The 57,671-nt window shown below is 33.0% G+C and carries 51 protein-coding genes, 2 riboswitches and 1 other annotated feature (1 of these 54 running past the window's edge); of the genes, 14 read left to right on the top strand and 37 right to left on the bottom strand.

Going from position 1 to position 57,671, the window contains the following annotated elements:
* From ACFWM3_RS18530 to ACFWM3_RS18515, 4 genes are all read left to right on the top strand, one after another.
* Positions 1–343, top strand: partial view of a tetratricopeptide repeat protein gene (locus ACFWM3_RS18530; RefSeq protein WP_390312410.1) — the end only. Its footprint begins 1,055 nt before the window's first position; only the last 343 of its 1,398 coding nucleotides appear in the window; its start codon lies off the left edge, out of view; the stop codon is at positions 341–343.
* 161 nt (positions 344–504) lie between these two features.
* Complete coding sequence (locus ACFWM3_RS18525) at positions 505–1,689, top strand: COG4705 family protein (protein ID WP_390312409.1); 1,185 nt, start codon at positions 505–507, stop codon at positions 1,687–1,689.
* 183 nt (positions 1,690–1,872) lie between these two features.
* Positions 1,873–2,358 (top strand): DUF2975 domain-containing protein, encoded by a 486-nt coding sequence (locus ACFWM3_RS18520; RefSeq protein ID WP_390312408.1) that lies wholly within the window; start codon positions 1,873–1,875, stop codon positions 2,356–2,358.
* A 10-nt stretch (positions 2,359–2,368) separates the two neighbouring features.
* Positions 2,369–2,587: a helix-turn-helix domain-containing protein gene (locus ACFWM3_RS18515; protein WP_025568714.1), complete on the top strand. Its 219-nt coding sequence runs from the start codon at positions 2,369–2,371 to the stop codon at positions 2,585–2,587.
* A 141-nt stretch (positions 2,588–2,728) separates the two neighbouring features.
* Here the strand turns inward: ACFWM3_RS18515 and ACFWM3_RS18510 are convergent, their stop codons facing one another.
* The 17 genes from ACFWM3_RS18510 to ACFWM3_RS18430 form a co-directional block, all read right to left on the bottom strand.
* Positions 2,729–3,181: a GNAT family N-acetyltransferase gene (locus ACFWM3_RS18510; RefSeq protein WP_390312407.1), complete on the bottom strand. Its 453-nt coding sequence runs from the start codon at positions 3,179–3,181 to the stop codon at positions 2,729–2,731.
* 149 nt (positions 3,182–3,330) lie between these two features.
* Entirely contained in the window at positions 3,331–4,227 is an 897-nt protein-coding gene (locus tag ACFWM3_RS18505; RefSeq protein WP_056474306.1) for a LysR family transcriptional regulator, read from the bottom strand.
* Between the two features lie 450 nt (positions 4,228–4,677).
* Positions 4,678–4,845, bottom strand: coding sequence for a Fur-regulated basic protein FbpA (locus tag ACFWM3_RS18500; protein WP_390312436.1), 168 nt, complete (start codon positions 4,843–4,845; stop codon positions 4,678–4,680).
* Between the two features lie 82 nt (positions 4,846–4,927).
* Complete coding sequence (locus tag ACFWM3_RS18495; RefSeq protein ID WP_390312406.1) at positions 4,928–6,547, bottom strand: peptide ABC transporter substrate-binding protein; 1,620 nt, start codon at positions 6,545–6,547, stop codon at positions 4,928–4,930.
* A gap of 20 nt (positions 6,548–6,567) precedes the next feature.
* Positions 6,568–7,521, bottom strand: a complete 954-nt coding sequence (locus tag ACFWM3_RS18490) for an ABC transporter ATP-binding protein (protein WP_390312405.1) — start codon at positions 7,519–7,521, stop codon at positions 6,568–6,570.
* On the bottom strand, positions 7,514–8,536 hold the full coding sequence (locus ACFWM3_RS18485) for an ABC transporter ATP-binding protein (RefSeq protein ID WP_390312404.1): 1,023 nt from the start codon (positions 8,534–8,536) through the stop codon (positions 7,514–7,516). Before ACFWM3_RS18485 ends, ACFWM3_RS18490 begins: the two co-directional genes overlap by 8 nt.
* 13 nt (positions 8,537–8,549) lie before the next feature.
* Complete coding sequence (locus ACFWM3_RS18480) at positions 8,550–9,497, bottom strand: ABC transporter permease (protein WP_390312403.1); 948 nt, start codon at positions 9,495–9,497, stop codon at positions 8,550–8,552.
* The gene (locus tag ACFWM3_RS18475) at positions 9,497–10,429 is read right to left on the bottom strand and encodes an ABC transporter permease (RefSeq protein WP_390312402.1); all 933 of its coding nucleotides are present in this window, start codon (positions 10,427–10,429) and stop codon (positions 9,497–9,499) included. The genes ACFWM3_RS18480 and ACFWM3_RS18475 overlap by 1 nt, the downstream gene beginning before the upstream one ends.
* A gap of 228 nt (positions 10,430–10,657) precedes the next feature.
* Positions 10,658–10,756, bottom strand: a riboswitch (SAM riboswitch).
* Between the two features lie 83 nt (positions 10,757–10,839).
* Positions 10,840–10,946: riboswitch (SAM riboswitch) on the bottom strand.
* A 613-nt stretch (positions 10,947–11,559) separates the two neighbouring features.
* On the bottom strand, positions 11,560–14,676 hold the full coding sequence (locus tag ACFWM3_RS18470; protein WP_390312401.1) for an Ig-like domain-containing protein: 3,117 nt from the start codon (positions 14,674–14,676) through the stop codon (positions 11,560–11,562).
* Positions 14,677–15,085: 409 nt separating this feature from the next.
* Positions 15,086–16,324, bottom strand: coding sequence for an MFS transporter (locus ACFWM3_RS18465; RefSeq protein WP_390312400.1), 1,239 nt, complete (start codon positions 16,322–16,324; stop codon positions 15,086–15,088).
* Positions 16,325–16,389: 65 nt separating this feature from the next.
* Positions 16,390–16,640, bottom strand: a binding site (T-box leader).
* 140 nt (positions 16,641–16,780) lie between these two features.
* Complete coding sequence (locus tag ACFWM3_RS18460; RefSeq protein ID WP_390312399.1) at positions 16,781–17,056, bottom strand: hypothetical protein; 276 nt, start codon at positions 17,054–17,056, stop codon at positions 16,781–16,783.
* Positions 17,057–17,196: 140 nt separating this feature from the next.
* Complete coding sequence (locus tag ACFWM3_RS18455) at positions 17,197–17,712, bottom strand: hypothetical protein (RefSeq protein ID WP_390312398.1); 516 nt, start codon at positions 17,710–17,712, stop codon at positions 17,197–17,199.
* 708 nt (positions 17,713–18,420) lie between these two features.
* Positions 18,421–19,323 carry a PfkB family carbohydrate kinase gene (locus ACFWM3_RS18450; RefSeq protein WP_390312397.1) on the bottom strand — a complete coding sequence of 301 codons (903 nt, stop codon included), beginning with the start codon at positions 19,321–19,323 and terminating at the stop codon, positions 18,421–18,423.
* 15 nt (positions 19,324–19,338) lie between these two features.
* The gene (locus tag ACFWM3_RS18445; protein WP_390312396.1) at positions 19,339–20,487 is read right to left on the bottom strand and encodes a hypothetical protein; all 1,149 of its coding nucleotides are present in this window, start codon (positions 20,485–20,487) and stop codon (positions 19,339–19,341) included.
* A 19-nt stretch (positions 20,488–20,506) separates the two neighbouring features.
* Complete coding sequence (locus ACFWM3_RS18440) at positions 20,507–21,853, bottom strand: amino acid permease (RefSeq protein ID WP_390312395.1); 1,347 nt, start codon at positions 21,851–21,853, stop codon at positions 20,507–20,509.
* Between the two features lie 259 nt (positions 21,854–22,112).
* Complete coding sequence (locus tag ACFWM3_RS18435; RefSeq protein WP_390312394.1) at positions 22,113–22,844, bottom strand: GntR family transcriptional regulator; 732 nt, start codon at positions 22,842–22,844, stop codon at positions 22,113–22,115.
* Positions 22,845–22,951: 107 nt separating this feature from the next.
* Complete coding sequence (locus ACFWM3_RS18430; protein WP_390312435.1) at positions 22,952–23,638, bottom strand: BtpA/SgcQ family protein; 687 nt, start codon at positions 23,636–23,638, stop codon at positions 22,952–22,954.
* A gap of 420 nt (positions 23,639–24,058) precedes the next feature.
* Here ACFWM3_RS18430 and ACFWM3_RS18425 point away from each other — a divergent pair, with 420 nt between their 5' ends.
* Together ACFWM3_RS18425 and ACFWM3_RS18420 are read left to right on the top strand one after the other, a co-directional pair.
* A complete protein-coding gene (locus tag ACFWM3_RS18425; protein WP_390312393.1) occupies positions 24,059–25,018 on the top strand; it encodes a carbohydrate kinase family protein in 960 nt (319 codons plus the stop codon).
* A 22-nt stretch (positions 25,019–25,040) separates the two neighbouring features.
* A complete protein-coding gene (locus tag ACFWM3_RS18420; protein ID WP_390312392.1) occupies positions 25,041–25,523 on the top strand; it encodes an ureidoglycolate lyase in 483 nt (160 codons plus the stop codon).
* A gap of 210 nt (positions 25,524–25,733) precedes the next feature.
* Here ACFWM3_RS18420 and ACFWM3_RS18415 read toward each other — a convergent pair whose 3' ends face one another.
* From ACFWM3_RS18415 to ACFWM3_RS18405, 3 genes are all read right to left on the bottom strand, one after another.
* Positions 25,734–26,204, bottom strand: a complete 471-nt coding sequence (locus ACFWM3_RS18415) for an NUDIX domain-containing protein (protein ID WP_390312391.1) — start codon at positions 26,202–26,204, stop codon at positions 25,734–25,736.
* Positions 26,205–26,316: 112 nt separating this feature from the next.
* Positions 26,317–26,778, bottom strand: coding sequence for a GNAT family N-acetyltransferase (locus ACFWM3_RS18410; RefSeq protein WP_390312390.1), 462 nt, complete (start codon positions 26,776–26,778; stop codon positions 26,317–26,319).
* 354 nt (positions 26,779–27,132) lie between these two features.
* The gene (locus ACFWM3_RS18405) at positions 27,133–27,939 is read right to left on the bottom strand and encodes a protein phosphatase 2C domain-containing protein (RefSeq protein ID WP_390312389.1); all 807 of its coding nucleotides are present in this window, start codon (positions 27,937–27,939) and stop codon (positions 27,133–27,135) included.
* 265 nt (positions 27,940–28,204) lie between these two features.
* On the opposite strand from ACFWM3_RS18405, the gene ACFWM3_RS18400 reads away from it, so the two are divergent.
* The 3 genes from ACFWM3_RS18400 to ACFWM3_RS18390 all read left to right on the top strand — a co-directional run bounded on the left by ACFWM3_RS18400 (position 28,205) and on the right by ACFWM3_RS18390 (position 30,937).
* On the top strand, positions 28,205–29,317 hold the full coding sequence (locus tag ACFWM3_RS18400; RefSeq protein WP_390312388.1) for a zinc dependent phospholipase C family protein: 1,113 nt from the start codon (positions 28,205–28,207) through the stop codon (positions 29,315–29,317).
* Between the two features lie 116 nt (positions 29,318–29,433).
* Positions 29,434–30,063 (top strand): hypothetical protein, encoded by a 630-nt coding sequence (locus ACFWM3_RS18395; protein ID WP_390312387.1) that lies wholly within the window; start codon positions 29,434–29,436, stop codon positions 30,061–30,063.
* Positions 30,064–30,394: 331 nt separating this feature from the next.
* Positions 30,395–30,937: a DUF1003 domain-containing protein gene (locus ACFWM3_RS18390; RefSeq protein WP_056474329.1), complete on the top strand. Its 543-nt coding sequence runs from the start codon at positions 30,395–30,397 to the stop codon at positions 30,935–30,937.
* Positions 30,938–31,482: 545 nt separating this feature from the next.
* On the opposite strand, the gene ACFWM3_RS18385 is transcribed toward ACFWM3_RS18390, so the two are convergent.
* Genes ACFWM3_RS18385 through ACFWM3_RS18370 form a run of 4 tightly spaced genes read right to left on the bottom strand, consistent with a single transcriptional unit; the run spans position 31,483 to position 36,145 of the window.
* The gene (locus ACFWM3_RS18385) at positions 31,483–33,063 is read right to left on the bottom strand and encodes a hydantoinase/oxoprolinase N-terminal domain-containing protein (protein WP_390312385.1); all 1,581 of its coding nucleotides are present in this window, start codon (positions 33,061–33,063) and stop codon (positions 31,483–31,485) included.
* Entirely contained in the window at positions 33,063–34,157 is a 1,095-nt protein-coding gene (locus ACFWM3_RS18380; RefSeq protein WP_056474338.1) for an S-methyl thiohydantoin desulfurase family protein, read from the bottom strand. Before ACFWM3_RS18380 ends, ACFWM3_RS18385 begins: the two co-directional genes overlap by 1 nt.
* Before the next feature lie 29 nt (positions 34,158–34,186).
* Positions 34,187–35,506, bottom strand: coding sequence for a purine-cytosine permease family protein (locus ACFWM3_RS18375; RefSeq protein ID WP_390312384.1), 1,320 nt, complete (start codon positions 35,504–35,506; stop codon positions 34,187–34,189).
* A 45-nt stretch (positions 35,507–35,551) separates the two neighbouring features.
* Entirely contained in the window at positions 35,552–36,145 is a 594-nt protein-coding gene (locus tag ACFWM3_RS18370; RefSeq protein WP_056474343.1) for a TetR/AcrR family transcriptional regulator, read from the bottom strand.
* Between the two features lie 695 nt (positions 36,146–36,840).
* Between ACFWM3_RS18370 and ACFWM3_RS18365 the strand changes: the two genes are divergently transcribed.
* On the top strand, positions 36,841–37,020 hold the full coding sequence (locus tag ACFWM3_RS18365; RefSeq protein ID WP_056474344.1) for a hypothetical protein: 180 nt from the start codon (positions 36,841–36,843) through the stop codon (positions 37,018–37,020).
* A 136-nt stretch (positions 37,021–37,156) separates the two neighbouring features.
* Here the strand turns inward: ACFWM3_RS18365 and ACFWM3_RS18360 are convergent, their stop codons facing one another.
* Both ACFWM3_RS18360 and ACFWM3_RS18355 read right to left on the bottom strand, forming a co-directional pair.
* Positions 37,157–40,918, bottom strand: a complete 3,762-nt coding sequence (locus ACFWM3_RS18360) for a S8 family serine peptidase (protein WP_390312383.1) — start codon at positions 40,916–40,918, stop codon at positions 37,157–37,159.
* Positions 40,919–41,412: 494 nt separating this feature from the next.
* Positions 41,413–41,943 carry a hypothetical protein gene (locus tag ACFWM3_RS18355; RefSeq protein WP_390312382.1) on the bottom strand — a complete coding sequence of 177 codons (531 nt, stop codon included), beginning with the start codon at positions 41,941–41,943 and terminating at the stop codon, positions 41,413–41,415.
* A gap of 173 nt (positions 41,944–42,116) precedes the next feature.
* On the opposite strand from ACFWM3_RS18355, the gene ACFWM3_RS18350 reads away from it, so the two are divergent.
* The gene (locus ACFWM3_RS18350) at positions 42,117–42,491 is read left to right on the top strand and encodes a hypothetical protein (protein WP_390312381.1); all 375 of its coding nucleotides are present in this window, start codon (positions 42,117–42,119) and stop codon (positions 42,489–42,491) included.
* A 100-nt stretch (positions 42,492–42,591) separates the two neighbouring features.
* Here ACFWM3_RS18350 and ACFWM3_RS18345 read toward each other — a convergent pair whose 3' ends face one another.
* From ACFWM3_RS18345 to ACFWM3_RS18325, 5 genes are all read right to left on the bottom strand, one after another.
* Complete coding sequence (locus ACFWM3_RS18345; protein WP_056474354.1) at positions 42,592–43,335, bottom strand: AlbA family DNA-binding domain-containing protein; 744 nt, start codon at positions 43,333–43,335, stop codon at positions 42,592–42,594.
* Positions 43,336–43,494: 159 nt separating this feature from the next.
* Positions 43,495–44,451 carry a nucleotidyltransferase family protein gene (locus tag ACFWM3_RS18340; RefSeq protein WP_390312380.1) on the bottom strand — a complete coding sequence of 319 codons (957 nt, stop codon included), beginning with the start codon at positions 44,449–44,451 and terminating at the stop codon, positions 43,495–43,497.
* A gap of 191 nt (positions 44,452–44,642) precedes the next feature.
* The gene (locus tag ACFWM3_RS18335) at positions 44,643–44,795 is read right to left on the bottom strand and encodes a hypothetical protein (protein ID WP_390312378.1); all 153 of its coding nucleotides are present in this window, start codon (positions 44,793–44,795) and stop codon (positions 44,643–44,645) included.
* A 1,024-nt stretch (positions 44,796–45,819) separates the two neighbouring features.
* A complete protein-coding gene (locus ACFWM3_RS18330) occupies positions 45,820–46,251 on the bottom strand; it encodes an AbrB/MazE/SpoVT family DNA-binding domain-containing protein (protein WP_286131747.1) in 432 nt (143 codons plus the stop codon).
* A 289-nt stretch (positions 46,252–46,540) separates the two neighbouring features.
* The gene (locus ACFWM3_RS18325) at positions 46,541–46,741 is read right to left on the bottom strand and encodes an alpha/beta-type small acid-soluble spore protein (protein ID WP_056474362.1); all 201 of its coding nucleotides are present in this window, start codon (positions 46,739–46,741) and stop codon (positions 46,541–46,543) included.
* 311 nt (positions 46,742–47,052) lie between these two features.
* On the opposite strand from ACFWM3_RS18325, the gene ACFWM3_RS18320 reads away from it, so the two are divergent.
* Positions 47,053–47,991: a patatin-like phospholipase family protein gene (locus ACFWM3_RS18320; protein ID WP_056474365.1), complete on the top strand. Its 939-nt coding sequence runs from the start codon at positions 47,053–47,055 to the stop codon at positions 47,989–47,991.
* An 86-nt stretch (positions 47,992–48,077) separates the two neighbouring features.
* Here the strand turns inward: ACFWM3_RS18320 and ACFWM3_RS18315 are convergent, their stop codons facing one another.
* Together ACFWM3_RS18315 and ACFWM3_RS18310 are read right to left on the bottom strand one after the other, a co-directional pair.
* Positions 48,078–49,391 carry a DUF4179 domain-containing protein gene (locus tag ACFWM3_RS18315; protein WP_390312377.1) on the bottom strand — a complete coding sequence of 438 codons (1,314 nt, stop codon included), beginning with the start codon at positions 49,389–49,391 and terminating at the stop codon, positions 48,078–48,080.
* Entirely contained in the window at positions 49,384–49,905 is a 522-nt protein-coding gene (locus tag ACFWM3_RS18310) for a sigma-70 family RNA polymerase sigma factor (RefSeq protein WP_390312376.1), read from the bottom strand. Before ACFWM3_RS18310 ends, ACFWM3_RS18315 begins: the two co-directional genes overlap by 8 nt.
* Positions 49,906–51,213: 1,308 nt before the next feature.
* Here ACFWM3_RS18310 and ACFWM3_RS18305 point away from each other — a divergent pair.
* On the top strand, positions 51,214–51,423 hold the full coding sequence (locus ACFWM3_RS18305) for a hypothetical protein (protein WP_390312375.1): 210 nt from the start codon (positions 51,214–51,216) through the stop codon (positions 51,421–51,423).
* 273 nt (positions 51,424–51,696) lie between these two features.
* Here the strand turns inward: ACFWM3_RS18305 and ACFWM3_RS18300 are convergent, their stop codons facing one another.
* Together ACFWM3_RS18300 and ACFWM3_RS18295 are read right to left on the bottom strand one after the other, a co-directional pair.
* Positions 51,697–52,998 (bottom strand): ankyrin repeat domain-containing protein, encoded by a 1,302-nt coding sequence (locus ACFWM3_RS18300; protein WP_390312374.1) that lies wholly within the window; start codon positions 52,996–52,998, stop codon positions 51,697–51,699.
* A gap of 241 nt (positions 52,999–53,239) precedes the next feature.
* Positions 53,240–53,467, bottom strand: a complete 228-nt coding sequence (locus ACFWM3_RS18295) for a hypothetical protein (protein WP_390312373.1) — start codon at positions 53,465–53,467, stop codon at positions 53,240–53,242.
* A 1,003-nt stretch (positions 53,468–54,470) separates the two neighbouring features.
* Between ACFWM3_RS18295 and ACFWM3_RS18290 the strand changes: the two genes are divergently transcribed.
* Positions 54,471–54,956: a DinB family protein gene (locus tag ACFWM3_RS18290; protein ID WP_056474385.1), complete on the top strand. Its 486-nt coding sequence runs from the start codon at positions 54,471–54,473 to the stop codon at positions 54,954–54,956.
* 307 nt (positions 54,957–55,263) lie between these two features.
* On the opposite strand, the gene ACFWM3_RS18285 is transcribed toward ACFWM3_RS18290, so the two are convergent.
* Both ACFWM3_RS18285 and ACFWM3_RS18280 read right to left on the bottom strand, forming a co-directional pair.
* Positions 55,264–56,151: a Vgb family protein gene (locus ACFWM3_RS18285; RefSeq protein WP_056474386.1), complete on the bottom strand. Its 888-nt coding sequence runs from the start codon at positions 56,149–56,151 to the stop codon at positions 55,264–55,266.
* 694 nt (positions 56,152–56,845) lie between these two features.
* The gene (locus tag ACFWM3_RS18280) at positions 56,846–57,304 is read right to left on the bottom strand and encodes a GNAT family N-acetyltransferase (protein ID WP_390312372.1); all 459 of its coding nucleotides are present in this window, start codon (positions 57,302–57,304) and stop codon (positions 56,846–56,848) included.
* Positions 57,305–57,671: the final 367 nt, after the last annotated feature.

Below are 57,671 nucleotides of genomic sequence, written 5' to 3'. Positions count from 1 at the left end.
TGATCAGGCCATATCTGATTACAACAAAGCCATTGATTTGAATTCAAAGGATTTCCAAGTATATGACAACCGTGGGTATGCCTATCTCAGTAAGCAGATGTACGACCAAGCCATTACCGATTTCAACAAGGCTATTGATTTGAATCCAAAAGATTACCTCGTATATGACGACCGCGGGCTTGCTTATTACTATAAGCAGATGTATGATCAGGCCATTGCCGATTTCAGCAAGTCAATTGAATTGAATCCTCACTTTAAACTTGCTTACAGTGACCGTGGAAATGCTTATCTGAAAAAAGGCATGAACAAAGAAGCGACACAGGATTTTAACAAGGCAAAGTAAACTTTGTTTATTCATTAAAAAGGAGTAGGAATTTACCTACTCCTTTTTGTTGTAATTTAAAACCAATAAAATTGTACAATTCTCCTGTTTTTCATTTTCCTTTCATTATTATGTGTGAATATAAAAATGTACTTTAATTCAAATAGAAAGGAAAATCATTTATGGAGACAAATCAAAAGAAAATAAATAGCCTGCTTAACAAGGTACCAGAAGTTACAATCTATTTCTGGATTATAAAAATTTTATGTACAACTGTTGGTGAAACATTTGCTGACTTCTTGAATTTTAACCTTGGTTTAGGATTAGGACTTACAACAGTCCTTATGGGTGTTGCATTTTTTATCTCTTTATTTTTTCAATTCAAAGCAAAGAAATATGTTCCAAGTATTTATTGGATCACCGTTGTACTAATAAGTGTATTCGGAACATTGGTAACCGATAATTTGACAGACGCTATTGGAGTACCTCTTGAAACAAGTACGATTGTATTCTCCGCGCTGCTAGCTTTAACGTTTCTTTTTTGGTTTCTTAGTGAAAAAACACTTTCTATCCATTCAATTTTCACAAGAAAAAGAGAAATATTCTATTGGTTAGCGATTCTTTTCACCTTTGCACTAGGTACTGCTGTTGGGGATTTATATTCTGAACAACTTGGACTTGGGTATTTTAAAACTGGTGTAACGGTTATTGTGATCATCCTTTGTGTATTCCTAGCGTGGAAGTTTTTAAAACTTGATGGAATGTTAGGCTTCTGGATTGCGTACATTCTTACACGTCCACTTGGGGCATCACTAGGAGATTATTTATCACAACCGAAAGTGAATGGTGGTTTAGGTTTAGGAACAACAAGTACAAGTATCATTTTTCTGGTCGCAATTTTAGCAATCATTGTTTTCCTTGCTGTTTCAAAAATTGATATTTCATTATATATTGAAAAAACAGATGAAAATAGAAATAAAAATAATATAATGAAACAAACAATTTTAGCACTGTGTATTTTCTTAGCAGTTGGTATTGGCGGTTATCTTAAATTATCATCAAATGCTGCTTCTACTCAAACAACATTATCTGGTCAATTAACAGAATTTGCAACAATAGAAAATAAAATGTTGTCAGATGTGAACTCAAAGAACTTTAATTTAACTAAAAAAGATGCTGACAGTTTGGAACATCAATGGGATACTTCAGAGGCTAAACTTAGAAAAATAGATAGTACTTCATGGACTAAAATTGATGGTACGATTGACGTTGTATTAGCTTCAGCTCGTACATCAAACCCAGATGCAAATAAGTGTAAATCGGCAATTAATGATTCTCTTAATGTAATAAACGCTGCAAATAAATAAAATACATTTAACATTAGTAAAGAAAAAGCATTTCATTATATGAGAAATGCTTTTTCTTTTTGTCTAGATTAAAGGGATATTTCAATAACAATAATAACATAATAAAAAACAATATAAATTTATTGTAAAACAATAAATAATATGTTAAATTCATATTGTCATTAAATAAGTGAGGTACTTAATATGAATGTTAAAAGAGGTTCAACCACTTTCTTAAAGCTAATAATTTTTCTCGCTGGAATTGCAGTGCTTGCTTTATGTATATTTTTGGTACCAAATATTGCGAATTTCTCTTCAAAATTGTATCCAAATATTGCCGCAATGAAATATCTTGTTTTCATCGTGATGTATGGAGCTGCTGTGCCTTTTTATATTGCCCTCTATCAGGCATTTAATCTTTTACGGTATATTGACAATAACACAGCATTCTCAGAATTATCCGTAAAGGCATTAATGAACATAAAATACTGTGCAATTGCAATCAGTAGTATATATGTATTAGGTATGCCACTCTTTCGTTTTATAGCGAAGAAAGTTGACCCTCCTGTTGGAATATTGGGGATGATCATCATTTTTGCTTCGTTGGTTATCGCCGTTTTTGCTGCTATCCTCCAACAGCTTCTACAAGAAGCGATTAACATAAAATCAGAAAATGATTTAACGGTCTGAGGTGGATGGTATGGCGATAATTATTAATATTGATGTGATGTTAGCAAAACGAAAAATGAGCGTAACGGAGCTTTCGGAGAAGGTTGGAATTACGATGGCAAACCTGTCCATTCTGAAAAATGGTAAAGCAAAAGCCGTTCGTTTTTCAACATTAGAAGCAATCTGTAAGACATTGGATTGTCAGCCAGGTGATATTTTGGAGTACAAAATCGACGAAGACACCCAATAAAAACAGACAGCAATTTTATTTAATTTACTGGAATGAATCGAGAATTTAAGGGATAGCTTAATTGCTATCCCTTCTTTACGTTTATTGATGTATTTTACTCTGATATTAGCGACAAAAAATTATCCTTTGGAACATTCATAGCTACTTTATATCTAATACTACTGCTATTTCTTTACCAAATCGATCGCCATGATCAATAAATCCTAAACTTGAATATAAATTATGTGCTCCTAAGTTTTCAGGGTGATATCCTACAACAATTCTTTTGGCATTTGGTAGTTTAATCATTTCATCGATCATTAACTGAGTTGCAATCTTACCAAGTCCTTTTTGTTGAAAATTCTTATCAACCATTATTCTATAGATCCAATAGCCATCTAGCTCTTCTTCAGTAGTATTAAACATTAAAAATCCAACCGCTTTACCTTCAAAATGTATAGCATATGGCTTTAGTGAAGATTCAAATTTCGATTGAGCAATCGAGATTGCATTCGGCTCGATGTGACTCTTTTGATCTTCAGATACCTCTAATAGACAGCATTCATACCAATTTTCTGCATTTAGTTCCACCAGTTCTACGTTTCTATTCTGCATATTTTCCCCTTTGTTAAATTATTTGAGCTAAATTACTCTATCCTAATTTTAACAAATTTTTCCAATAGTGTATTAGGACGTTTATCCTAATTCAACTATTCTATTGGTACTTAGTAGAAAAAGATTCTTAAATAAAAAATAACCTCTCATCATTGAGTGGCTATTTCTTTAACGATTTCGATAAATTTTTTACTTATAATAGAAAGCTTTTTATTTTTTGGATAGATTACCCATAAATCCTTAACAACATATTCATTATTTTCTTTGTATGGAATAGATCTTAAGGTTCCACTTTGAATGTATGGATGAAATTTAGCGCCTGACTCATGAGAATAGACAAATACATTATGTTCTCTAACTGCCTCTGTAAGAATATTCATACTGTTTGTAGTTACTCTTATTTTATTTTTATTTTCTTTAATTAATTTAGAATAGTAATAATCAGAATAGATTGAATAACACGCTGTATCCATCTCGAATACATCAGCTTTTGTTACGTAGTCAAGATGATAGAGCGGGGAGTTTTTTCCTACAATAGCGTGAACACGATCAGTCCGAATTATTTCATAGTTAATATTTTTTTCACCCTTTAGTATCTCTAAATCTTGAGGGAAAAAGCAAAAATCATATTCAGTGTGTTTAATTGTTTCCATTATAAGTGGTGGATCTTTTTCCTCGATTTCAATCGTTGCATTCGGATGTTCATCTTTAATTCTGTTCATTGCTCGTAGAAGTACTGCTGCAAAAGTAGGAGCAGCTACTATTTTCAAATGAATCTTTTTATTATTTTTATAATCAGACAGCTCTTCATTTAACTTACTGATAATTTCTAAGACTTCACTAGCTCTATTTATTAAAATCTTTCCTTCTTCTGTTGGAAATGTTCCTTTTCTTGAACGGTTAAAAATATTTATTCCCATTTCATGCTCTAATTGGGAGATCGATTGACTTAGCCCTGAACTTGTAATATGTAATTTTTCTGCAGCCTTAATGATCGATTTCTCGCTTGCAACTTTTACTATGTATTCCATTTGCTCGAAATTCATAAATTCTCCTCGAATAAGAGTATACACACTTATATTTTCTTTCAATTGAAGTTGTATTCATTCTAGCATGAAAAAGTAGTACAATTCAAAAACTCATCATCCGCGTGCGCCTAGAGTAGAGTAAATATAGAATACTTAACTGTGAAGTCCTTATTGAACAATCTTGTCATTCACTTCATCTACTTTAATAAGAAAAAACAGACTCATTAAAACTATTCTTATCCTCTTATTATTCACACATCACAAAACTAAATAGTCATCCTAGAAACGAATTTTCTTTTAGAATTTATGCCCCCTTGCATGTACTATTTTAGTAATAAATTCTGTACTTTTTACCAGTTTCTTTATTAAACTCTCCTGCAAATACTAAATTAAAAAAGCAGCCAATGGCTGCTTTTGATCTTATACTTACTCATTGCTTGTATATATTTAATAATCTAGGTGATTTTTTTAATTTACTTTTTTACTTCTTTTTATACTTATTACACGATTATATTCATCTTCAAGCTCGGTTAGCGTTAGAACAAATAAATGAGATGACTCTTTTTTATATATTCCAATTTTAATAAGCTTGTTAATGAGATAATGCTTTCTAGTTTCTACCGCTTTTCTCAACATATTTTCCACTTCTATCCCCCCTTAGAACTACTCAATTTTTAAAGATTAAATGCTTTCCTTATTTCATGGCTTGATAGTTTACTTACTCTGTTACTTTTGCAAAACGGAAGTCTGGATTGTTCAACGGATCAAAGCGAATACCTTTAATATTTTTCTTCACTAAAGAATTCTGCGATGAGAAATAAATAGGAATAATTGGCATATCTTCCATTAATACAGCCTCTGCTTGATGCAATAACTCAAATCTTTTTTCTTCATTTTGTTCAATTAACGATTGCTCCAATAATTTATCAAATTTCGGGTTACTCCAATTTGTAAAATTACTTGAGCTGTTCTTACTGTAAAGATTCAATACAGGATATGGATCAAGAAAATCTCCGCCCCAACCCATTCTAGCAAGTTGGAAATTCTTTTGCTTAAACGTATCAATGTAAGTTTTCCATTCCTGATTTTCTAATTTTACTTTTACACCTAGATTTTCTTTAAACATTTCTTGAAGTGCTTCCGCAATTTTTTTATGGTTTGCTTCTGAATTATATTTAAGTGTTACTTCTGGTAATTTGCTCCAACCTTCTTCTTTTAAGCCCTCTGAAAGTAATTTCTTAGCTTCTTCCTTATCAAACTTATAGTATTTTTTTGCCTCATCTCTAAAATCTTTTCCTGAAGGAGACTTTACTCCAAAAGGTACATAACCGTAAGCTGCCTCCTCTCCTCCTTTAGAGATGTTTTTTGTAATTGCTTCACGATCAATTGCCTCAGCAAATGCTCTTCTGATTTTTGAGTTTGTAAAGGGCTTCTCATTTAAGTTAAAAGAGTATGTATAAACACTAAATTGCTTTGAATTAACAAATTCTTTACTATTTTTTTCTTGCTCAATTGCTTCGGGTTGTAAGTTCTTTACTAAATCAAGTTCATTTGATTTAAACATTTGATACTCAGTCGTTGCATCAGCAACCATTTTAAATCGAACCTTATTAATTGTTATATTTTTTTGATCCCAATAAGCATTACTTTTTTCAATCGTTAATTCATTGTTATGCTTCCAGCTTGATAATTTGTAAGCTCCATTTGTTACAATTGTTTGTGCCTCTGCTGCCCAATCCTTATTACTTTCTACTACTTTTTTATCGACCGGTAAAAAAGCTTGCCCAAGTAATACTTTTGGAAAGAATTCGATTGGTGTTTTTAACTGGATAACTAATGTTTTAGAATCGATTGCTTTAATACCAACACTTTCAATTGATCCCTTCCCAGTATTATATTCCTCAGCACCTTTAATGTAATAAAAGCTTGAAGGATCATAAGCCGCCGTTTTTGGATCTAAAACCCTTTTCCAAGCAAATTCAAAATCATTAGCTGTTAAATCATCACCATTTGACCATTTTAGTCCGTCTCGGATTGTAAAAGTATATGTTTTCCCATCTTTTGATACATCTACCTTACTCGCTACGCCTTCGACAATATTCCCTTTCTTATCATAGCGATACAAGCCTTCGTATAGGTTATCAATAACCCAGTAAGAAGTTGTATCAGATGCAAAGGCAGGGTCTAATGTATAAGGTTCTCCTGCTAAGTTAGCCACTATTTCTTGTTTAATATCGTTTCCTTTTTCCACAGTACTACTTGTAGAGTTGCTCCCACATCCAGCTAATCCTAAAATAAATATCAATATTGAAATAAGAATGAATGAATTTTTCTTCAATTGTATAACCTCCAATTATTTTAAAATAAGTGACATGAAACCCAATGGTTTATGCTAACTTCTTTCCACTCAGGTGTTTTATAAGTACAAATATCCATTGCCATTGGACATCTAGTTCTAAATGGGCATCCTGAAGGGGGATTTAATGGGCTCGGTGGGTCACCAGAAAGTACAATGCGTTCTTTTGTCCCCCGCAACCTTGGTTCAGACACTGGTATCGCTGATAAAAGTGCTTTAGTGTAAGGATGAAGAGGTTCTTTAAATAATGTCGTACTTTCTGCCAATTCCATCATTTTCCCCAAATAGATCACACCGATTCGATCGCTTATGTGCTTAACCATTGCAAGATCATGTGCTATAAATAAATAAGTTAATTGCTCTTTTTTTTGTAAATCCTGTAGTAAATTAATAACTTGAGCTTGGACTGATACATCTAATGCGGAAATTGCTTCATCAGCAACAATAAATGATGGTTTTACCGCCAATGCTCTAGCAATTCCAATTCTTTGGCGTTGACCTCCACTAAATTCATGTGGGTACCTATCTGCATGTTCCCTATTTAAACCAACCTGTTCAAGCAGTTCAATTACTCTTGCTTTTTTCTCTTTTCCTTTTAACAATTTATATGCATCAATCCCTTCTGCGACAATATCTCCAACCTTCATCCTCGGGTTAAGCGAACTATGTGGATCTTGAAATATCATTTGCACTTGTCTGTTAAACTCTTTTTTACCTTTAGAATCCAACTCCGATAGTTTTTTTCCTTCAAACGAAACATTGCCTGTAGTTGCTTCATATAGACCGACAACAGTTCGTCCGAGTGTGGATTTACCACTACCACTTTCTCCAACAAGTCCAAGCGTTTCTCCCTTCTTTATTCCAAATGATATTCCATCAACGGATTTAACTGTTTTCTTTGGCCCTACTTTAAAATGCTTTTTAATATCAGTAACCTCTAGTACATATTCAGACAATATTTTCACTCCTTACTCCAATGAGTTCTTTCTGTTTAAATGCTCTTGGATCGTTTAACCAACAACTGACATGATGAGACTCTGTAATTGACTCAATTTTTGGCATATGTTCCACACAAACTTCCATTGTATAAGGACATCTTTCAGCAAAAGGACATCCTTTTGGCGGTGAAAATAAATCCGGAGGTGCTCCCTCAATTGGTACTAGCCTTTCTGTTTCTAATATTTCAAGCCTAGGAACAGATTGGAGTAAGCCTAATGTATATGGATGTTTTGGATTTTCGAAAATCTCATTCACTGTTCCACTTTCAATCACTATTCCTGCATACATCACTGCAACCCGGTCTGCTACTTCTGCAACTACACCTAAATCATGAGTTATTAGGATAATAGAAGAGTTCCTCTCCGTTTGGATGGTCTTTAACAAGTCTAGAATTTGTGCCTGTATGGTCACATCAAGTGCAGTCGTCGGTTCATCTGCAATAATTAATTCAGGGTCACAAGCTAAAGCCATAGCGATTACTACGCGTTGCCTCATACCACCACTAAACTCATAAGGATACTCGGAATAACGATTAAACGAATCTGGAATTCCAACTTGTTGTAGCAACTCGATTGTTTTTTGTTTGGCTTCCTTTTTCGATAGATTTTTATGCTTTATTAACACTTCGTCTATTTGTCTACCAATCTTCATTGTTGGATTTAATGCAGACATAGGGTCCTGAAAAATCATACCTATTTCAGATCCTCTTATTCTTTGATATTGCTTTTTTGAAAAATTTATTAAGTCTTTTCCTTTAAAGGAAATTTCTCCTTCTTTTATGTTTCCATAAGTTTTTGGAATCATCCCCATAATGGATTGGGCTGTTACACTTTTTCCACAACCACTTTCACCTACAATGGCTAAAATTTCTCCACGATCGACATGGAATGAAACACCTCTTACAGCTTGAATCTCTCCACCATTTGTATGAAAAGAGATATGTAAATCATTGACCTCTAATAAATAATTCACTGTTTATCCCTCCTTACTTATTCGATTTGGGGTCCAATGCATCTTGTAATCCATCACCAAAAGCATTAAAAGCAAACATTGTTAATGAAATCATTAGACCTGGGAAAAACAATCTCCACCACTGTCCACTTAAAATAACCCCCAATGAATCGTTTGCCATTGTACCCCAGCTTGCTGACGGGGCCTGTACTCCCAATCCTAGAAAACTTAAAAAAGATTCAGCAAATATAGCGTTAGGAATCGTAAACGTTAAATTAACAATAATAATTCCCATCATATTCGGAATGAAATGTTTTAAAATTATTTTCCAATGTGATGTACCAAGCTTTTCTGCAGCGAGTATAAATTCTTGTTGTTTTAATTGTAGGACCTGCCCTCTAACAATTCTTGCCATTCCTACCCAGCCAGTGATTGATAAGGCTAAAATCATCGTTCCTAGTCCTGGCTTCATAATAACCATTAAGAGAATTACTACTAGTAAGTACGGTATCCCATAAAGAATTTCCACAATTCTCATTAAAACACTATCGATTCGATCTCCGATTTTACTTCTTCCAACCATATAGCCAGAAATACCACCTACAAACACTCCAATGACTAAATCGATTAATGCTGCAGAGAATCCGATAATGAGCGATATTCTAGCACCAGCCCATGTTCTTGACCACACATCTCTACCTAAATCATCCGTTCCAAACCAATGTTTACTAGATAACGATAAATTTCCTTGTGTTAAAGACTGTTTACTTGGACTATATGGAACCATATGAGACCCAATAATTGAAAGAATAATAATGATTGTAAGTAAAATAAAGCCAACTACTGCAAGCTTATTTTTAGCTATCTTTCTAACAATCTCATTCGCATAGTTTTTTTGGGGCCTTATAATTTTTTGTTTCTGCATTGTCGACCGATCTACTGGATGAAAGAGAGAGTCGAGATTCGTTTCTGGTTGATTCATTATGATTCATCTCCTTTTCCAAATTTTATTCGTGGATCAATCAAACGATAGGACAAATCTATAATAAAAAGCGTAACAATTAATATAAAACTATAAAAAATAGTAGTGCCTAGAATAACTGGGTAATCTCGATTAAAAATACTATCTACAAAATATTTACCTAGTCCTGGGATAGCGAATATTTTCTCGATTACAAAAGTTCCAGTAATAACCGCTGCAAATAAAGGTCCAATAAAAGAAATAACTGGAATTAAAGCGTTTCGAATACCATGCTTGACGACAATTTCAATTGTTGACAGTCCTTTAGCTTCTGCAGTTTTTATGTAATTTTGATTCAAAACCTCAATCATACTAGTACGGACAAACCTAGTAATTATTGCGATTGGACCTACTGTCAAAGCAATCGTCGGCAATATAGAATGGCTCCAAGTCCCCCAAGATGCTACTGGTAATAGCCCCCACTGAACACTAAAATATTTTATTAATAAAGGGGCTAATATAAAGCTAGGAATCGAAATTCCAATAATTGCTATAAACATTGATACATAATCAAGTAATCTATTATGCTTTAACGCTGCAATCGTTCCTAATCCAATTCCAACAACGCAAGCTATTATCAATGCTTGAATTCCTAATAATGCTGATGGTCCAAATCCTTCTGCAATTAATGTGTTTACACCTCTCGATTTCGATTGAATAGATGGACCAAAATTAAAATGCAATAAATCTTTAAGATATAGTAGGTATTGAACATGTAGCGGTTCATCTAAATTGTATTTAGCCCGCATATTCTTGACAATTTCTTCAGGTAATGATTTTGCGTCTGATGCAAACGGATCACCGGGAATGAGATGCATAATGATAAAGGTAAGAGTGATAATAATCCAAATCGTAACAATCATTGTTATTAATCTTTTAAATAAAAATCGCATTTTCAGTACCTTCCTCCTTTAAAAAAATGTTTTATCTGTAGAACACCTAAATTGGTGGCAACAACACTTAAGAATACCAAAATCACATTTTTCACATATGAATACTTGGTATTAAAACCAAATAATTCCCATGTCTTCTTCTATAAAGCTCCACGTTCAAAAGGAATTATTCTACTTCAGACTAAAAACCTCTCAACAAAGACAAGTTGAGAGGTTTTTTACTAACTCTACTTATCTTTTGGGATCTCCCATGGAATTGGCACGGTATTACAAGAACCCGCTGCCGAGGTTTCATAGGGCCAGTCCCTCCACCTCTCTGGATAAGAAATAATTTATTTAGTTATTATGAAGGGTATAGATGAAAAAAATCCCCTTCTTAGATAGAAGAGGATTTGTTGGAAAATCTACTCTTCTTATCTCTCAAGGGCAATACCCTGATGGAATTAGCACAGTGTTCATATAGAACCCGCTGCTGAGGTATCATAGGGCCAAGTCCCTCCACCTCTCTGGATAAGAATTATTTGTTATGTAATTTATTTTTATTAATTGATTGAAACAAGATTAACCGATAAAAAAAATCACGTCAACCCATTTACTAAATGTTAGATTTTTCAGTAATTTTTGGAAATTAATTCCAAACTATTGTAGAAAACCTTGTCACTCCAAACACTAATAATTTATTTTCAAAGTTACCAAGTAAAAATACTTTTAGATTAGCCTTACATATTTATTTTGATTCTTTCTATTAGTTCCTTAAATTGAACGTAATAAAATTATAAAACGAAGATGATGATTGTTATATTAAAATAACTAGTTTGATTGCAAATTTCAGTAAAAAAAACACAGATGTTTTTAACGATCTTACTGATTTTTTCTTTTTCAAATAATAATTAAAAGAATTGAGCCTTCTTTTAAAAGGTTCAATCCTTTTGCTGGTGTTTTTGGATAAAAAAATTCTTTACTGCCTTAATAAAAAATGTTGATTTATCAGTTGAAAAATTTTCAGAAAAAGATAAAAAAGTTCATTACTGATTGTAATAATTAACACAAAAAAATCCTTCTTTTTTTGAGAAGGATCTTTTTTTCTTATTTAACTAACGCAATTCCCCGAATGATTACTGGCCTTTTTACTATTTTAAAACTGTTAATACTCTAGTAGCACTTACAAATCCTTTGGAATCTTTTGTATTTACATTTAACTTTGTTCCCGCTCGCTGTTTTGGAATATGTACTTTGTAGTTTCCTGATACATTTGCTCTTGCTGTGTATGTTTTTGTCCCAATTTTGACAGTTACAATAGCATACTTCTCGGTTTTCCCTGTTACTGTTGTAGAATAGTATTTTACTGTATTTACAATTGGTATGTTCGGAGCTACTCTTACAACCTTAATACTTCTTGCTGCACTTATTTTTCCAGAACTGTCTTTTGCTGTAATTGATATACTTATTCCGGAATTTTGAATTGGAATGCCTACTTTATAATTCCCATATTTATCCGCTTTTGCACTATATACTTTCCCAGAGATTGTTACACCCACTGTTGCATTTACTTCTGTTTTACCAGTAACTGTGTTCGTTTTATTATTGACTGTATTGGCTAATGGGATATTTGGAGCTATTCTTACAACTTTAGTACTTCTTGCTGCACTTACTTTACCAGAACTGTCTTGTGCTGTAATAGATATACTTATTCCAGTATTCTGAATTGGTATAGTAACTTTATAATTTCCATACTGATCCGCTTTTGCACTGAATATTTTCCCTGAGAGTTCTACTACTACTGTTGCATATGCGTCGGTTTTTCCCGATACAATGTTCGTTTTATTATTGACTGTATTTACAGTTGGGATGTTGGGAGCCACTTTAACGACTTTAATAAATTTAGCAGAACTTACATTTCCGACACTATCCTTTGCTTCGACTGAAATTGTTGTTCCAGCGTTTTGGATTGGGATGGTTACTTTGTAATTTCCATAGCCATCTGCTTTTGCACTGTATTCTTTACCACCTATCATCAACCTTAAAGTTGCATTTGCTTCAGCTTTCCCCGATATTTCTGTCGATTTATTTGTAACAGTGTTTACCTGAGGTGGTTCAGGAGGATTTATATCATCAACTAGAATCCTATTTTCATTTATATTTCCCGAAGAATCTATTGCTTGAAACAAAAGTAGTGAATTGTTATTTAAATAACCTCTAGTTAATACAAAAATTCCTTGAGAGTCAGATTTAACTTCTTCTTTTAAAACTCCGTTAATAAAATACCTTACAAATAAATTCGGTTCTGTTTTCCCCGTAATGTATTTAGCATAAATAGTTTCAGGTTTTATAAATATCTCTGGTGGAGTACGATCTTTAACAATTGTTTGTTTGATATCTGAATTTCCTGAAGCATCTGTTGAAGTTATTTTCAATGTTGTTCCGGCTTTTTGCATTGGAATTGAAACACTAAAATAACCGGATTTATCAGCAATTCCAGTACCAATTACTTTATCATTAGCGATTACCTCTATATTAGCAACTGGGTCTGTTGAATTTACTGATACTGTACCTCTGACTTGTTCTTCATTGTCACCGACTTCAATAATATTCAATATAGTTGGAGCCTTTGCATCTTTTACAATTAGCCTAACAGGTTGGCTAGTCATTCCATTTTTTACTGCGAATAATGTAAACTCAGTACCCTGTTTTTGTAAGTCAATATCAAACACAAAACTCCCTACACTATTAGCAGTAACCGATTTCACTTTTATTTCATCTTTATATAATTCGATAACTGCATTTGGATCAGCAGTTCCGGTAATTTGAAAGGATAAATTTGTTACCGTATTTACAATAGGAACTGCAGTAATTGGTGGATCCGTTACTTGGATTATAAGGGGTTCACTTATATTACCCGCATTATCTTTCACAGTAAATTCTAATTCGTCATCCACTGCTAGGTCGCTGACATCTATCTGGAAGGTACCACCTGCGTATACTATTCCTGTTTTGTAGAGAAGACCATTTTTCTTAAGTAAAATACTTGTCCCCTTCTCTGCCCTCCCCTTTACTTGGGTAGAATTTGTATAAACAGGTACATCTAAGATAGGAGTATCTGGAGGTGTTACATCTCTAACTACCATTAAAACTTGCGAGTAATTTCCTGCTTTATCAATTGCAGTAACTTGAATATATTCTGAAATTCGAGGAATGGGATTGAAATTATATTCGAAAATTCCTGATTCATCCGTATTTCCTTCCCCAATAAAACTTCCACCTTGATACTCTATTTTTATTTTTATACCAGGTTCAGAAAGCACATGAAGTTCACTTGTTGCATCATTTATACCTCTTAAAGGTAGAAGATAAGGTTTTTTATTGTCTAAAACTTTTTGAATAATCGGCTCGCTACTGTTTCCTTGATCATCAAATGCATGTATAAATATTTCATCATCTTTACCAAGATTTGAATTGGAAACCGTAAATTGCTCGTCACTGTGTTCGTTTGGCTCGATGATGTAAATAATTTCATAATTTTTTCTAATTACTATTGTCGTGTTAGCTTCCGTTTTAAAGGAAATATCTTTTTGTTGCTCAAAAATAGGTTTTACTTCAATTGGAATCGATTTTTGTGTTGATTCTTCTTTAACAGTAAAATGAGTACTCTCACTTATCTCATTATGCTTAGATGCTGTAACAGAAAATGTAGTACCAACTTCTTGTTTTTCAATAGGAATCGTAAAACTTCCATCTTGATTTGCAATTCCTTCTGCATAAATCTGATTGTCTCTCCATACCTTAACTACCGCTTGCGGTTCAGAATATCCTGTAATTGAATCCGAATGTTCGTTTAGTGGTTTAACATATGGTATTGATGGCGGTTTTTCTTCATTTTTATCCAGTAAAATGGACGGCCCATTTACTACTTGATAACCGTTATTCCTATATACAATTAACATTTGTACAGTAGATCCATTCGGCTGATTTCCAATATCAAGCTTGAATTCACCTGTAACTGAATTAAAAGCAGCAAAAAACTGTATTTTCGTTCCTTTTGATGTTGTCACATTTCCGATCAGTTTTTCTATTTTTTGCGGATCTTTTACGTATCCCTTGATGTATTTATTTGTATATTCAGTAATATTAATATTCTCTACTGAAAGTTCTTCAGAAAAAGCCTTCATTGGATGGAAGAGCATAGATGTAGGAGTGAACAATAAAATTAACACTATCATAACAACTGAATATTTCTTCATTTTAATCATTTTTAATACTAACACTCCTTTTGGATGTTATATTCATATATGGTTTTTAATTTTCAAGGAAATTAATCTATTAATAATAATTTTTTTCTATAGTTTAGTAGAATCCATTTAAGTAGAAAAACCTCCTTAGAAATTTTTCGAAGAGTTCCATCTTCTTCATTCTGTATACCCCTTAAAATGTTTAACCTTCATTAAAACCTTCACTATTAAAAACATTCAAATATACTATTTTTAATGTAACATTTTTAGTGAGAATTTACTTAATTTAAATTAAATTATTTTAATAATCATTTAACCAAATTCTAATTTTCACCAATAAAAAAAGCTGTTTCTAAACAGCTAATCTTCAACTATCGCACTGCATTAGTTGAAATAGAACGAAATTTTTTTTTACTAAATTCTAAAAACTTTATTTATATCCAATACTTCTGAAATAGTTTTCGCTTGAAGGTCGGATCATAAATACACTTAAAAATAACGCTAAAAATAACATAATAAAACTACCAGCGATTACAGACATTTTAATCGATACATAGTGAGTAGAAAATCCGATTAGTATAGTTGAAACGATCACTAATATTGCTTCAACAAAACCATAGATACTACCAACTCTTCCCATTATTTTGACATCTACGTTGGATTGGTAAAATGTATCAAATCCCGTATTTGCAAAAGACAACGCAAATGATAATAAGAAAAATCCGTACCCACCCATTGTAAAAGAATTAGAAAATGAATATACGATATATCCTAATGATAAAAAAATTGTCCCAATCCCCATAAGCCAAGAAGGATGTAGTCTTTTTGCAAAAATTGTATTAATAATTGCACCTATACCAATTCCTGCACCAGCAATACTTACTAGAACACCATATTCTGTATTACTCAAATGAAGTACGCTCTTTGAAAACACTGCTTCTAATGAATCAACAGCAGCCGTTAAAACTAATATACTATTAAACAAAAAATAAATTCTCATAACGTAACTTGATTTACGACTGAAATTTAAAACCTCAGCAAAATCTTCCTTAATTAGTTTTAGGGAGAGCTTCTCATATTTTACATTTCGCATTGTTACCTTATCCAAATTAGGCAAACACGCTGTAACAATTCCTGAAATGATAAACGAGATCGCATTAATATTAATAGCGAACATAGGTGTGCCAATCATAAAAAGTAGACCTGCAATCGCTGGTCCAGTTAGGAATCCTCCAGATTGAACTAAACTACGCAACGCATTGAACCGGACCCTCTGATTTACTGGAATTAATTTAGTTATATAAGTTGTTGATGTTGGATAAAACATTGAACTTCCCATATTAACGATAAATACAATGACAAAGATCAGTAAGACGGAAGATATACTTGGTAATAAGAATATTAATAATCCCCTCAAAACATCCAAAAGTACCATTAAATTTCTTTTGTTAAATCGGTCAATTAAACTACCAGCCCATAGGTTCGTAAGTATCGTTGCTATTGGTTTCAAGACATAAAGAGTCGATACAGCCAAAACAGATTTCGTCATATCAAAAATAATTAAATTTAGTGCGATTAAATAAATCCAATCTCCAATATTTGAAACGCCTATTCCCATTAGTAAAAGCAAAGGGTTTTTCCAAGTAATATACATCCTATTTTTTTTCATTTTACCCCTCCAAATAAATATATTTAATTTGAACAAATAAAAAACTCGCCCTCCAAGACCGTAGTCTTGGGGACGAGTTTACCTATCGTGTCGTGGTGCCACCCCAGTTTGTTAATATGTCATCACATTAACCTCATTAAGTACATTTCAAACATACTCATACTCTATAACAGGAGTGCCTGTCATACCATCGCCATTATTGGTTCCGATATGAAACTCAGAGTCTTGCTTCAATAGATCAATCATACTCCTTTTCAGCAACTGGAGCTCTCTAAGATGAATGAATTCTATTTACTCTTCTCTTCAAAGTCTTTTAATTTATTTTTATAATATTATAACTTTTCCGTCTTATTTGTCTACTGTTTTTTTATTTATTCATTATTGCACTATACTGCCATTTCGATCATGTTGTTCAACTATTACATCCCATAGTTACATATGCAGTTATTACATTTTTTAATTTTTAATCCAAGTTAGCATACGTAGGATCAGAAAAGGTTCAAACCAAGTAATCAATAAAAATATGATAAAAAACGAAGATACTGCAAAAAATTTAGTGTTTCCTCTTTCTCTTTTGGAAATTGCTATAAAGCTGCATATCGCCCCAAATAATAACAATAAAAAACCAATTAAAGCAAAAAGTTCGTTGAAGCCTGGAACCACATAAATTATTCCAAACAAAACCAATCCAATGATTAATAATATTAGTGAAATTTTACTGAAATTTTTCATAGTTTCACCTCTTTTAATAATTATTATTTTTTATGTTAGCTACTTAATATATTAACATATATTTCCACTTTCTTATTTTCCTTGTTCAACTAAAACATGCGTTAGTTAAATTTCAAAGACTTACCTAAGGAGACACAACTCTACTTTTCATAATTCAAGAGTTCTTTCAATTCTTTTGAAAGTTCTTTGTTCAACATGGCATAACTTTGTTTATTATTGTCTCCAATTAATACAGCTTTGTTGATATCACTCTGGAACCATATTCCATACTCATAGAGCCTTTCAGGCATGTTTTTATCTTCTTCATAGAATAATGTTGCTTTAATGTCTGCTAATCGTTTTCTTTTTACTGCTACGTTTTCTACCCATTTAATTTTACTGAAAATACGCTCTATTTTTTCAAGTTTCTTTTTATTTGTTACTATTTCTATATCCGAATATGTTCCATTTGTGCTCATTTGTATGTATTCAATTCTCGTTAAATTCTTATGTTTGTTACTACACCCCAATACAGTGCATACGAGTAAAATTAATATAAAACCTACTAAACACCATTTCCTAATAATATCCCTCCTGACTCTCATCTCGATTAAATCATAAATTTCGATTTTGGAATTTGAAAATTGGTTAGATGGTGTGTAGATAATATTCTGCAATACATCATCTCTACGATATTCGAAATACTCATATCAAATTCCTTCCTCTCAATCTGTCAAAATCATGTTTCACGTTGCCTAAACTTCATTTCCTTATGCAACTAAACTGCCATTTTGTTGAATTAGAAAAAGCCACCTCAATTGGCAGCTGCTATTCAATGCATGCGTTAGCCATACATGAATCCTCAGATTCACAACAGTGAATGGAAGTTTATATCGTACTCCCATGGTAGTTCAATAAGAATTTTCATTTTAACTGATTCTTTTTTTTCCAAGAATTTAATAAGGGTTTCGTGCAATTCTTTCATTTTTTCGATTATAAACCAGCCTATTTTACCATTATATCTCCAAAAAATATTTTTTAATTGGAGTTAATGTCTCAATCTAACTTGCCCTTGTTTATAAATGCTGAGGTAGATGTTAATCTTCCTCTCCCTTTAATGTTGTTATTTAGATAATTGTATTGTATCAGACCTCCAGATTTCATAATGATTGCCCTATTTGAGCTTCGTTGAGACTTCCTTGAATAGAAAAAGCATGTAGCGAATTTTTCTACATGCTTTTTCCATTTATTAAATATTTTCATTATATTATCATACGGTTCTCCGTAACGCATCTAAATGAGGTTTTCTAGTTTAATAGTGTAGTTATTCTCTAACTATTTTTTATCCTGCATGCATTACCAGTTACATGTCCAAATTTATTCATCTACTTTTCTAGCAACCTCATAGCTTCGGCCCTTGTTTCACTGGTGATAACAGGATATGGCCCAAACTGCAATAAGTTATATGCCGCTGCAATATTTGCCATAGCCGCAACTTTTTTTGGTGCATAGCCTTCACAATACGCATAAAGTGCAGCAGCAGTAGAACAGTTACCACATCCAGTAGCATCAACAACATCTCCAACAGTGATACTTGGAGCAAAATATGCCTGACCATCCGAAATCATGTACGAACCTCTACTACCAACTCTGAAAAAACATGGAACGCCAAAGGAAATAATTGCCTCAATCGTTGATTTTTCATCCTTTGTCTCAAATAACCTCATCGCCTCTGGCAAATTAATCGAGTACAGCCCAGCCTTGATAATCGTCTTTAAGACTTTTTCATTCCGATGCTTTTGCATCGCTGCAGAAGTAGGGATTTCCCACATGATCTTCGCGTTACAATTCATGTGAATCAAATGCAAGTTATCCCATAGAGGGTCCACTTCGGACGCTTCAATATAGATCCCTCTCGTTTCACTACCGCAATGAATGGCAATCTGCTCGGCAGTTCTTATATCTATCTCTGAGATTTTTTTTTCAATATCCTCGCTATAAATGGAGACCTCATCATGAAGTCCTTCATCCCCATATATAAGGTTCGTATATTCTGTATAGGGAAGATTATAATTGAGACCTTCATAGGAACAATGATTTGCATCCATCCACTCCCCATAATACTTCGAGAAATCTTCGCCTACATTTGATACATAGAGACAGTCGTCACTCCATATTTTTACCCCTTCCAGACAAAATATGGCTCCACCAATTTGCCCCTTGCTTATGCTGCCATCTGCAAATTGGATATCATTCACAATCGTGGGACCAACAATAATATATTTCATACACGGATCATCTCCTTATTTTAGGCTAAGTCGATCCAACTGCCTTATTAATGCTGCAGCCTGGTCAGTATTGTTTTTGAGTTCATGTAAAATGACTAAATCCGAATTTACAGCACGAATCTTGAGAATCATCTCTTTTATCGCTTTAGGGCTCAATATACCATCCCCCAATGGTATATGGGAATCATAGCAGGTGAGTACGATATTAACACCATAATCCTCCTGCTCTACCCAACTATCAAGAGCAACGATTTCGTCATAATATTGTCCGACCAACTTACCATTACGGAAAAACTCAATCGTTTTTAACGCACAGTCTGAAAGCTGTATACAACCAACACGATCGACCAACTCTGGGTCCATAATATTGTGCTCCAACCACTTCTGGGCAAATACCTGCGGCTCGTTGCCATAACGCTGTTGCAATTCAAACATCTGGGTGCTAATTTCGCTGTCTGGCAGGAAGAATCGGGCACAATTTTGAGTCTCGTCAAAGCCAAGCGCATGTAACAAGTGGTTAATATCCCAACCAATCTTGACTTTTTGGAGAGGATCGTAAAGCTGACAATACATTAACTTGTAGTCCTCTGCGGTCTGCAAACCATGCTCCAATCCCCACCCAGCATTTTCCACTTCAATAATTGGAGAATCTTCATTAATAAGATTCTGATTAATCAGATAATTTAAAAATTGCTGAATCATATATATCATCGCTTGACGAATATCTTCCTTGGAAATTGTGAACTCCCATTTCCCATCAATTGGCGCGTAATCGATTAGATGAAACGTATACGCCTGTGCTTTTAGCTCTGTGGCAATCTGATACTCATCTGCCCATCTTTTATACATATGATCACCTGTTAGGTCACCATAATAATTCACGACATCTTCCCAGCCTCCAAATCTCTCAACCAGTTCTTGAAAATTATTCTTTGTAAGAAAGCTGGTTGGATACGCCCAGTAAGAACAATGCACTCTTTTTACATGTAAAGTACGAAGTTTATCCAAGATTACTAGTTTCTCATCATTCAAATCTTGATCTCTTGAAAGCACGTCGTCCATAAAAACTTCCATACCATCAAGCCCAAATTCCGCACAGAATTCATCCATCTTATCATGTTGGTGTTCATCAAAAAGCTCCGCCTTGAAAGTTGAAAACTGCATCAGATTATCATCCTTTCAGTTATATTTTAATAGATTCTCCCTCTTTAATTTCTTCTTTTTTGTTTCGTTTCTCCCAAAAATAGAAGACAGGAAGGCCCGTAACAACAACGATGATAGCTGTAATAACACTTGGAATTGCTGCCCACATTAACGTGGAAACTACCAATATCAAACTAGATGCAATCGAAATAACAGCCATAAATTTCCAAGCTGGTGCTTTCCACAATGGGTTATAATCTGGCTTTTTTCGGTGCACGAAAATCGAAGCAAATGTAAGCGTATTCTTTAATAACAATACAAAGGTGAAATATCCAAGCAATTCAGTAATATTGGATAAGAAAATAAGAACAATAGCTAACATACACTGCGCCATTATAGAGAAATATGGAGTACCATATTTTTTGTGCACTTTACCAAAGCTTTTAAAGAAAAGTCCATCTTTTGCCATTGCATATTCCAAGCGCGGTTGGAACATAACGGTTCCTGACAAAGCAGCTAGAATAACAATAATACCTGATATGGCTATAAACGTACCTGAGATATTTCCAATCAACGGAATTGTCGCACCAGCGTCAGCAAGTGGTGTTTTCGAATTGACCAATTGGTTGAACGGTATTACACCTGTAACAACAAAAGTTAAGCCCACATATAGAAGAATAATAATGATAACCGAGCTGATCAACGCTCTAGGCATGGTCTTTTTCGGATTTTTGATTTCGCCCGTCATGTATGTGCATGCACCCATTCCGTCAAATGACCAGCTTGTTGCCGAAATACCTGCAAGCAATGCCATCAAACCAACTGGAGCAGTAGCTACTGCTGGAGTCATGACCATGTCTCCTCTTACAAAAAATAACCCCATACCAATCAGCAAAACAAAAGGCAGAATCTTAATAAAAGTAATGATGGCCTGGAATTTACCGCCGCCTTCTACCGAACGGATATGGATCATCATAAAAAGTATAATGAAGGCAACTGCAATAAATTTAATAGCGAGGCCATTCATTGGAAAAAGGTAAGCAATGTACTGTACTCCTGCTAAGGATACGATCGCGAGTGCACTTGAATCATTAGCCCAAAATGATGCCCACCCTGTCAAAAATGCAAGCTTTCGCCAACCCGCCTGTTTAATAAACACATAGTTCCCGCCATTTTCCGGATAAGCCGTCGCTAATTCGGCTAAAATTAAATTCTGCGGAATCATGATTAATCCACCGATTAAAAATGCCAATACTGTATAGAGTGCAGAACCGGAGGCCCCTGCGACCTCACTAATTGAAATAAAGATTCCCGCACCAAGGGTTGTTCCTACTGACAGAGCAATCGTTGGGGCTAGTCCCAATTTTCTTTCCATATTATTTGCCATCTATTTACACTCCCCATTTAATGAAGTCAAAATATTTTATTTAGTTGTCAGTAAAACCACTTTATATAATTCAACAATTCGTTTGTACAGTAAAACTCTTATCATTCCATTTTTTCACATAACAAATAGACAACTAATTAGCCGTCATTTTTTTTAAAAATGACAAACGCTAATTACTTATTTCATAATAAATCGTATTTGTTAAAAAAAAAGGGATGTCTAACACTTTGTAAATTGAGAAAATCAAGAGCTTATGCAATCAGTAAGAACGGATTGCATATTTATATCGATCTGTTCTAATATATTCTTCGTTATAGTACAGGAGATTGAGTTTTTCAGTGAAAATCGTCTGGCTAACTCTTAGCAAAGGGCTTCCAGTCTTATATTCAAGAAATTCCGCCTGCTCCTTTGTCGCGGATTTCACTTCGAAAATATCATTAAATTCCTTTGCAACAAGCCCTGTCTGATTACGGATAATTTCTAAAATAGACTTGTTGTCTAAATCCATTTCCAGTAGAAAATCATACTCCGGTAAAAAATAATCTTCTTCTAGAATTGCAGGAAGATCATTGACCAAACGTAAGCGCCTGATATGAATAATCTTTGAACCTTCCTCTACGTTCAATGAATTAGCAATTTTTTTATTGGCATTCACATAAAGCTTTGAAATAATTTTGGTGCCTGGAACTACATCTGTTTGTTGCCAAGATGCAGTAAAACTTCCACCCACCCCAATACTTTCCACATATTCTGGCATCGATACAAAGGTTCCTTTACCATGACGCTTTACAAGAATATTATCTTCTACTAATTTATTCAATGCGCTTCGAACAGTCACTCGACTAATATTGTAGATTTCAATAAGTTGGGCTTCCGATGGGATGCGGTCGCCAGGTTTGTATTCGCCAGATGCAATTTTTTCTCGAATTGTATTATAAAGCTGCTGGTAAAGAGGTACCATATGATCAGCTTCTAGTGATTTAATATCCATGACCAATTAATGCTCCTTTATTTCTCAAGATCAAATCGAATTTCAGCTACCGATATACCCTACTAGCTGATAAACTAATCATCCCATATTTGATCTTCCCCCGTCAATTACCTACAATCTATTACAGAATCCATAAAAAATCGTACATGAGAAGCATCCATATCACCGTTGTCGGTATAGGTATCCTTGAAGTAACTACCCACGATTGCTCCATCAGCAACTTCCAATTGCTCTGTACTATTTTCTGGAGTCATTCCTGCTCCGATAATTAACGGAAAGTCCTTAGTCATCCTTCTGAATTCCTTGATTTTGTCGATTGGAGTCTGCATGCCAGTCCCATCCCCTGTTACAACAATCGCATCACATCTTGTCATTCCGATTTCCAAGTCTTCCTCAAGAGAACGTCCAGAATTGTAAGGCTGATACTTAAATCGCACACCACCCAAAATAAATGCTGATGATTCCTTCCGCCATGTTTTCATTTTCTCATGGAAAATCGCATCTTCTTCTGGTGTGAGGTGTCCTGCAACTGAGTCTAATTGGATGAATTTTGCCCCGTATTTATTAGCAAATTCAAACGCTAGATCATCATGATCAAGTACGTTAACACCATAGACGATATGGTTCTTTTCACGTTGAAGATAATCTAGTACTGTTGCAACATCCTCTACTGAGCCAAAATAGTTCTCCACTATAACTGCATTCACACCATTTTCAACTAATAAATTAATCTCTTTTTTTGCGATTTCCAGCATGTTACCTTCATTGCCGCCTTTAAGGTGTAACATTCCCATAATTGGCTTTTCGCTTCTAAATAAATCTATGAAATTTACTTTACCACTCATCTTACTCTCCATTCCGCTGGTTTCCGCAGTTAATTTATTATCTACGGTGGATCGTGAATACAATAATATCCCTTCAATTCTAAATACTATTCCCAATCCAAGTTCCTTCGCCAGCTGACTAATCATTATGATTGAAATTAAGAAGAAACCGATTGCAATAACAATCTTAAGTCACTTCCAATAATAGGAGCCCTATTATTGTGAATTTCTTGCCCTCCTCTCTTAATACATGTTAACACGTCTTAATCTAGCTGTCTATCAATTTTAGCACAATTTGCATTAACATATTTTAAGTCGTATTAACACGTTGTATAAGATGTATTAACATGATATACTTTACTCAAAATTTAAAGAAAAGGAGCTCTCTGTATGGATCATCAAGGATACACATTTTTTATTGGAGATATAGCTTTGGATGAATATTATAGTGCTGCGTACTTTCCAAACCTTCGCGATAAAGTAATCGTTCATACACTACCCGCACAAATGGGTGGAATGATTGCCAATGCAGCAAGTGTCTATGCTAGTTATCTACAACCTACCAAATTTTTATCAGCCTTGAATAACGGTTTCATTTCACAACAACTTTGTGAGAATTTACGAGATGCTGGAATTGATACTACTTATATTATTCGAGATGATACTTTACCAGATTCTAAGACTATTATTATTCTAGCAGAAAACGAACATACGGTATTTATTCCTACCATGGGTATCCAACGTCTTGAGATTACTCCGGAAACATTAGAGGCAATCTGTAATGCGGAATATATCTATTCCAACTTTTGCGAATTGAAACCACTTTGCTGTGGTGATCTGGATGCAGCAAGTATCCTCTCCAAAGCAAAAGCTAACGGATCAAAAATATGGTGTGATCTTGATGTTGCCGATCTCCAGACTGGAGAAGATCAGCTTTTTGCGTATGTCGACACTCTTTTTGTAAATGAAACTGGATTCAACAATCTAATGCGCAATAAAACCGAAGAAGAAACAAAACAATTTTTATTCCAAAAAGGGATTCAGATGATCGTTGTTACCTATGCGGAAAAGGGATGCCGAATATTTACTACACATAACGAATTTACTGTAAAAGGTATTAACGTGCCAATTACGGACGTTACCGGAGCTGGAGATACCTTCTGCAGTTCTTTCCTTTATGCCTATAGACGTACTGAAAACATTCAACTTTCAGCGGAATTTGCTAACTTTGCAGCTGCTCGTGCAGTCACCATTATGGGTGGCAGAGCCGGTGCTTGCGGAACGGAGGCTGTATTCCAATTCATAAAGGAACACAGTGAAGACTTTGCACGTTTCGGCAACCTTAAATAACAATTAGAAAGGTTGAGTCAAAATGAAACCGGTTGAAATTACTTCTATTAATTTTCAAGAGTTTGGAATCCTATACAATATGACATCTCCTTCCAAAGGAACTGGCTGGGTTAACCAAAGTTCCGGTGATGGGTGGGAGGACACCAATACTGCAATTCCTGTTATTGACTCTCTAGCTAGCCTCGGTTACACATTCGGCAGCAGGGTTCCTTTTACTGCCTATGAAATGGAACGCCATATGCATACACAAGAAGCATTATTTTGTCAAGACGAACCAATTGTGTTCTTGGTTGCTCCCGCTACCAATGAAAACGCTCCAAATGCAAAAGAAATTCTTCCTGTCCTGCTTCGTCCTGGACAAGTTGCCGTTCTTCATCGTGGAGTATGGCACAGCTCGGCGCACGGACTGACAAAACCTACCTATTATTATTGGATGGCTCTATGTTATAAGAATGAACCAACTGAATGGCAACCTATCAATGGTGGACCTATTCACGTCGAATAAATATTCAATGTGATGAATATTGTTTTTTAAACTTTTCAGTTAACCGGACAAATTGCTATATCCAATAATTTAAGCATTCAAGACAAATTAGATAAGCTGGCTAAGATATGTCAAAAAATAAATAACTTGGCCAGTTTATTTTGAAGCTGAGAGATTCGCTTCGTACGTGATATGACAATGTTTATTGTAAGCTAGTTGCATAAGCAAAAGTTAGTTTCTGTTCGAATCATCAATTTCTATGTTTAATGTACTCTCCCACCACACATCTTTATTTCCATTTAAATAATTATAAATTAATTCCCTGAATGGATAAGGTTGTAAATTCATTTCCTCCAAATCTGCACCATCACACCATAAGAACTCAAGGTTTGATTCATTAGACTCTAAATTTGAGTTATAATGAAACTCATTACATTTAACCTCGAACACTTGATTTATCTCACAATGAAGTATCTCTTTTTTCTCCCATTTGTGTTCCACTACTCCAAGAAAATTTCCGACTGTACAATATATACCTAATTCTTCTTTAATTTCTCTTATTAATGCATCTCTAGCACTTTCTCCAAATTCAACGTGACCACCTGGTAAAAAAGAGTTTGTAAATCCTTTAGCTTGTACAAGCAAAACTTTATTATCTTTTAAAAAAATTCCTCTTACTAAATGGTGAAAAGTTTTTTGCAAAGTATTTTTCCTCCTAATTACAATTTTATATGTACATATTTTCTATAAAAACAATAGAATACCTAACATTTTCTTATTAAACTATCTTGCCATTATGCTGAATAAAAACGGTTTATAAAAACAATTCCATTTCACCATCTTTTTTAGTAAAACCCATTTTTTTATATAGTTGTCGCCCATCCTTAGAAGCGTGCAACCAAACTCGCTTAACTCCACTTTTTTTACATTCATCAATACATTTCCCAAGTAAATCTCTTTCTAATCCTTTACCACGAAACTCAGTGGCTGTGTACATATTTAGAATATAGGCTTCAATCCCTTGCAAATTCTCTAAATAAGGTGGTCTTTTAAATAAGACCATCCCACTAATACTTACTGGTACCCCATTATGTTCTACCATAAAGGATATAAATTCATTTTTTGAAAGTGCAGTATTCAAATATTCCCTAGTTGAGGTTTCAATTAGATACTCTTCATCAAGAGAGTTTAATTCTCCCAATTCATTTAAAAGCTTCAATCGTAAACTTATTACTTGCTCAATATGTTCATGAGTTACTTTAATAAAATTGAACAATTAAACACTTCCTTTTTTCTGATTTTTTATATGTATACCCTTTTTACCTTTCATACTAGCAAGCTATAAGGCTTCATAATATCTAATATAAAAAACAAAGCAAAAACAATTAAAAATGTCGGAAACATTACTACTCTGTACTTTTTAATATCCATTATATATCTCCTAATATCCATTAGATATCTCCTAGTCAACTAAATGAGAATTATCAATTATTATTCAATTCCTCATAGCCGTTTCGAATTCGTAAAAACTTCTATCACCTGTATACTAACATTAGTTTGAAAAGTATTACTTTTATATTTGTTACAATATTTATACATAAAAAAAAGATACCCAATATGGCATCTAAAATTAAAAGCGAATATATATCCCAGTCTTATCATCAGAATGAATCTTACTTTTCAACTCTTCCATTTCTAATCGTTTTGAATATTCCTCCAATCCAATCTCTTTGATTACTTTAAAAGAATGGATCAAATTAAACGTCGGATGAAATAATCCATCACTGATTAGTAAAATTGACTTTAAATTATTTGTATCAATAGATCCCAATTGAATGTAGTTTGCGACAACTTCAGTTCCATTTGCAACTGAATAACCATCAACTGTATTAGCCATACTTCGATTATAAATAAGTTGATGTTTAATAGACTGGTAGTATGATTCATCTGGTAAAATCATCCCTTGCTTCCGTTCCTTTTCTCGTCTCATTTTTGCCCTTGTACTTATATTCTTCACAGTATCTTTTGTCAATATTTGAATTTCTCCATTATGGTATTCTGCTAATATCATACAATCCCCAAGTTGAGCAAATGATACCTTTTGCTTATCAAATTTTATAATAGCAACACATGTTGACCACAGTTCCTCTGGACGATTTATGTCTATGTTATTTACCTTCATTTCTTTCATCAGTCTTCTATTTGCTAGAATAATTCCCTCTGATAGAGTCATATCAGCTCTAAAATAATTTTTAAAATACTTCCTAAATAAATTTGAAGCAATATATGCTCCATTCATGCCATCAGCATTCTTATATGGAGTAATTGGTGTTGCTCCATCAAAAACCCCATATACATTTATTTCATTGTTTACTACCATTGCATCCTCAGACACTTTTTTTGAAAGAGACATTCTAGCACTAGCACTAATCTCCATATTTTTCTCACCACCAAACAAATGAATTTGCAGGTCTTTAAATTAATATGGAACACAAAAAGGATTATGTACTTTTTCTATATAAATCCTAAAAATTTGGCTCTTTTAAAAAAAACTGTATAGAACTAAGTACTTCCATAACTGGTAAAGAGTTTCCAAAATTTAACAAATTTTCACATAACTGAAACCTCTTGTTAACAAAAACTTATTATACTTAAACATTGTTGCTTGTAAGACAACAAAAATTCAAAAAAGAAGGTGTATCATGAAAAAACGTATTCAATCAAAAAAGCTATTATCATTAGTTGCTGGAAGTGCAATTGCAATCACATCATTACTCAGCAATGATCAGAAAGCATTCGCATGGTCTGACGAGGATGTTCACAATCAAGATCATAGTACACATCATTTTATCGTAAATGGCAGTGTCAAACTTATTGCCGAAAATATGAATCCTGCAATCAACAAGCCTACAACTTTGCTTAATCAGTTTCGCGATCGTTGGGAACAGGGTTTATACGATGCAGATCACATTAATCCTTTTTATGATACGGGTACATTTATGTCACACTTTTATGATCCAGACACACAAACAAATTATACGGGGGCATCTTATCCAACAGCTCGTCAATCAGGGGCGAAGTATTTTAATCTAGCATCGGATTACTATAAAAAAGGCGATTTTAACAATGCATTCTACTACTTAGGAGTATCTTTACACTATTTTACAGATGTAACACAGCCTCTTCATGCTTCAAATATTTCCAATCTAGATCATAACGCACCGGGCTATCATTCGAAGTTTGAAAATTATGCGGAAAGTATTCAAAATCAAATGACAGTACCAAATTCAGGTTTATATAATTGGGTCGCTTCAACTGATCCTGAAGCATGGATTCATCAAGCTGCTGTACAAGCAAAATCCGTTTTACCTCAAGTTTGGAATGATACGATCATTAATTACTTCTGGCAAGCAGCTTACAGTAATTATTATTCTGCCATGTGGAAGAACGAGGTAAAAAATCCGACTCTTGTTCAGTTAAATCAAGCAGAACGAGAAACTGCTGGATTCATAGATTTGTTTTTTCGCGTAAATAGTGTAGACATGCCTGTGACTGTATATAAGGAAAATGCTTTTGGCGGTGCATCAGAAATACTAGGATCCGGTAATTATGATTACGATCAGCTTGTAAAAGGTATTGGCAATGATACGATTTCTTCTATTCATATTGCACCAGGTTATCAAGTCACTTTATTTTCAGATTCAAATTATAAAGGAGCATCGATTGTTCTTACAGAAGATGTTAATGATTTAGGCAATTTTAATCATCAAATTTCAAGCTTAAAAATCGTGAAAATCTCAGCAATTTCTAAGTAATCAGAGGCAATGCAGGCTGAAAGTTATTATATGATGAGAAGACTTACATAAAAGACCCATAAATGGATAATGATGGTATAATTTATGTACATCTAGAAGTTAATCACGGAGGCTTTATGAAAAAAATTTTATTTATTATCTTGTTATTTATCGGTGCTTTTTGTTTAGGTCTATATGATGCACCAACTTATGTATTTGGAATCTTTTATGTTGCAGTTCTTTTCTTATTTTTTTGGACGATGTTTTATCCATTTTATTTTTCAAAAAATCTATCACATATCGAACGTTTTCTAAGTAAGCAATCAAAAAAATCAATCCTTTATTTTCTTTATTCAATTACTAACCATATGCACGATGAAATCGAACAGTCGTATCAATCTGTTATGAAGAAACGAATTAACCCTTCAAAAAAAGCTGTTTATCAAGTTGTATACGGCTTTTCAAATAAAGATTTGCCATTTATTAAGGAACGAATTGATTTCATTAAAGTACCTGAGTGGAATTCATACTACAAAACACTTCTATTTATTGAAGAAAATGAATTAGAAAAGGCAAAAGTAACAAAGGACTCAATGCGTTCAAAGAAATTCAAAAACGTACTTGAGTTCGAACTTTTACTTAAGGAAAACAAACGTGATGAAGCGAAAACATTATTATCTCGTTTGATTTCAAATTCAAGAGGCTATCATTATTACATATTATCTAAGCGATATGAAGAAACATTTAATACAAAAGAGAAAATATAATCTTGCTAAACGGGGCGGTATTTCCGTCCCTTCTATTTAAACAAAATTCCTTGTCGCAGACGCGGCTTTTTTTATGGAATAAAAAATTATTTAAAAATAGTATAGTCCTATCGGATAAGTCATCATATAATAGTAAAGGTATTATTTTTACAAAAAAAAGTGAGGTGGAACATTTTTATGGGTAGTCCCAGTATAGGTGAGTCGGATAATTTACCGACGACATCAGAGGAAGTCATACAATTGAATATCCGAGGAGGATTACATCATAAAAATGTAATCCAACTTTTATAAGCTTTTGAAGGCTTCCTCTAGAAAAGAGGAGGTTGGAAACATGGTGCACAACATTTGGAAGCAAATTAACTTTAAAAAACAAGTTGAGAAACCAAAAAAAATTCAAGGGTTTGATATTGATTTAAACCAAGAAAACTTATCACGTATCGACCGATTAGTGGATCGTTATGAGTCAGAAATTCTGCAACATTTAGATAGTGATTACACCCAACGAACAAAATTTGCTGATAGAATTGCAGATAAAATCGCAGAATTTGGTGGTAGTTGGAAATTTATTATTTGGTTTAGTTGTACACTTGCTGTCTGGATGATATGGAATAGCTTATCTTTCACGAAAGCTTTTCATTTTGACTCTTCACCTTTTATCTTGTTGAACTTATGTCTATCTTTTATTGCAGCATTTCAAGCACCAGTCATTATGATGAGTCAAAATCGTCAAGCAGTAAGGGATAAACATGAATCCGTTATCGATTTTGCAATCAATTATAAAGCAGAACAAGATATTGGTGACATGCAAAGTCGACTAAACAATATAGAAAATCAATTAGCTGAGATTAGAGATTTACTTAAACAAAAAAATTAAAGATATTGATATAAAAGAATAATTATAGTGAGAATTCCCTTATAGAAGACAGTCAAAAGAAAAGATTGTTCTGTCCTATGGTGGGGATTTTTTTATGGGGATAGTAATATCTTGGAGACACTTCTCGAGTAAAATTTCCAATCATTATAAAGATAATTGGCCGTTCTTCTAGAAAGAATTAGAGCAATTTTACAGTTTACCATTAGAAATTAACTAGTAATGCCTAATTTTTTTGGAATAATACCCAAACTGGTATGAGTATTATTTTAACTTATTTGCTGTTTTAGAAATTTTAATTGCAGTTATGTTGATTTTATTTGCATTTTTAATAATTTTAATTGTAGTTTTACTAATTTTAATTGCAGATTTCCTAAATTTATTTGCAGTTCACCTTTTATTTGCACGTATAAGCCTCTTATTTGCAGAACCACAATACTTATTTGCAGTACAAACCCTAGCGCTATCCGTACTTTTCACAATTGTTTTTCATCCAATATTGTCAACTTACAAAAAAAGCACCCCCAAAAAAGAAGGTGCCTCGTTCTTTATACTAATTCATTAACCTCAACCTGTGCCAAATCCCCAGCTGCTTTCACACGTACACGAGTTGCATTACCTGGCAAGTAAGCCAATGGCACGTCCTCAATATCAACAATGACAAGATTATTTGGATCAGCACCTGCCTTGATTGCTTCTTTTTTCGCCTCATCCTTTGCTATTTCCAGTGCTTGATCACGAGTTAATTCCACTAATTTATAAATTCGTTCTACTTGACCACTTACCTGTGAAATAGCTGCGCCAATTGCGTTGGCTACACCTGAATGTTGCGGTCGAATGACTTCTGAAGCTCCATTTAAATTTTCAGGAAGAAGGATGCTTCCACCCCCAACTAGAATAACCGGCACATCTTCTGCACTTGTTTTCATCTTGTCGATTGCTTCTTCAACTAACTCAACCATTTTCACATAAACTTTATTTAATAGCTCCTTATCTAGATGAGCTACTTTTGATGCATCTCCTAGCTCGACTTTTCCAAGAGCAACTGCTACGTCTGTTGTAGTTAATGTATCTCCACCGAAAATTAAGCTTTTTTCTGGAAGGCGATACCCGACACTATCAGGTCCAACTGTGAATTCTCCATTATCCTTGATTCGAATAATCGTTCCTCCGCCAAGTCCGATTGAAATTAGGTCAGGCATACGGAAGTTTGTTCGCGCTCCGCCTATTTCGACTGCAAGAGAAGATTCACGTGGGAATGATTGAATTAAAACGCCAACATCTGATGTTGTACCACCTACGTCTACAACAATTGCATCTGAACTTTTAGTCAGATAAGATGCTCCACGTAGTGAGTTCGTCGGACCGCAAGCGATTGTAAAAATAGGATATTTCACGGCATATTCTACAGACATTAACGTACCATCATTTTGTCCGAAAAATACCTTTGCTTCTATCCCTTCGTTTTTTAGTGCATTAATGAATCCATCAGCCGCTGTTTTTGCAACATTTACAACTGTAGCATTGATAATCGTAGCATTCTCTCTTTCTAGTAATCCTACAGAACCGATTTCCGAAGATAATGAAATCGCAACATCTTCTCCAAGAACTTCCTTAATAATTTCACTTGCTCTTTCTTCATGCTCTTTCGAAACAGGTGAAAATACAGAAGTAATCGCTACCGAATCAACTTTCCCTTCGATTTCATGCGCAATTTGGTATAAATGTGCTTCATCTAAAGAAACAATCTCTCTACCATCGAATTCATGACCACCGCGTACTAGATAGACATATTTACCAAGTGCTTCACGAAGATCATCAGGGACACCAACTAGAGGTTTTACCGCTAAAGTAGCTGGAGCTCCAATCCGAATCGCTGCGATTTTATTTAATCTCTTTCTTTCAACGATTGCATTTGTACAATGTGTAGTTCCTAGCATCGCGTATTTTATTTGTTCTCTTGGTACATTCGCATCGCCGATAATTTTCTTTAATGCTGTATAAATACCTGTTGCAACATCTTCTGTTGTAGGTGATTTCGTTTCAGATACTACTTGATTATTTTCATCTAAAAGCACTGCATCAGTATGCGTTCCTCCAACGTCAATGCCAATTCTATATGTACTCATTATAACGTCACTCCTTTTTTAACAAGTTCTTCTACTGGAATATAGTCAACATCGTAGCCAAAGTATTTAGGCCCTACTGTTTCAATTCCTTTTTCTGTTCTCCATTTTGGATGACAAGGAATTCCGACTACTACGCATCTTGCGCCATATCGAATACCTTCTGTTGTAATTGGAAGTCCTGTTTCTGCATCAAGTACAGCAATTAAATCCGGTGTGACACAAAGTAAACGCTGATCTGTTTGGGCTAATAAGTGTTCATTTTGGAAACGAACTTCTAATGTTTCCCCTTTATATTCATTAATGCCCTCAAATGTTGCGATCCCTTTAGCAAATCCGCTTTCAGTTTTTCTGTTAATATCTGTTACTTTTCCACGGAATAGTTCAAAGCCTTTCGCACATTTTAATGCTTCTTTAACTGGATCTGCATTGTTTTCTTTTGCAAGTCTGATTGCTTTTCCTAACTCTTCTTCAAGTTGAAGAATATTACGGATTCCACTATCTTTTAAATTTTTTCCTGTCATCGGATAAATGGCAGTCATGACAGAACCACCCATTTCGATCGTTGCTGCACGAGCTATCCGTTCAGTCCAAAGATTGTTAATTGTTGATAGAACAGAATTATTCCCTTTCTCATCAGCAAGAACCATTGGTGTTGCTGAAATGCCGTCTAAGTAAAATGTAACCATTTGTAATTCTGGAAATGCTCTTCCCATGCCGTCTACATCAACAACAGGTAATCCTAGCTTTGCTGCAAGAGCAAGAGGGATCATCGAATTCAGACCACCAGCCTCGATTGGCATCGTTGCATAAATTTTCTTTCCTAAATAAGATTCAAGGTTTTGAAATGCACTAAACATCTCTTCACCACTTGGAACTTTTTCAAGCAATACAGTTGGAGCACCCATCATCGCTGATGGAACAATTAATGCATCATCCGGTACTTCATCTACATCTAATAAAGTGATTTCGCCATATTCTTCAATCGCTTGTAAAGCCATTAACTTACCTATGTATGGGTCTCCCCCGCCTCCTGTACCTAGTAAAGCAGCACCTACAGCAATATCTTCAATTTCCTGTTTTCCTATTTTTCTCATTTTTAGAATACCTCCAATATTCAGAAATCTTACGCGGTAATTTTTTCATCCACTACTCGTTTATTTTTAATTGCTTTTAAAATTAAAACACCGAAGTAATAAACAATTCCACTTAATACAAGTGAGTTAATTGATGGAATACCAAATTTTATAAAATAACCAGCTGCAAATCCTGCTGCCCATGCGATTAATGTCACTGGATTAATCTTTTCAGGTTCCGCCGGTAAAGTTCCCTTTTCCTTACTTTCATCTAACGCTTTTCGATATGTTTTTAACACAAAGTAATCAATGACCATAATTCCGGCAATCGGTGGAATCATGACGCCAAGGAAAACTAGAAAATCTACAAAACGGTCAAGAATACCAAGAATCGATAATAAAGATCCGATTAATCCAATTACAAGTGTTACAATTCCACGATTTACTTTCATTTTAAAAATTGTATCGATAATATTCGTAAATCCTAAAGAAGAAGAATATAAGTTCAAGTTATTGATTTTTACCGTAGAGAAAACAACAACTGCTGCACCAATCCAACCAGATGTTTGTAGCATAATACTCACAACATCATTTGTTTTTGCAGCATGTGACATCAATACAGCGATCATGCTAACTCCTAATTCACCCACTAAAGTACCTATTGTCGTCATCCAAAAAACATCTTTACCACTTCGAGCAAAGCGACTAAAGTCTGGTGTAATAACAGCACCGATCATAAATCCTCCGGCAACCATTGTTGCACCAACTCCAATTGAAAGTGACTGACCTGGAGGAGGCGTTCCTATTAAACTAATAATCGAATGATCACTAAGAACTTTATAAACTCCAAATCCTACTACGATCAGAAAAGCAGGTACTGCAATTTTCGCTGTTAAGCTTAATAGTTTAAATCCAAAAATAACTAAAACAGTTACGCCTATTCCGGTAATCGCAGCAGCCACGGGAAGGATCAATTTACCATTAGTTGCCTCGACTAAACCATTTGCAAAAACTGAGTTCTGTACGCCAAACCAACCAATACAACAAATGGAAACAACAAAGCCGATAATACTGGAGCCATATCTACCAAATCCGGTCCAACGAGACAATAGACTAGTAGAAAGTCCTTCGCGTGCCCCGGCATAACCTAATAGAAAACTAACAATTTGCAGCAGAACACTTCCGAACATCGTCGCCCAAAACGCCTGCCAAAAAGTCATACCATATCCTAATGAAGCACCCAACATAAACTGAGATAATGTTGCTAAAGCACCAACACGCACAAGCATAATATCCCACATCGGTAATCGAGCCGATTGAGGAACCCTTGATAGTGAGTAATCATCTCCAATACTTGACTTATTTTCCATTAATCTGACCTCCCCATTATTTTTCACCAGTTAATAAACCTTTATTTATTGTGAAATTCCATTCCAAAACTGATTAAATGTTAAATCCAATCTTGTATATATTTCCTCTTCACTATGTCGATGCATTTGCCAGAACAGCCCGTCCATTATACATTGGAACGATATAGCTAATGCATGACAATCCGAATCCTTCATTTCTCCTTTCTCGATCCCAAGTCTAAAAATTTCAGAAAGAATTTTATACTCATCTAGCTCCATTGAACCAAATCGTTTCATAATATCATCTTTTAAAAACTCTGGTGGAGATGTCATCAGACGAACTAGAATTTTAGCTTTTAAACCCTCTTGATATTGAAAATCGATCGCTGATTTTAAAATAGAGTAGAGTTGAACTTTAGTAGATTGATTGCTTTTACACTGTGATTCTACGATTGATAAATGCCCATCCAAAGTTTCCTTATATACAGCTAGAAAAATATCATCCTTTCCCTCAAAAAAAGCATAAACAGAAGGTGCCTTAATCCCAACTTCATTAGCTATTTCTCTAAGTGTCATTCCAGAATATCCTTTTTTTGCAAATAACTTTGTTGCTGCTTCTTTAATACTTTCTTTTGTTGATTTTGTCGTTTTAGTTGTCATCGTTATACAGATCCCCCTAATAAAACCTACCTAACACTTGTTAGGTAAAGAGTTAAAAAAATAAGATTGCTAATTTACCTTACTTTTCACTCAATCATTTATATTTTCTATTATTTATTTCTTAAAATACCTAACTAATGTACGTTAGATAACAGCTAAAAAAATAAGGTAGCAACTCCTATCTAACACTTGTTAGGTAAAAGGGTAAAAAAATATGATTGCTCTTTTTTTAGCATGGTGCCTATCTTACAGCGTCCACCTAACACTTGTTAGGTAAAGGGTAAAAAAAATATGATTGCTCTTTTTTAGCATAGTGCCTTTCTTGTAAAGTCTACCTAACACTTGTTAGGTAAGGGGTAAAAAAATATATTAACTAAACTTAATATTTTGGCACTTTCTTGATTCCCTCCATTCACTAAAAAAATATATTGTAGCTATATTACCACCACAAAACACAGAATACAATGATTTTTCAGAAAATATTTTAAATAATTTATGAAAACTCTCAGGTCATCATTTTCTAAAAAGATGATCGCTTTTTTTAAGGCACTAATTTGTCTATTTAGGAATTAATTGAACTACAATTTTTTGTAAATTTTGTGTAATCATACTTCTTTCACAATGAAATTTGATTTATTTTTCCATATTAGTGATATACTTAAATTATTAAATCCCTATTATAGGAGGAATGAAAAATGAACGAACAAGAATTAAAAGAATATCGTACAAATGTCATTTCATCACTAGAGGAAGAAATCGCTTATTATCAAAATTTAATTAAACTAACAAGACACAGCAGACTGAAAGAAAGCCATACATATAATCTTAAATTCATGCAAGAATTATTAGACGCTGAAAAAGCTGATCAAAAATAATTAATAATGGAGAGGTGCCTTCTAAGTGGAAGGTGCCTTTTTTGATGTTGAGAATGGATAATTTTCATTTATGTGCGACAAGTATTGGCAGTTTAAAAGGCACCTCCCTAAAGGAAGGTGCCCTCTCTTACTTTATTTACTTCAATCCAAAAGCTTTAATAATGTCTTGATTAATACTATTACCTGCATCGTCCCAAGCACTTGCTCTTAATGATACAGAAGATGCATTTTTACGGTTTTCAATTCTAGCTTTCCAGCCATCTTTTTCACGATTTAAATCAACAAGTTCCCAAGTCTTGCCTTCATCATATGAAACTTCTAATGTTGCACCTTTCATCTTACCGTTTCCTGGTGCACCAGCTACTTGAATAGCTTTCATTTCTAAATCGACCCAACGGCCTGATTTTGCATCACCATTCATGTCAGTTTCTACATTGTAATCAAGCGAGATTAATGGAAGTTCTGATTGATATTGTTCTTGTTCTTTAGACCAGAATGTCCACTCTGTATGTGTTTTTACAGAATTATCAAAGCGTTGTGGGTCGCGCCAAGCATCACTAACTACTTTATACTGCGTATTTGCAGTTGGGTATTCGTTAAATGAGTAGATCGCTTGTCCTTTTGCTTCTTTTACTAGTTTTGATCCTTGGTATAGTTTTAATGTTTGTGAACCTGGATAATTAGATTCTGAACCTGTGCTTCCTACCCCAGAATCAGCCCATGCAGGAATGTTGATGACTAAGTTGTTTCCTGTACGATAAGGTTTCCAGAAGCCATCACCTAAACGAGGACGAGCAACTGGTGAGAACCATTCTTCATCTAATGTTGTTCCTGGTTTGTATGTTGCTTTTGGTTGGCGTACTTCCCAAGCCGCATCTAGCACGCTAGCTTGATGATACCAAGAAGTGCCTTTTTGAGCAGAAACCCATTCAGTTCGAACTGATGGTAAATTTAATTTCATTTGGTAACCTACTCCATTTGGTCGGTAAGATGGAATATCCCAACGGAATTCGCCACCTGCTGTAGCTTGATCTGATTTGTATTCAGCATTAATTTTTACAAGGTCGCTCGCTTTAGGTGAATAAGTTACGTCATTTGGAATTGCATTGTCATGGTTGTCAACAAGATCATAAACGTATTTCGTATTAGGAGTACCTACTACGTCAAGTTTTACTTTTTTGTCTTTTGCTTGCTCAATCAGTTTTTTACCTTCTGTTTGACTGATTGCTACAACCGAAATTGGAGAATCTGAAAGTGAATAATCATCATTTTCAATTCCAACATATTCACTAATTTCTTCTGGTCCATCATTTACAGTAATAACTAGTTTTGCACCTGCTGCATATGCTGCTGCTGAGCGCTCCATACCAGTTACTTCATCACTTCGATCAACGATAACAGCCTTACCTTTAACATTTAATCCCTTATAATCGGCTGGAGCCCCTTTACCTACATAAACAGCGTCTAAGTTGTATTTTCCATCTAGTAATGTACTTCCAGCTTGTGGAATATCATCTAATTCATTGCCTTTGAAATTGATTGTCATATATGGTTCAATCAATCTCCATCGCGTGTTAAATGTAAATTTTCCATTTTTAACTTTCTTAGTTGGCTCAGCATACATCTTATCAACTGTAACAGGCATCACATAGATGTCACTAACATTGCTGCCATCAATTTCACGATAATATTCCATTTTTCTAAAACTTGCTTCTGCTTTATTTGGTACGTTTGCTGTAATTTCATTCGCTTTACGTGCATCCAATGTAACAGTTTGAGGACCATCTAAATTAATTTCAGGATTTCCAACAAGTGCAACGCCAGCGTGGTCAGTGTCAGTATCAACATCCATCATTGACATTGCAGAATAAGTTCCTGGTTTTAGGCGTAATTCAGTTGTACCATTAACTGCAATAAAATCTGGAACACCATCTGGGCCAAGTAGATTAATATACGCCAAGGCAGGGTTACCGTCGCGTCCAATTGCTTTTAACGTTAGTGGATATCTTTCCTCTTCTTTAATCATTGCCAAGGCAGTATGCACAACTGTTTTACCATCAACATTTGCAGAAATCTGACCTTGATATCGTTGTCCATTAGCACCTACGTTCGGATCAAGTGTTACAGTAACTTTTGCACTACCTTTTGCCGGTACAGTTACTTTGTTCGTTGAAAGTTTAAATAAACCAGCAGGTGCATCTGCATCGCTATTATCAGTAATTTTCGCTGATAAGTCTAACGTCACAGCCTTATCACTGTCGTTAGTGTACGTAATTGTTTTCTCTTTCGAAGCATCATTTTCATGAGGCCAAGCATAGAAACCAAAATCCAGTGAACCTGTCGCACGCAAATCACCAAGAGTCGCTGCTGCAACATCAAGACGTCCAGTCCCACCTTCTAACGGCTTAATATCATCTAATTTTTTAGTTGTACTCATTAATGCATCTTTCAGCTGTGCGCCTGTCCAATCAGGATGGCGTTGGGAAAGAATTGCAGCCGCTCCTGCCACATGTGGCGTAGCCATCGACGTACCACTCATCGAAAGATAAGATCCACTTCCTTGCGTTGAATATTGAGATCGTGCTGCAGTAATATTTACACCTGGTGCTGTTAGATCAGGCTTTAATCCCTCACTACCAAAACGAGGACCTTTTGATGAGAAATAAGCAAGATTATCTGATTTATCAACTGCACCAACTGTAAGTGCCGCATCTGCTGCTCCAGGAGAACCGATTCCTTCACGACCTGTATTACCAGCCGCAATAACGAACAGAGAGCCTGTCTCAGCACTTAAATTATTAACTGCTTGTGCCATCGGATCCGTTCCATCACTTGACTCATCGCTTCCTAAACTCATACTGACAATCTTGGCATTATGTGCAGCCCACTCCATACCATCAATAATCCATGAATCAAGTCCAAAGCCTTCATTGCTTAACACTTTTCCTACAATTAAGCTTGCTCCTGGTGCTACACCTTTATATTTTCCACCTGATGCTGCCCCTGTTCCTAGTACAGTAGATGCAACATGAGTACCATGTGCATGAAAATCGCGTACATCTTGATCTGGAACAAAGCTTTTTGTTTCTTTTATTTGACCAGCTACATCTGGATGCTGTGCATCGATCCCTGTATCAAGAACTGCAACTTTTACGCCACTTCCGTTGTAACCAGCATTCCAAGCAGTCGGTGCCCCAATTTGTGGAACACTTTGCTCAAGCGTTGCCTTAACACGACCATCTAACCAAATTTTTTCAATTCCAGGTATAACTAATGACTTTGTCGATTTTGTAGAATCCGCAGATTTTATATTTTTCTTAACATCTTGCCAAAACTCTTTCGAATCCTTCTTATCTGCAGAAAGCGCTGCCCCATTTATACTTTCAAGTTCATGTGTTTTCTCTGAAGCTTTTAACGTTGGCTTTGCACTTGAGCGAGTTTTAGACTCTGAATATTGTACGATAACAGGTAATGTCTTTTGAGAAGCATCATCGTATCCATCCTCTATTAGTTTCGTAATATTGAATAGATCTCGATCTAATGCACCAGAAGCTAAGTAAGGCATCGCTTGTTTTGGAATAACATATGTATCCTTATTGACTGTCATGATATGTGAACCACCTTCAGCTTTATCCGCTGGCTCAACACTAATCACACTTTGTCCATCTGCAAACTCTGTTACAGTTACTACATCACCTGTAATAAGAGTAATCACATGCTTCCCTGTACTTGCTTTTGCGTTAATTCCTTGAAGATTCGTTTCTACAGCATTACTATTTGATAAATTTGAAACATTATTGCTTGTCCCAGCAGCTAACGCTTGAAAAGTCGGAACAGCAATAAGAGCTGTCGTCATCATCGCAGTAACATACTTATTTAACCTTGGCTTTCCTGTCATCTTACACTCTCCTATTCTGATAAAATAAATAAAGCGACTTCTCATATGAATCTATTAAAATCGATTTTAATCGTTCATATCCAAACCACTTTTTAAAAAGCACTCTACATTATCAAAATATAAAGAATATTCAATAATTGGTCAATTGGGTTATTTAAGCCCTGGTTTATCAGCGTTTCTTTAAAATGCACTAATTTTTCTAATCATTTTCAAATGAAATTAACCCACTTATTTTCACAAAATAAATGACTAGTTATTTACTTTTCAAATTATTGTCTAGTTAAATAAACCTATTAATCTGTCTCAGAAAAGCATCAAAAGAGAGAAAATACACCTATTAAAATATTGCTAAAAAATCGGGTTATTTGCTATATATAAAAGCACTTAACAACTTGTAATATTAAGTGCCCTTCCCCTTTTTTCTATGTGTTTAAATTAGGTGATACAAGTTTAATAACCTGGGTTATCCTTAAATTCTTAGACTTTCTAACAAATTACTTACCTTTAAAACTAAATCCTGTAGTTATCAAACAAGAAAGAAATGCAACAATCGAAACCATTAATCCAAACATCAATCCTAATGAACTCATAAACAGATCTTCACCTGGATATGAAGGTTCAAGATTTAATAACCAATATAGAAACAAAATCGATAATAAAATATAAAAACTACTTCCTAAAATACTCATTTTAATTCGGTTTGCGTTCGTACCTTGCCATGCCTTATTCACGGTTATCCACAAAAAGAAACTTCCAAAGATGGCCAAAATCATTACCAACAAATGGAGAAATGGAATTAGTAGATACGTTAATAGATAAATTATCAGACAAGTAGTAAAAAACAACGTTGCATTCACAATAAACAAGAACATTCCTGACTTCAAATGATTTTGAAACCAACTCGTATTTTTCAATTTAAAAACAAGTTTGTTATTTTCAACAAGCATGAATGAGACTTTATCTCTTTTAAATAGAAATATGGAAACTACAATAAAAACGAAGAATAAAAATAAAGTCAATGACACTTCACCTCCAAATTTAAGTCTTATTATAACTAATCTTGAAATGAAATATATTCCAGTAGAGTAAGAAACTATGAAATTTATATGAAAAATAAATATTTCACAAAATAATAACATTCATAAATCTTACTCTCTAATAATTTATCTATAATAAAAAATAATAAGGAGTGATATTTATGAGGGTGAAAATACTGGTTTTATTCGCTACAATACTTTTTATAGTTTCTCTTTCTGCTTGTATTAATAAAAATAAGTTTGATAATCAGTTAAATCTGGTTATAAAACTTGAAAAAGATTATTTAAAAAATAAAATGAAAGTAAATAATACTGAAAAAATTAAACGCTCTAGTATTGTTATTGCAGTCTATAAAAACGGTGACTTTATCAACCTAACTTACGATCTAAATAATTCTTCTAATAAAATAGATTGCTTTTATATAAAAACGAAAGAATCAAAATATATTCGATACTTGAATACAGATAAAGAAATTGAAAAAGTAGAGAAGGACTTAAGACATGCTGATTATATAGAAAATACTTATTACAAGTAATTTTAAATATTAAATAAAAAATGGAATGCAAGATAAACCGATACTCCCGGTTTTATCTTCATTCCTATAGTTTCTATGTTTTATTCTCTCCTCACACCAATCACTCAATATTACTAACCTCCAATACAATCTCAATCTTCCGCTTCTTCTTTTCAATCATTCTGGCAATAAATTCACTAAAATCATCTTTATGGCTCTTTTGGTTTTTACTTGTATCACCACTAATTGCAGCTATCCGATAAAGGATCTTTAATTGTTCCATATGCTCATTTAGACTCATATTTGATAAGTCCTCATATTGTTCAATGAGCCTTTTTCTAAAAATAATTTCTAAATCATCGTTTGTGGCGGTTTCGTTTGAAGTATTTTTTCGAATATAAATTTTATCTGTAAATAATTTATCGGAGCCTCTTTTAGCTATAAACGGGATATATCGATTTTGCTCGGGGATATAAATGATGAAGAAGGTTTTACCACTAAAATATCCATACATTTCATTCTCGTCGTAATCAATTTGTTGAAGATGATAAATTAGAAAAGAAGGTAAATAGCCATTTAATTTTCTTTGAAAATCGGTTGGATCCTTTAGCTCTTCTTTAAGGATTCCGACTGGGTGATTATCATCATTTACGCCAAAAATAATTGATCCTCCACCAGAATTCGCCATTGCAATTATTAATTTTGCAATTTGATCCTCTCTAACGAATGTTTCCTTAAAATCCAATGCATTATTTTCTCCAAAAGATTGTTCAATCAGATTTTTAAGAGAAGCAATATCAAAATTCTTGTCTGCATAATTAAATGTATTTAAAAATTCCTGCTTATAAATCGGCCTTTTAACCATGATTCCACCTAGTTTCATATTTTTTAAAATCTAAACTAGATCTGTTATTACATTTAATGTTAGAAAAAAAGAAATGGCACCTAAAAAATCGTAGAAATTTTTCTGGTAAAAAGTGCAAAAAAACCAAAGCATATAGCCTTGGCTTTTAATAACAGTTATCTAAAAATCGCTAGGAAATATTCTTCGTTTAAAGTGATATTCAACCGAGCGATTATTAAACAGATTACTATAATTTACTTTAATCTTTTTAACTTCTAATTGCTTAATCTTCTCTTCCAGTGACTTCTTATCCTCGTCAGTTAATTTTCCATCCTCTGACAAACTAGAAATTTCATTTAATAATTCCTGAATCATTTCATCACGAAATTCTTTTTCTTCGTTTTGTTGATAAATTGTCATCTTAGTATGAAGGATTGAATTGACCAATTCGTCAGCCCCACCCGAAAGCCTATTTAAAATTAAAAGTTGTTCATTTAATATCTCATTATCTAAATCATAAGGATACCTTAGTTGATGATCTATTTCGCTCCAGCCTTCTTCAAATATCGTTCTTACTTGAATTTCAGCTAAATAATTTACTTTTGTCATTTGTGACTTAATCACATAATGCCATGATCGATATCCTGCATCATGAACTAAAAACTGGAACTTTTCTTCTTCGATATGTTGTTCACTCGTCATATCACCTAAGCGATGGTAAATAGTCGCTTTTTCATGTAAATTCCAATTTTGTCTAATTGTTTTATCTATATCTGCAGCTTGGTATTTATATAAATGTAATGCTCTTATTCCAATTAAATCTGTAATTTCTGATTTATAATTCGAAACATTGATTTCATATTCTGAGTCTGATTTTTTGCCTTTTATCGTCTTCCGAATAATCTTTTCAATTAAATGATCAGGATACTTTATTCGCGATTTCACAGTATGAATTTCAGGATTTTTACGGAGTATTTCCGAAATAAAAGTAGCTACCGTTTCAAGATTCGGTATTTCTGATATGTATTCATTATAAATTTCAATATATTTTGACCAGTCTAAACAGTACTTTTCAAAATCCTGTTCATCGATTTTATATTTTTCAAAGAAGTACTTTTGATTCTCTATTAGGCCCATACGTTTTCTCCTTCTAACATTTCCATAACCATATCCTACCATATTTGTGGAAGAAACATACTTTTTCAGTACATTTACTTTGTAAGGCTATATTTACTTCTCAGATGGTAGGAAATATCTTTTTCTGTAATTTTCTTATGCTTTTTTGCGTATAGTGATTTGACCTGATTTAAGGGAACAATAGGCTGATTTTAAAGCTTGTCTACTACTCTCTTATTTAGGTTCTCGCTAATACCTACTTTACCAACTGGAATTTCTATTGCAAAATCACTTGAAGTACGTACACCAGCCAACGATAATAGTCCAGCAGTTAACATTACTTTTCTTACCTTTTCATACCCCATCCTCCATATGGTATAATATGGAAATTGAAACACCATTGTAATATCCCTAGTAACATTAGTCAAACCAGTCTAAATATTAATAAAAGGGGTAACTTTATGAAAACATTCAGCTATTTAAGTTTTTTTCTACTTTATGTGCTAGGATTATTTTTATTGTTAGACTTCATTTTTAAGTTTCAAAACGCAACTTTTGACAATACTTATTACAGTGTTTTATTCCCATTTTTAGGCCTATTTCTGATTGGTATTTATGCATCTTTACCAAAATTCGTAACCAAGATTACAAAGTCGAGTTCATCTTATATTTCTAATGAAAAATTGAAATGGTTTGTCTTACTAATTTCCCTGATTATACTTTCGTTAATTATTTTAATAAAGTTTAACATTTATCAAAATGTATTAGTCACTATATTAATTTTTATAGGTTATGTACTCTCATTAATTACAGGATATAAATTAGTAAGGTTCATAAATAAAAGTATAGAATAAAAGAAGAAGAGGCCACTAGTGGGCCTCTTTAATTATTTACACATATATTAAAGATTTTGAGCTGCTAAATCGCGGCTTTTCTTTTGAAAATAAATCAATTTTTAAAACAGCTTAACCTGAAATATAATTCAGGGCCTCTTAATACGAACAAATGACCTGATTGTACGTTCGCAAAAAATTTCATAAATTTTCTAAAAAACTACTTACATTAGAATGAGTGTTCGTGTATAATAAAAACATCCAAACAAAACAGAACATACAATCTTAAAAACTCAAGACAGTAATAGAATAAGAAAACTTAAAAATAGAACAAAAAAGGAGATGTAAAAAATGGAAATTATCATTTTATGTAGTGTCTTATTATCTTGGTGTATTTTAGAGGGTTTTAACAAATTTGTAGTAAATCGTTGAGAACATGGAAAGTGCTTCTTTATATTACTTTAGAAAGGGTTAATTCTTATTCCTTACAACTTAATTCAAACAAAAAAAGTGCTCTTCTACTTTAAATAGATAAAAGAGCACTTTTAGAGATATTTTATTTAGCTATGTATTCCTGCAATTCCTTAATAAGGATTTCTGCACCGTTTTTACTTACTACAATCTTTCCACTATCAAATGAGAAATTATTTTCATCAATAACTCCTGTTACCATACAAGCATTACTCGAAACAAATTGTTTTAGGATAATCCTTTGCTCCTCAATAAATACTTCAAATGGTTCATATTTATTTAGATTTAACATTTTTCTTAATTCCTTTGGTAAAACAATTCTACCTAAGTCATCTAGTTTTCTTACAATTCCACTTAGACCGGAATTTTCATCATATTTTGTAAGAATAATCATACCTTCTTCAAAATGAATTTCAAATGGAGCATTATTCTCTAAATTCATTGTATTTCTTAATTCTTTCGGTAGAACAATTCTTCCAAGATCGTCTAGTTTTCTAATAATTCCAGTTGATTTCATACTTGCAACTCCCCATTTATTTCTATCTCTTTATATACTCAATATAATTCTCTCTATTTTTAAATTGAGTTTAGTATAATAATACCAAATTATTTTAATTTTCTCTCTACTTATATCGACTCATTTTTACTAATATTAATACAAATTAAAATAATTTTCTTGATTTTTTATATCTCTTGTTTTTTATTTTGGTAAATTATGTAAAATTTCTAAAAAGATTCAAAAAGAGATGAGTTAATCATTTGGTAACGAATTACCTTTAATTAACTCATCTCTCAATTTAAATCTATTATCTTGAATAGCCACCGAGACTTTGTTCAGCCATTTGAACTAAACGTTTTGTAATCTCTCCACCTACTGAACCATTTGCACGAGACGTTGAATCTGGACCTAAATGTACTCCAAATTCTGTTGCAATTTCATACTTCATCTGATCGATCGCAGATTCAGCATTTGGTGAAACATATTGATTTGAAGATCTGTTTGCCATGATATGTAGCCCCTTTAATAAAATTTTCTGATATAAACTATCAGATTGCTGTTAGTATTTCATATTGAATTTAAAATATTCATCATATAAATATTTCTGCAACTTTTTGAATGTTTCATCCGAAAGTTTATAGCAAATAAAGTTTCTCTAGATTTTTGAAATACAATTTCAACTGCAAAGATTGTCAGATTATTTCCCAAAAAATAAATTAATTGATAAATATGATTGCATCAATAGCTAATCACACTTAAACAGAACTCCCATATATTATATTAGTATAATTCACTTTTCTGAAAGGTAGGTGTGACAAAATGAAAGTAGATGGTATTTTTGAAGGAGGAGGAGTTCGAGGAATCGGACATGTTGGAGCTATTTGCGCTTTAGAAGAAGAAGGTTATGAATGGGCACGTTTGGCAGGCACTTCTGCTGGTGCTATTGTTGCTGCTCTTCTAGCAAGTGGCTATACAGGGAAAGAATTAAAGGAAATTATGGATCATCTAGATTATAAGAAATTTATTACAAAAACATGGTTGCACTTTATTCCTTTAATCGGATTAGGATTAAATATCTTATTTAAAAATGGGTTATATAAAAATGAATTTGAAGAAGAATGGTTAGAAGCTTTATTATCAAAAAAAGGAATTCGCTATTTCGATGATTTAGAAGAAGGAAAATTAAAAATTATTATTTCAGATATTAGTAATGGTAAAATGGTCGTTTTACCTGATGACCTACCTGATTATGGCTTATCAGCAAAAGATATAACCATTTCTCAAGCCGTTAGAATGAGTGGTACAATTCCATTCTTCTTTCAACCAATTAAACTAAAAACTCCTAATTTTAATTACCCAATTTTAATTGTTGATGGCGGAATCTTAAGCAATTTTCCAATTTGGATTTTCGATGATCACCAAGAATGGCCAACTTTTGGTTTTCGTTTAATAGATAATGAAATTATTGGAAAACCTCAGGATGGTCATAATCCAATCTCATTCTATAAATCAATATTTATAACGATGAGACAAGCACACGACCTTCGACATCTAACAAAAGAAGTAAATGAACGAACAATAAAAATCCAAACTGGTGAAATATCAAGCACAGATTTCAATTTAACAAAAAAAGAAAAGGAACTACTTTTCACTAATGGATACCAAGCAGCAAAAAAATTCCTTGGAACTTGGGATTTTGAAAAGTTTAAGCATAACTATCCACCTGAACCGTACTGTCATAAGGTGGACAATCTGTAATAACTTAAAAAACGCAATCTTTTCTAGATATTCATAGAAAAGATTACGTTTTTTTGTTTTTCCTATTTTTAGTCCGTTTGGTTATCTCATTTAATCCTTATTTTCGCATCTCCTTGAATATATTCAGGATAAAACGCCAGCTTAAGCTTTAATGGATTAACGTAATCTTTAGTAGAAATTGTTATTCCTACTACTTGCTTACCACCATCATCATATTCTTGAGATTCTGAGCTAGTTTGAACTACTTTTCCATTAGCATCAAAAATTGATTCAACCAATGAGTAATGAAATTCTTTTTTTGTATTTAAGGTGAACTTCAATTCTGATTCTTCTTTTTTTAAGTCAGTTAAATAATTTCCTTTTGGCTGTTTAAGAATTTGTTGTTTCTCAGTATCAACTAATATATATTCTTCATCCTTATCAACTGCCTGTAGCTTATTAATAACCAAATATAATTCTTTTGGATCTTTAAAGTAATTACTCTGTAAATAGATAATTCGTTCATTATCGCTAAGAATATTGGCAGTAGTTCCATTTGTTATTTTAGACCATACTTCGCCATTTTGATCAAGAAGTTCAAAATCAGTAAAATCTAGTATTTTCTTAGTATTATTTGGATCCATTTTTACTTGTACAGCTACACGGAGAGGATAAACTGTAACTTTTTTAATTGTTATCTTTTGCCCTTCAATCGTTACTGTTTTATTTAGTTCGTATATTTGTTTTGTTTTTTCTAGATTTTTTAAAGAGAATTGAATAGAAAATTGCTCTGAAACCTCCTTACTCTTTATCTTTAAATCTAAGTTAAAGTCTTTTTGCACGTTTGTTTTCTGAAAAAAATATTCAATCTTACTAGTATAAGTATTTAACTCATCTTCTACTGGAAGATCAAATGATGAAGAATGTTCTGGCAATTTTTCACCATTACTTGGTTTGAGACTCACTTCTTTTAAAGTAAAATTATGTTGTGTCTCTTTTGCATCTATCGTGTAAAAAATCACTATCCCTTGCTCATCAGCAATTACTGAATCAATCGTTACCTTAATTCCGCTTTTCTCTTGTGAAATATTAATTTCTTGAGCATATTTATTTTCTACAGCTGATATTAGTCCCTTATCATCACGAATAAGTTTAACGATTTTCTCCATACCTGGAATATTTGTTAAATAATCAGCAAAGGTTGGCGATACACGAATACTTGTAAGAAATCCCAATAGAAGAATAGCAGCTGCAACAATAGACCAGATCTTAGATTTCCGTCTCGGTTTAGTTACTAACTTAGTTTCTTTAGCTTTTTGAAATCCAATTTGTATAGCCTCATCAATTTCATCAATAGGTAACCCGATGTTTTCGTATTTTTCTTTCAACTTTTTTAGTTCATTTTCTTCTTTTTCAAACACGGCCTTTTTCTCCTTTCTCTTCAAGGATTCCTCTTAATGATTTCAATGCTTTATTCAACCAAGTCTTTACTGTACCTTCCGGTCGATTCCACATAATTGCAATATCTTTGATTTTGATATCGTGAAAATATTTTAAATGTAATAGCTGTCGCTGTGTATCATCAAGCTGTGACATTGCTTCTTCTATTTCAATATAGTTATAGTCTTCGTTCGTACCTAGTTGTGAAATATATTCATCGTCGAAGGTTACTCTATTATTCTTCTTAATATAATCCTGACAGTAATTAATCATAATCCGAATAAGCCATGTTTTTACATAGCTTGGTTCCCTCAATGTTTTTATGTTTTGATAAGCTCTAAAGGTTACTTCTTGAATTGCTTCAATTGCCTCATCTTTATTCTTCAAGTAAGCTAGCGCAGTTTTATATAATGACAATTTATGCTCATGCATAATTGATAAAAATGCTTGCTCATCTCCTTTGATAGCCCTTTTCACTAGACTATGATCCTGCAATCTCAATCCCTCCATCTCGATGTTCTATACATTAGACTCCTGAGAGCTTAAAAAGTTTTAATAATTTTTAATTTTCCCCATAAAAAATTCCCCCTATAGTAGACAGTACAGCACATTTCTTTTAACTGTCTACTATAAGGGGATTATTAGAACTTTTATGACACCCTTTTTTTTAACTTTATTTTTTATTTAATTATATGGTTTCTTGCCAATAGGATTTTATCAATTTTGTCCTATTAGAATCTGAATATACATAAACATTATGGCGAATTACTCTCGTTTTTCCAGAATATCTTACTTGCATAATATCTTTTGTATAAAGAATAGGTCTAGAGCTTGAAAGAAATGATACAGGTGTTGCAGCAACACCTGCGAAAGCTGCTGGAGCAAAATATACTCCGAGAGATATAGAAGCGACTGAAGCTATTTGAATAGAAAAATCCAGTCCAGATTTATTTTGTATTTTTCCATAGGCCGTTCCAACATAACTATATTGTGTTCCTCTGTTTCAATAGCAACACTTCGACTAGTTATAGGAGATGTTATTTGTTCAATAGGTGTAATTTGAATGTTGTCATTTGTATCAGTCGACTCTGCAAATGATACACTTGCTGAGAGTAATAGCAGTTGCTAAAGTTGAAACTAAAATTTTTTTCATATCTAACACTCTTTATCTTTTAAAGATGTTTTTTTTTTGTTTATGAAAAAAATGCCAAATAAACAAATTACTCAACTTTCGTACATAGAGAAACCTAATGATCCCTTGAATCTCCTTAATTCTCTGAATTGATTAGAAAATAACTTAACAAATTATCTACCAAAACGATCACCTCTTTACATTATTATTAATGTCTTAAATTATAGTAAACTGAGGAATTAATTCAGTGGAATTTTTATTAATATTTTAGTAAAACTTTACAAATTTTTACCTTAAAAAGAACCTTTGGTGAAGATTGAATATTTTTCAGTATAATTTAAGAAAATACTTACTAATAGAATCATAGTTTGTTGCATTTTTATAAATTCCAATAGCAGTAAATGCGACTATTTGAAAAAATGAAAAAAAGTTCACAATAATGACAAAGAGTTTTGGTAAATTTTACTTTTTAAATGTTAAGATAATTTCGTAAACGTTTACTAAAAAAATTAGGACACAGTTATAAAAAAGTGTAATTCAATTTTAACTTCCGCGGTAACTGGTGTAGGGAGTGTGACCTTTCCTATAAAATTTAATAAATATTTAAAATGACTGGTGCTATTTTATTTAATGTCATAGCAACAACCAATTTGAAACAGGAGGATAATATTATGAAATTAGCAAAAAAATTATTAATCATAACTTCATACATAATGTTTACGGTATTGATTGTTGTTGGTCCAGAGTTTCCTAAGTATAAATTGTATGTTCTTTTGCTACAGGTATTATTTTTTTGTACAGGTCCATTATTATTAATATTTTTAGATTGGAAGAAAAAAAGAAATAAAGATAAAGTTAAAATCAAAGGTAAATCGGAGTGAAATGGAATGGTTATACGGTAGTGGATCCATGGAGTTAAATTAGAATTTATATAGTTGCAGCTTTCTCGTTATTTAAGTTTCCTGATGAAAATAGTACTATCGGGTTCGTCTGTTGCCACCCCACCAACAAGTAAGGACATAGGAATTACATATGCGTTAAAGCCGACCGCCATTTTGTTGTATAAAAAAAGCTACCGAAGCAGCTTAAAGGTGGTTCAACTATTGCATGCGTTAATTGCATTAGCATTCATAAAAGATCTGGAATTTTTATTTTTATTTGTCTAACTTAAGCAATTCCATAGAACGCTCTGAGGAAACTTCAAAAGCAGCATCATAAGGTGTTTTGCCATTGCTCTCAATTGTCTTATCAGCACCTTTTCCAAGTAAATATTCAACCATTTTTACTTCTTCTGTGGACCCTGCTGCATAATAAAGTGCTGTGTAGCCTTCTTTATCTTTTAGATTAATATCCATTTTCTTTTCCTCTATTAGATATTTTAACAAAGGTAAATTATTTTGACGGGCTGCAATTGTTAAGACATGTCCGTAATTTGTACTGACATTAAAGTCTACATTAGGTATAGTGTCTAAGAATCTAAAGATTTCAAGAACTCCTTCATTTGCCTCACTCTTTGGAATGGAACTCATGCTATCTGGTTGAGAATAAGCAAGTTCCAATATAGGCATCATTCCTTCAGGCGTTGCATCTGTCATTTGCTCAACATAATTTATATCTGCTCCTTGTTTAATCAACAATTTCGCCAATTCTAAATCATCTTTATTATAGTAAGCAAATACTTCTGTTAAAGGAGAATTGGCCGTCCCTTTTACTTGAACTGGTTTAGCACCATTTTCCAAAAGTAGTTTTACTATTTTTAGATTTGATTTTTCGCACGCAACATAAAGGGGGCTTTCAGGGAAAATTACCCCTTCTTGTTGTGATGCTGTATCAGTTCTATTCAAGTTTATCCCAGAATCAATGTACCTTTTAATTTGTTTGATATTATTTTTTCGAATAGCTTCATTTAAATTTTCTATTTTCTTTGTATCCCCACCAGCTTTTTGATTGGTATTATAGCCAATCAGCGAGATCACAACAAGCGTAATGACTGTTCCAACTATTATTTTAGTAGGTGTTTTTGCATTTTGTAGTAGTTTTTTGTTTAAAAGGAGTACTTTTTTAATCTTCGTCATTTTCCTCATTTCTTTAAGACTAATAACAAGAAATACCATATGTGCAATTGCAAAAGTAATTGAAACCAGTATAAAAAAATCTGGAACATTCTTTATCAATCCAAAAAAAGCATAAGATCCTTCAACATCACCAAAATCAGGAAGAATTATATTTGCGAGAAAATAAAATCCATTTGTTAAAATTAAAGGTTTCATGTTTTGAATAGAATTAATTTTAAAACACTTCGATACATATAAGAAGTTAATAATAGTTAATGCGATCGTATATGGTAAGAATAATGTTAAGGCAAATACTCTTAACCAACCCATATTAAATAAGAATGATGACGCTACCAAAACTAAATTCACTAACAAACTGAAGTAAACAATTGTCTTTTTCATTTTTTCTTCTTTCCTTTTGTTTAATCATGGAGAGTAAATGAAATATAAGAAGTATTTCATTAATTATTATTATGCATGAAAACCCTATATTACGGAACAGAAACTATTCTCAATTTTAACAATATTCCTTCGTGATGCAATGTCAAAAGCAAAAATAATATTGAATTAAACTGCCACATAGATAAATAAAAATAGCAGCGAATGGCTGCTATTTTTATTCAACTAGTTTTGAAATATAATTTTATTTCCCTTCCTCAAAATTACTTAACTTTACGTACCAAGGATAAAGAAAAAGTGCAACAACTCCAACTATTGGTAATAAATCTACGAGAGTCATTAAAATCTTTGTTTCGAAAGATATAAATTGTTTTTGACCACAATTTGTACAAATTGCACCGTTTTTTGAAAATCCTAGTTTCCATATCGATTTCTTTGTCCATTTATAATTACAATTTTGACATGTTGCCATAATAACCTCCTTCTTTATTTTATTTCTTTATGTATTTTCGCATGCTTTAGTTGAATAGGAATCCTTGTATTGATACTAAGAACACAAGCAAAGATACTATGAAACTAATAGTACCTATTTTATTTCGTTTCAGTTGAAATTCAGATATACTTGCCAACAAATAACGTTGCTCCTATGAATAAGAGCATATAAGGCGTTAATGAAAAATTCTTAGTTATTAAGCCAAAATTAAGCCTATCAAACTAATATTAATCTCAAATTTTTTAACAATCGAAATACCTCCGCACTATTTACTTAATCATAAATTCTTGTACAACTATCGCACAGCACAGTTCAATAAGTACTATGAATTTTTAAATTAATAATTATAGATAAAAATGAATATTAAAAATACTGGAAATGTAATAAAACTTATCCATTTTGGAAATCGTATATTAAATTTACCTAGCATTTTTCTTATATTATCCTCACATAATACAGCTAGGTTTATCATAAAAAAACACGTTAATAGGAATAACTTAAAAGAAATTTTCATATGCGAAAGCAACGAAAAAAATATCAAAAGGAAAAACATCTCAGCTAGGAATTCAGCTAAATCATATTTTCTAACATTATTCTTAAAAAGCCATTTTATATATTTCTTTAATAATGACAGTTCTAATCCCTCCATAAATTTTTATTTATCTATAAATCAAAATGTAAAAGCTTGATTAATTCATATGAAAAGAAAAATAAATAATATTGTTAATTACTCAATTATATATATAAATTCATTAACAGTAACTTGGGGGAATTTCTCCTTTTTTTCACAGGAATTAAATTATCCTTATGCATCTAACCTGTCATTTACTTGAATAAGCATAAGCGAGCCTCTATTGAAATTACTCTTACTTTTAGTTCAACAAGGAATTTAACTATTGCTTGTTGAACTACTCTTAGTTAGCAAATTTTGATAATATTCTTAATGAATTATTTTAAATGCTTAATTTAGGAGGGGTTATATTTGCAAATGTTTTTTAGATATAATTGGTCGGTAAGAGAAGAATGGTATAGGTGGTGTGAAGAGTTAAGTGAAGAAGAACTACTGTTGAACCGCTCTGGTGGAATGGGTAGTATTTTACATACACTTTTTCATATAGTTGATGTAGAGTGGAGCTGGATTCGAGTATTACAAGGCAAATCTGATTTTCAGGAGAATTTCAATGCTTATAAAAGCTTAGATAAAGTTCGTGAATTGGACGCTAAATTTCATATTGAAGTGAAAAATTTTGTAGACAACTGGGATAATGAAATGGAAAATCGTTTATTTTACGATACCTTACCAGATGGAAGAAATGTGACGGATACTTGGGGTGAAATCATTAGACATACCATTGCTCATGAAATTCACCATATAGGACAATTATCAATTTGGGCAAGGGAAATCGGGAAACAACCTGTTTCTGCAAATCTAATTGGGCGAGGTCTTGCCACTCATTCGAATAATTAGTTAAGAAAGAAAATAATTTAATCAATTTCTTTTATAAGTATAAATTCTAGCTACCATCGACGGTAGCTTTTTTAGGTTAAGTAATTGGGATTATATAGGACTTATTCAACTAAAACACATTGCAATAGTTAAATAACACTCAGGAGCAGGTGGAATAACTGCAATTATGCAGCTTGTAAGCTACAACATGTGGAATAGAGACCTAATAAAAAAATAAGAGATTTCTCATAAGATATAGGTATTTTATGAGAGTTCCCAATTCAGTTTTCATTTTAATATATCTAACAAGCCAAAAACATACCTCTTATTATATCAAGGTTAATTTTCCGATTTTGTTACATTCTAAGGCGAACCAAACGACTCCATCCTTGTCACATACAATTCCGTGAGGTTCTGCATTATGTGTTTTAATTGTATATTCCACAATTGCCTGGTCTCTTGTCAATCTTCCTATTTTATTTGCACCCCATTCAGTAAACCATAAATCAAATTCTTCTCCAACAGCAATAGCATGGGGGCGTGCATTTGGTGTAGGAATGTCATATTCTATTATCTCTCCAGAATAAGTGATTCTCCCTATCTTATTCCCAATTATTTCTACAAACCAAAGTGCATTATCATTTCCCCTTGTAATGCCTACAGGTCCTGATGCGGGTGTAGGAATTGGAAATTCCATTAATTCTCCAGATTCCGTTATTTTACCAATAGCATTGTTTTGGTTTTCAGTAAACCAAAGTGAGCTATCAGATCCTAGTGTAATAAAAGAAGGATATGAGCCTTTGTTAGGTAGTTCATATTCATGAATCTTCCCTTTTGTAGTCAATTTACCAATCCGATTTCCATTCATCTCAGTAAACCAGATATCCCCATTTTGTCCTTCTGTAATTCCATACGGGCCTGAATTTGGATGCGGCAAAGGAAATTCTGTAAATACACCACTTGTAGAGAGCTTTCCTATTTTGTTGGCTCCATTTTCCGTAAACCAAACATCCCCTTTTGAAGATACTGTTAAACACATCACTCTAGCATTAGGTGTGGGAACAGTATACTCTTGAATATGTCCTTCTTGATCAAAACAACTAATTTTGTTTGCTTTATGTTGAGTAAACCATATTTTCCCATCATGCGAAACAGCTATTCCATATGGACCTGAATCAGAAAACGGAAGATTTATTTCTTGCAGATTAAAATTCATTTTAGCCCCCTCCATTGAATATTAACTTCAACTTAATAAATTTATATTTTAAAACTTCTACACATTAATAAGATCTATTTTCCAGCTCAAAAGCTTTTCATATGGTATTTATATCCAATTATTTAAATTCAACAAATTATAAATTTTCCCTTTTACTTATTGAACTCTACTACCAATTAACGAAATAAAAAAATCGACTAAACAGTCGATCATGTTGTTCAACTAATGCAATGCGTTAGTTCAATAAGATTTTATTAATCTCTGTCCTATATTCATCTTCATCAAATAAGAATTAAGGTATTAAATTACATATCATAAGGTTCAAGCTTCAAAATATGTTCTTCAACATCCTTGCCTCTTGCGTTGGAAAAACCCCTACAAAGACTCTTTTTTCATTATAGAACCTACTAATGTATTAAATAATGTTTTTTATTATTACTAATATTATTAATTAAAGCTATGCCGTTTAAAAAGAAAAATATTAAAAGAATTGGACTTATATATACTATGGCAATTGCTATTACTGGAGATGGTGATAGCTCCTCGCGGTTTAGTTTCTCAGTTTCTGGTAAAGAAAGCTTCACCAGCTTATGTTGCTTCTATTACTTGATATTCAAAATTAAGGAGCAATAGACTACTAGTTATGAGTCTATTGCTCTTTATTAGTTGGTAACAAATCTGTATTTTCGGGACTCTATTCTAGGGTTATGTTATTTATTAAAACAGGCATAGTCATGGCATATAAATCATATCCTTTTGCCCAATAATCCTGTTCTACTAACTGTGTCCTAAATCCCATTTTTTCAAAGAAAACATTTGCGAATTGTGATGTCCGAACCTCTATATTTGTTATGCTGCTATTCATTTGAATTTCATCTATACAATGTTTAACAAGCTTCGATCCAATTTTTTTTCCTTTATATTTAGGGTCTGTAAAAATCCAAGAAATTCCACCTAAGTTTGTCTCAGGAAAATAATAACCACAAGCTCCGACTATTTTTTCATTTTCAATATAGACAAAGTATGTAGAACCATAATTTTTTAGATATTCTTTAAGGTCTATAATTTCTGATGGATCAAAACTATCAGGAACATTTAGATTAAACACTTCCAAAATTTCTGCTAAATACTTATCTTCATATGGATATATCAATTTTTTGCCTCCTAAAATACAGTTTATTAAAAATATAAAATATTGTTATATCTTATCATAAACAAAACGTTCAAAAGCTAGTGTTTGGAAAATTGTTTTTAAGTTGTATTTTTTTATATGTATATCTTATACAGTGTTAGTTAACATAAAAAAAGTTATCGGAAATAAAATAAAGGATCTAAGTTATTAGCCTTTTTACTGCTAATTCAACTACCATGGGAGTACGTTATAAACTTCCATTCACTGTTGTGAATATGAGGATTCATGGATGGCTAGTCGAGTAGAATGGAGTCTTTTACCTTTCGGTAATTGAACTCCAAACCCTCTCAGAACCGTGCTTGCACTATTAATGCACACGGCTCCTCCA

Source organism: Gottfriedia sp. NPDC058432 (genome assembly GCF_042721555.1).
GTDB lineage: Bacteria > Bacillota > Bacilli > Bacillales > Bacillaceae_G > Gottfriedia.
Note: the sequence above shows the minus strand (reverse complement) of the source record. Positions and strands in the feature narration are given on the sequence as shown.

Bases quoted from the DNA above. Each gene is read 5' to 3' on its own strand.
- ACFWM3_RS18345 (WP_056474354.1), bottom strand. From the start codon at position 43,335: ATGGTTAAAAGGCCGATTTATAAGCAGGAATTTTTAAATACATTTAAT.
- ACFWM3_RS18390 (WP_056474329.1), top strand. From the start codon at position 30,395: ATGGTGCACAACATTTGGAAGCAAATTAACTTTAAAAAACAAGTTGAG.
- ACFWM3_RS18440 (WP_390312395.1), bottom strand. From the start codon at position 21,853: ATGGCAAATAATATGGAAAGAAAATTGGGACTAGCCCCAACGATTGCT.
- ACFWM3_RS18520 (WP_390312408.1), top strand. From the start codon at position 1,873: ATGAATGTTAAAAGAGGTTCAACCACTTTCTTAAAGCTAATAATTTTT.
- ACFWM3_RS18350 (WP_390312381.1), top strand. From the start codon at position 42,117: ATGAGGGTGAAAATACTGGTTTTATTCGCTACAATACTTTTTATAGTT.
- ACFWM3_RS18380 (WP_056474338.1), bottom strand. From the start codon at position 34,157: ATGAGAAAAATAGGAAAACAGGAAATTGAAGATATTGCTGTAGGTGCT.
- ACFWM3_RS18335 (WP_390312378.1), bottom strand. From the start codon at position 44,795: ATGGGGTATGAAAAGGTAAGAAAAGTAATGTTAACTGCTGGACTATTA.
- ACFWM3_RS18305 (WP_390312375.1), top strand. From the start codon at position 51,214: ATGAAATTAGCAAAAAAATTATTAATCATAACTTCATACATAATGTTT.
- ACFWM3_RS18460 (WP_390312399.1), bottom strand. From the start codon at position 17,056: ATGAAAAATTTCAGTAAAATTTCACTAATATTATTAATCATTGGATTG.
- ACFWM3_RS18475 (WP_390312402.1), bottom strand. From the start codon at position 10,429: ATGCGATTTTTATTTAAAAGATTAATAACAATGATTGTTACGATTTGG.
- ACFWM3_RS18505 (WP_056474306.1), bottom strand. From the start codon at position 4,227: ATGAATTTCGAGCAAATGGAATACATAGTAAAAGTTGCAAGCGAGAAA.
- ACFWM3_RS18285 (WP_056474386.1), bottom strand. From the start codon at position 56,151: ATGAATTTTAATCTGCAAGAAATAAATCTTCCGTTTTCTGATTCAGGT.
- ACFWM3_RS18370 (WP_056474343.1), bottom strand. From the start codon at position 36,145: ATGACAACTAAAACGACAAAATCAACAAAAGAAAGTATTAAAGAAGCA.
- ACFWM3_RS18500 (WP_390312436.1), bottom strand. From the start codon at position 4,845: ATGTTGAGAAAAGCGGTAGAAACTAGAAAGCATTATCTCATTAACAAG.
- ACFWM3_RS18470 (WP_390312401.1), bottom strand. From the start codon at position 14,676: ATGATTAAAATGAAGAAATATTCAGTTGTTATGATAGTGTTAATTTTA.
- ACFWM3_RS18365 (WP_056474344.1), top strand. From the start codon at position 36,841: ATGAACGAACAAGAATTAAAAGAATATCGTACAAATGTCATTTCATCA.
- ACFWM3_RS18450 (WP_390312397.1), bottom strand. From the start codon at position 19,323: ATGAAATATATTATTGTTGGTCCCACGATTGTGAATGATATCCAATTT.
- ACFWM3_RS18465 (WP_390312400.1), bottom strand. From the start codon at position 16,324: ATGAAAAAAAATAGGATGTATATTACTTGGAAAAACCCTTTGCTTTTA.
- ACFWM3_RS18325 (WP_056474362.1), bottom strand. From the start codon at position 46,741: ATGGCAAACAGATCTTCAAATCAATATGTTTCACCAAATGCTGAATCT.
- ACFWM3_RS18405 (WP_390312389.1), bottom strand. From the start codon at position 27,939: ATGGAGATTAGTGCTAGTGCTAGAATGTCTCTTTCAAAAAAAGTGTCT.
- ACFWM3_RS18525 (WP_390312409.1), top strand. From the start codon at position 505: ATGGAGACAAATCAAAAGAAAATAAATAGCCTGCTTAACAAGGTACCA.
- ACFWM3_RS18420 (WP_390312392.1), top strand. From the start codon at position 25,041: ATGAAACCGGTTGAAATTACTTCTATTAATTTTCAAGAGTTTGGAATC.
- ACFWM3_RS18515 (WP_025568714.1), top strand. From the start codon at position 2,369: ATGGCGATAATTATTAATATTGATGTGATGTTAGCAAAACGAAAAATG.
- ACFWM3_RS18360 (WP_390312383.1), bottom strand. From the start codon at position 40,918: ATGACAGGAAAGCCAAGGTTAAATAAGTATGTTACTGCGATGATGACG.
- ACFWM3_RS18425 (WP_390312393.1), top strand. From the start codon at position 24,059: ATGGATCATCAAGGATACACATTTTTTATTGGAGATATAGCTTTGGAT.
- ACFWM3_RS18480 (WP_390312403.1), bottom strand. From the start codon at position 9,497: ATGAATCAACCAGAAACGAATCTCGACTCTCTCTTTCATCCAGTAGAT.
- ACFWM3_RS18385 (WP_390312385.1), bottom strand. From the start codon at position 33,063: ATGAGTACATATAGAATTGGCATTGACGTTGGAGGAACGCATACTGAT.
- ACFWM3_RS18510 (WP_390312407.1), bottom strand. From the start codon at position 3,181: ATGCAGAATAGAAACGTAGAACTGGTGGAACTAAATGCAGAAAATTGG.
- ACFWM3_RS18430 (WP_390312435.1), bottom strand. From the start codon at position 23,638: ATGGGAATGTTACACCTTAAAGGCGGCAATGAAGGTAACATGCTGGAA.
- ACFWM3_RS18300 (WP_390312374.1), bottom strand. From the start codon at position 52,998: ATGAAAAAGACAATTGTTTACTTCAGTTTGTTAGTGAATTTAGTTTTG.
- ACFWM3_RS18330 (WP_286131747.1), bottom strand. From the start codon at position 46,251: ATGAAATCAACTGGAATTATTAGAAAACTAGACGATCTTGGAAGAATT.
- ACFWM3_RS18295 (WP_390312373.1), bottom strand. From the start codon at position 53,467: ATGGCAACATGTCAAAATTGTAATTATAAATGGACAAAGAAATCGATA.
- ACFWM3_RS18445 (WP_390312396.1), bottom strand. From the start codon at position 20,487: ATGCAGTTTTCAACTTTCAAGGCGGAGCTTTTTGATGAACACCAACAT.
- ACFWM3_RS18340 (WP_390312380.1), bottom strand. From the start codon at position 44,451: ATGGGCCTAATAGAGAATCAAAAGTACTTCTTTGAAAAATATAAAATC.
- ACFWM3_RS18435 (WP_390312394.1), bottom strand. From the start codon at position 22,844: ATGGATATTAAATCACTAGAAGCTGATCATATGGTACCTCTTTACCAG.
- ACFWM3_RS18400 (WP_390312388.1), top strand. From the start codon at position 28,205: ATGAAAAAACGTATTCAATCAAAAAAGCTATTATCATTAGTTGCTGGA.
- ACFWM3_RS18395 (WP_390312387.1), top strand. From the start codon at position 29,434: ATGAAAAAAATTTTATTTATTATCTTGTTATTTATCGGTGCTTTTTGT.
- ACFWM3_RS18320 (WP_056474365.1), top strand. From the start codon at position 47,053: ATGAAAGTAGATGGTATTTTTGAAGGAGGAGGAGTTCGAGGAATCGGA.
- ACFWM3_RS18375 (WP_390312384.1), bottom strand. From the start codon at position 35,506: ATGGAAAATAAGTCAAGTATTGGAGATGATTACTCACTATCAAGGGTT.